At 70.3% G+C, this 55,547-nt stretch carries 54 protein-coding genes, 2 tRNA genes and 1 riboswitch (2 of these 57 running past the window's edge); of the genes, 35 read left to right on the top strand and 21 right to left on the bottom strand.

Going from position 1 to position 55,547, the window contains the following annotated elements:
• The 6 genes from ACFYR3_RS25785 to ACFYR3_RS25760 all read left to right on the top strand — a co-directional run.
• On the top strand, positions 1–1,219 hold the 3' portion of the coding sequence (locus tag ACFYR3_RS25785) for a beta-N-acetylhexosaminidase (RefSeq protein WP_355848790.1). The gene continues 440 nt to the left of window position 1, outside the view; 1,219 of the gene's 1,659 nt are visible here — the last part of the coding sequence; the start codon falls outside the window, past its left edge; its stop codon occupies positions 1,217–1,219.
• A 281-nt stretch (positions 1,220–1,500) separates the two neighbouring features.
• Positions 1,501–2,394: an FAD binding domain-containing protein gene (locus ACFYR3_RS25780; protein WP_355848793.1), complete on the top strand. Its 894-nt coding sequence runs from the start codon at positions 1,501–1,503 to the stop codon at positions 2,392–2,394.
• Positions 2,391–3,860 carry a 2Fe-2S iron-sulfur cluster-binding protein gene (locus tag ACFYR3_RS25775; protein ID WP_389284812.1) on the top strand — a complete coding sequence of 490 codons (1,470 nt, stop codon included), beginning with the start codon at positions 2,391–2,393 and terminating at the stop codon, positions 3,858–3,860. Before ACFYR3_RS25780 ends, ACFYR3_RS25775 begins: the two co-directional genes overlap by 4 nt.
• Positions 3,857–6,163, top strand: a complete 2,307-nt coding sequence (locus ACFYR3_RS25770) for a molybdopterin cofactor-binding domain-containing protein (RefSeq protein ID WP_355848799.1) — start codon at positions 3,857–3,859, stop codon at positions 6,161–6,163. The genes ACFYR3_RS25775 and ACFYR3_RS25770 overlap by 4 nt, the downstream gene beginning before the upstream one ends.
• Entirely contained in the window at positions 6,160–6,366 is a 207-nt protein-coding gene (locus ACFYR3_RS25765; RefSeq protein ID WP_355848801.1) for a hypothetical protein, read from the top strand. Before ACFYR3_RS25770 ends, ACFYR3_RS25765 begins: the two co-directional genes overlap by 4 nt.
• 182 nt (positions 6,367–6,548) lie before the next feature.
• A complete protein-coding gene (locus tag ACFYR3_RS25760) occupies positions 6,549–7,715 on the top strand; it encodes an SUKH-4 family immunity protein (RefSeq protein WP_389284811.1) in 1,167 nt (388 codons plus the stop codon).
• Positions 7,716–7,756: 41 nt separating this feature from the next.
• On the opposite strand, the gene ACFYR3_RS25755 is transcribed toward ACFYR3_RS25760, so the two are convergent.
• On the bottom strand, positions 7,757–8,404 hold the full coding sequence (locus ACFYR3_RS25755; protein WP_389284810.1) for a DUF6082 family protein: 648 nt from the start codon (positions 8,402–8,404) through the stop codon (positions 7,757–7,759).
• A gap of 205 nt (positions 8,405–8,609) precedes the next feature.
• Positions 8,610–8,681, bottom strand: a tRNA-Cys gene (locus tag ACFYR3_RS25750).
• A gap of 227 nt (positions 8,682–8,908) precedes the next feature.
• Between ACFYR3_RS25750 and ACFYR3_RS25745 the strand changes: the two genes are divergently transcribed.
• From ACFYR3_RS25745 to ACFYR3_RS25730, 4 genes are all read left to right on the top strand, one after another.
• A complete protein-coding gene (locus ACFYR3_RS25745; RefSeq protein WP_389284809.1) occupies positions 8,909–10,345 on the top strand; it encodes an MFS transporter in 1,437 nt (478 codons plus the stop codon).
• 225 nt (positions 10,346–10,570) lie between these two features.
• On the top strand, positions 10,571–12,373 hold the full coding sequence (locus ACFYR3_RS25740; RefSeq protein ID WP_355848812.1) for a DEAD/DEAH box helicase: 1,803 nt from the start codon (positions 10,571–10,573) through the stop codon (positions 12,371–12,373).
• Positions 12,374–12,970: 597 nt separating this feature from the next.
• Positions 12,971–13,612 carry an IclR family transcriptional regulator gene (locus ACFYR3_RS25735; protein ID WP_261708962.1) on the top strand — a complete coding sequence of 214 codons (642 nt, stop codon included), beginning with the start codon at positions 12,971–12,973 and terminating at the stop codon, positions 13,610–13,612.
• Between the two features lie 492 nt (positions 13,613–14,104).
• Entirely contained in the window at positions 14,105–14,893 is a 789-nt protein-coding gene (locus tag ACFYR3_RS25730; protein WP_355848815.1) for a S16 family serine protease, read from the top strand.
• Between the two features lie 3 nt (positions 14,894–14,896).
• On the opposite strand, the gene ACFYR3_RS25725 is transcribed toward ACFYR3_RS25730, so the two are convergent.
• From ACFYR3_RS25725 to ACFYR3_RS25715, 3 genes are all read right to left on the bottom strand, one after another.
• Positions 14,897–15,082 carry a hypothetical protein gene (locus ACFYR3_RS25725; RefSeq protein ID WP_355848818.1) on the bottom strand — a complete coding sequence of 62 codons (186 nt, stop codon included), beginning with the start codon at positions 15,080–15,082 and terminating at the stop codon, positions 14,897–14,899.
• Between the two features lie 120 nt (positions 15,083–15,202).
• Positions 15,203–15,865, bottom strand: coding sequence for a helix-turn-helix domain-containing protein (locus ACFYR3_RS25720; protein WP_355848821.1), 663 nt, complete (start codon positions 15,863–15,865; stop codon positions 15,203–15,205).
• Positions 15,866–15,967: 102 nt separating this feature from the next.
• Positions 15,968–16,438: an Lrp/AsnC family transcriptional regulator gene (locus tag ACFYR3_RS25715; RefSeq protein ID WP_355848980.1), complete on the bottom strand. Its 471-nt coding sequence runs from the start codon at positions 16,436–16,438 to the stop codon at positions 15,968–15,970.
• Between the two features lie 122 nt (positions 16,439–16,560).
• On the opposite strand from ACFYR3_RS25715, the gene hppD reads away from it, so the two are divergent.
• Positions 16,561–17,706: a 4-hydroxyphenylpyruvate dioxygenase gene (hppD, locus tag ACFYR3_RS25710; protein WP_355848824.1), complete on the top strand. Its 1,146-nt coding sequence runs from the start codon at positions 16,561–16,563 to the stop codon at positions 17,704–17,706.
• Between the two features lie 131 nt (positions 17,707–17,837).
• Here hppD and ACFYR3_RS25705 read toward each other — a convergent pair whose 3' ends face one another.
• Positions 17,838–19,559 carry a tetratricopeptide repeat protein gene (locus tag ACFYR3_RS25705; protein ID WP_389284808.1) on the bottom strand — a complete coding sequence of 574 codons (1,722 nt, stop codon included), beginning with the start codon at positions 19,557–19,559 and terminating at the stop codon, positions 17,838–17,840.
• 92 nt (positions 19,560–19,651) lie between these two features.
• Here ACFYR3_RS25705 and ACFYR3_RS25700 point away from each other — a divergent pair, with 92 nt between their 5' ends.
• Positions 19,652–21,067, top strand: coding sequence for an FAD-linked oxidase C-terminal domain-containing protein (locus tag ACFYR3_RS25700; RefSeq protein ID WP_355848830.1), 1,416 nt, complete (start codon positions 19,652–19,654; stop codon positions 21,065–21,067).
• Between the two features lie 144 nt (positions 21,068–21,211).
• Here the strand turns inward: ACFYR3_RS25700 and ACFYR3_RS25695 are convergent, their stop codons facing one another.
• Positions 21,212–21,724, bottom strand: coding sequence for an SsgA family sporulation/cell division regulator (locus ACFYR3_RS25695; RefSeq protein WP_355848833.1), 513 nt, complete (start codon positions 21,722–21,724; stop codon positions 21,212–21,214).
• A gap of 280 nt (positions 21,725–22,004) precedes the next feature.
• Here ACFYR3_RS25695 and ACFYR3_RS25690 point away from each other — a divergent pair, with 280 nt between their 5' ends.
• Together ACFYR3_RS25690 and ACFYR3_RS25685 are read left to right on the top strand one after the other, a co-directional pair.
• Positions 22,005–23,657 carry an RDD family protein gene (locus ACFYR3_RS25690; protein WP_389284807.1) on the top strand — a complete coding sequence of 551 codons (1,653 nt, stop codon included), beginning with the start codon at positions 22,005–22,007 and terminating at the stop codon, positions 23,655–23,657.
• 63 nt (positions 23,658–23,720) lie between these two features.
• Positions 23,721–24,425 (top strand): RDD family protein, encoded by a 705-nt coding sequence (locus ACFYR3_RS25685; RefSeq protein WP_355848838.1) that lies wholly within the window; start codon positions 23,721–23,723, stop codon positions 24,423–24,425.
• A 230-nt stretch (positions 24,426–24,655) separates the two neighbouring features.
• On the opposite strand, the gene ACFYR3_RS25680 is transcribed toward ACFYR3_RS25685, so the two are convergent.
• Positions 24,656–24,943: a hypothetical protein gene (locus ACFYR3_RS25680; RefSeq protein WP_355848841.1), complete on the bottom strand. Its 288-nt coding sequence runs from the start codon at positions 24,941–24,943 to the stop codon at positions 24,656–24,658.
• Between the two features lie 438 nt (positions 24,944–25,381).
• Between ACFYR3_RS25680 and ACFYR3_RS25675 the strand changes: the two genes are divergently transcribed.
• Together ACFYR3_RS25675 and ACFYR3_RS25670 are read left to right on the top strand one after the other, a co-directional pair.
• The gene (locus ACFYR3_RS25675) at positions 25,382–27,736 is read left to right on the top strand and encodes an immune inhibitor A domain-containing protein (RefSeq protein WP_356781029.1); all 2,355 of its coding nucleotides are present in this window, start codon (positions 25,382–25,384) and stop codon (positions 27,734–27,736) included.
• Between the two features lie 120 nt (positions 27,737–27,856).
• Complete coding sequence (locus ACFYR3_RS25670; protein WP_355848847.1) at positions 27,857–28,222, top strand: hypothetical protein; 366 nt, start codon at positions 27,857–27,859, stop codon at positions 28,220–28,222.
• 162 nt (positions 28,223–28,384) lie between these two features.
• On the opposite strand, the gene ACFYR3_RS25665 is transcribed toward ACFYR3_RS25670, so the two are convergent.
• The gene (locus ACFYR3_RS25665) at positions 28,385–28,969 is read right to left on the bottom strand and encodes an isochorismatase family protein (protein ID WP_355848850.1); all 585 of its coding nucleotides are present in this window, start codon (positions 28,967–28,969) and stop codon (positions 28,385–28,387) included.
• A gap of 206 nt (positions 28,970–29,175) precedes the next feature.
• A complete protein-coding gene (locus ACFYR3_RS25660; protein WP_355848853.1) occupies positions 29,176–30,504 on the bottom strand; it encodes a nicotinate phosphoribosyltransferase in 1,329 nt (442 codons plus the stop codon).
• 127 nt (positions 30,505–30,631) lie between these two features.
• Here ACFYR3_RS25660 and clpS point away from each other — a divergent pair, with 127 nt between their 5' ends.
• The 7 genes from clpS to ACFYR3_RS25625 all read left to right on the top strand — a co-directional run bounded on the left by clpS (position 30,632) and on the right by ACFYR3_RS25625 (position 35,457).
• Positions 30,632–30,940 (top strand): ATP-dependent Clp protease adapter ClpS, encoded by a 309-nt coding sequence (gene clpS / locus ACFYR3_RS25655; RefSeq protein WP_355848856.1) that lies wholly within the window; start codon positions 30,632–30,634, stop codon positions 30,938–30,940.
• 53 nt (positions 30,941–30,993) lie between these two features.
• Complete coding sequence (locus ACFYR3_RS25650; RefSeq protein WP_355848859.1) at positions 30,994–31,599, top strand: DUF2017 domain-containing protein; 606 nt, start codon at positions 30,994–30,996, stop codon at positions 31,597–31,599.
• A gap of 331 nt (positions 31,600–31,930) precedes the next feature.
• Complete coding sequence (locus tag ACFYR3_RS25645; protein WP_355848862.1) at positions 31,931–33,382, top strand: amino acid permease; 1,452 nt, start codon at positions 31,931–31,933, stop codon at positions 33,380–33,382.
• Between the two features lie 110 nt (positions 33,383–33,492).
• Positions 33,493–33,915 (top strand): M67 family metallopeptidase, encoded by a 423-nt coding sequence (locus ACFYR3_RS25640; RefSeq protein ID WP_355848865.1) that lies wholly within the window; start codon positions 33,493–33,495, stop codon positions 33,913–33,915.
• Positions 33,916–33,994: 79 nt separating this feature from the next.
• Positions 33,995–34,096, top strand: coding sequence for a putative leader peptide (locus ACFYR3_RS25635; RefSeq protein WP_311736770.1), 102 nt, complete (start codon positions 33,995–33,997; stop codon positions 34,094–34,096).
• A 115-nt stretch (positions 34,097–34,211) separates the two neighbouring features.
• A complete protein-coding gene (locus ACFYR3_RS25630) occupies positions 34,212–34,490 on the top strand; it encodes a MoaD/ThiS family protein (RefSeq protein ID WP_355848868.1) in 279 nt (92 codons plus the stop codon).
• Between the two features lie 16 nt (positions 34,491–34,506).
• Positions 34,507–35,457 carry a cysteine synthase gene (locus tag ACFYR3_RS25625; protein WP_355848871.1) on the top strand — a complete coding sequence of 317 codons (951 nt, stop codon included), beginning with the start codon at positions 34,507–34,509 and terminating at the stop codon, positions 35,455–35,457.
• 243 nt (positions 35,458–35,700) lie between these two features.
• Here ACFYR3_RS25625 and ACFYR3_RS25620 read toward each other — a convergent pair whose 3' ends face one another.
• A complete protein-coding gene (locus tag ACFYR3_RS25620) occupies positions 35,701–36,174 on the bottom strand; it encodes a type II toxin-antitoxin system PemK/MazF family toxin (protein WP_389284806.1) in 474 nt (157 codons plus the stop codon).
• A 251-nt stretch (positions 36,175–36,425) separates the two neighbouring features.
• On the opposite strand from ACFYR3_RS25620, the gene ACFYR3_RS25615 reads away from it, so the two are divergent.
• A complete protein-coding gene (locus ACFYR3_RS25615; RefSeq protein ID WP_355848877.1) occupies positions 36,426–37,178 on the top strand; it encodes an MBL fold metallo-hydrolase in 753 nt (250 codons plus the stop codon).
• A gap of 71 nt (positions 37,179–37,249) precedes the next feature.
• Here ACFYR3_RS25615 and ACFYR3_RS25610 read toward each other — a convergent pair whose 3' ends face one another.
• Positions 37,250–38,497: a PTS transporter subunit EIIC gene (locus ACFYR3_RS25610; RefSeq protein ID WP_355848880.1), complete on the bottom strand. Its 1,248-nt coding sequence runs from the start codon at positions 38,495–38,497 to the stop codon at positions 37,250–37,252.
• A gap of 265 nt (positions 38,498–38,762) precedes the next feature.
• Positions 38,763–40,049, bottom strand: a complete 1,287-nt coding sequence (locus ACFYR3_RS25605; RefSeq protein ID WP_355848883.1) for a PTS transporter subunit EIIC — start codon at positions 40,047–40,049, stop codon at positions 38,763–38,765.
• A gap of 173 nt (positions 40,050–40,222) precedes the next feature.
• On the opposite strand from ACFYR3_RS25605, the gene ACFYR3_RS25600 reads away from it, so the two are divergent.
• The 4 genes from ACFYR3_RS25600 to rdgB all read left to right on the top strand — a co-directional run bounded on the left by ACFYR3_RS25600 (position 40,223) and on the right by rdgB (position 42,738).
• Entirely contained in the window at positions 40,223–40,456 is a 234-nt protein-coding gene (locus tag ACFYR3_RS25600) for a PTS glucose/sucrose transporter subunit IIB (protein ID WP_351122607.1), read from the top strand.
• 137 nt (positions 40,457–40,593) lie between these two features.
• The gene (rph, locus tag ACFYR3_RS25595; protein WP_355848886.1) at positions 40,594–41,340 is read left to right on the top strand and encodes a ribonuclease PH; all 747 of its coding nucleotides are present in this window, start codon (positions 40,594–40,596) and stop codon (positions 41,338–41,340) included.
• 146 nt (positions 41,341–41,486) lie between these two features.
• Positions 41,487–41,885 (top strand): hypothetical protein, encoded by a 399-nt coding sequence (locus ACFYR3_RS25590; RefSeq protein ID WP_355848889.1) that lies wholly within the window; start codon positions 41,487–41,489, stop codon positions 41,883–41,885.
• 250 nt (positions 41,886–42,135) lie between these two features.
• On the top strand, positions 42,136–42,738 hold the full coding sequence (gene rdgB, locus ACFYR3_RS25585; RefSeq protein WP_355848892.1) for an RdgB/HAM1 family non-canonical purine NTP pyrophosphatase: 603 nt from the start codon (positions 42,136–42,138) through the stop codon (positions 42,736–42,738).
• 49 nt (positions 42,739–42,787) lie between these two features.
• Here the strand turns inward: rdgB and ACFYR3_RS25580 are convergent.
• The 3 genes from ACFYR3_RS25580 to ACFYR3_RS25570 all read right to left on the bottom strand — a co-directional run bounded on the left by ACFYR3_RS25580 (position 42,788) and on the right by ACFYR3_RS25570 (position 44,207).
• A tRNA-Leu gene (locus ACFYR3_RS25580) sits at positions 42,788–42,871 on the bottom strand.
• A complete protein-coding gene (locus ACFYR3_RS25575; RefSeq protein WP_389284805.1) occupies positions 42,871–43,557 on the bottom strand; it encodes an HNH endonuclease in 687 nt (228 codons plus the stop codon). The genes ACFYR3_RS25580 and ACFYR3_RS25575 overlap by 1 nt, the downstream gene beginning before the upstream one ends.
• The gene (locus ACFYR3_RS25570) at positions 43,554–44,207 is read right to left on the bottom strand and encodes an HNH endonuclease (RefSeq protein ID WP_389284804.1); all 654 of its coding nucleotides are present in this window, start codon (positions 44,205–44,207) and stop codon (positions 43,554–43,556) included. Before ACFYR3_RS25570 ends, ACFYR3_RS25575 begins: the two co-directional genes overlap by 4 nt.
• A gap of 143 nt (positions 44,208–44,350) precedes the next feature.
• Between ACFYR3_RS25570 and ACFYR3_RS25565 the strand changes: the two genes are divergently transcribed.
• Complete coding sequence (locus ACFYR3_RS25565; RefSeq protein WP_389284803.1) at positions 44,351–44,872, top strand: GNAT family N-acetyltransferase; 522 nt, start codon at positions 44,351–44,353, stop codon at positions 44,870–44,872.
• Positions 44,873–44,900: 28 nt separating this feature from the next.
• Here the strand turns inward: ACFYR3_RS25565 and ACFYR3_RS25560 are convergent, their stop codons facing one another.
• The 3 genes from ACFYR3_RS25560 to ACFYR3_RS25550 form a co-directional block, all read right to left on the bottom strand.
• The gene (locus ACFYR3_RS25560) at positions 44,901–45,221 is read right to left on the bottom strand and encodes a multidrug efflux SMR transporter (protein WP_356781021.1); all 321 of its coding nucleotides are present in this window, start codon (positions 45,219–45,221) and stop codon (positions 44,901–44,903) included.
• A gap of 33 nt (positions 45,222–45,254) precedes the next feature.
• Positions 45,255–45,326: riboswitch (guanidine-III (ykkC-III) riboswitch) on the bottom strand.
• 48 nt (positions 45,327–45,374) lie between these two features.
• On the bottom strand, positions 45,375–45,677 hold the full coding sequence (locus ACFYR3_RS25555) for a co-chaperone GroES (protein WP_103554526.1): 303 nt from the start codon (positions 45,675–45,677) through the stop codon (positions 45,375–45,377).
• 97 nt (positions 45,678–45,774) lie between these two features.
• The gene (locus tag ACFYR3_RS25550; protein WP_355848902.1) at positions 45,775–46,113 is read right to left on the bottom strand and encodes a DUF3618 domain-containing protein; all 339 of its coding nucleotides are present in this window, start codon (positions 46,111–46,113) and stop codon (positions 45,775–45,777) included.
• 135 nt (positions 46,114–46,248) lie between these two features.
• Between ACFYR3_RS25550 and bcp the strand changes: the two genes are divergently transcribed.
• Complete coding sequence (bcp, locus tag ACFYR3_RS25545) at positions 46,249–46,716, top strand: thioredoxin-dependent thiol peroxidase (RefSeq protein WP_037619171.1); 468 nt, start codon at positions 46,249–46,251, stop codon at positions 46,714–46,716.
• Positions 46,717–46,839: 123 nt separating this feature from the next.
• Here bcp and ACFYR3_RS25540 read toward each other — a convergent pair whose 3' ends face one another.
• Positions 46,840–49,356 carry a transglycosylase domain-containing protein gene (locus ACFYR3_RS25540; RefSeq protein ID WP_389284802.1) on the bottom strand — a complete coding sequence of 839 codons (2,517 nt, stop codon included), beginning with the start codon at positions 49,354–49,356 and terminating at the stop codon, positions 46,840–46,842.
• A 198-nt stretch (positions 49,357–49,554) separates the two neighbouring features.
• Between ACFYR3_RS25540 and ACFYR3_RS25535 the strand changes: the two genes are divergently transcribed.
• From ACFYR3_RS25535 to ACFYR3_RS25520, 4 genes are all read left to right on the top strand, one after another.
• Positions 49,555–50,355 (top strand): ABC-2 family transporter protein, encoded by an 801-nt coding sequence (locus ACFYR3_RS25535; protein ID WP_355848908.1) that lies wholly within the window; start codon positions 49,555–49,557, stop codon positions 50,353–50,355.
• A gap of 91 nt (positions 50,356–50,446) precedes the next feature.
• Positions 50,447–51,292, top strand: a complete 846-nt coding sequence (locus tag ACFYR3_RS25530) for an ABC transporter permease (RefSeq protein WP_389284820.1) — start codon at positions 50,447–50,449, stop codon at positions 51,290–51,292.
• Positions 51,293–51,434: 142 nt separating this feature from the next.
• Positions 51,435–52,385 carry an ABC transporter ATP-binding protein gene (locus tag ACFYR3_RS25525; protein ID WP_355848986.1) on the top strand — a complete coding sequence of 317 codons (951 nt, stop codon included), beginning with the start codon at positions 51,435–51,437 and terminating at the stop codon, positions 52,383–52,385.
• A gap of 83 nt (positions 52,386–52,468) precedes the next feature.
• Positions 52,469–53,341 (top strand): DUF1707 domain-containing protein, encoded by an 873-nt coding sequence (locus ACFYR3_RS25520; RefSeq protein WP_389284801.1) that lies wholly within the window; start codon positions 52,469–52,471, stop codon positions 53,339–53,341.
• A gap of 187 nt (positions 53,342–53,528) precedes the next feature.
• Here ACFYR3_RS25520 and ACFYR3_RS25515 read toward each other — a convergent pair whose 3' ends face one another.
• Positions 53,529–54,860, bottom strand: a complete 1,332-nt coding sequence (locus tag ACFYR3_RS25515) for an SGNH/GDSL hydrolase family protein (protein ID WP_389284800.1) — start codon at positions 54,858–54,860, stop codon at positions 53,529–53,531.
• 228 nt (positions 54,861–55,088) lie between these two features.
• Here ACFYR3_RS25515 and ACFYR3_RS25510 point away from each other — a divergent pair, with 228 nt between their 5' ends.
• Positions 55,089–55,547: the beginning of a DUF445 domain-containing protein gene (locus ACFYR3_RS25510; RefSeq protein WP_389284799.1), read on the top strand. The gene runs 915 nt beyond the window's last position; only the first 459 of its 1,374 coding nucleotides appear in the window; its start codon is at positions 55,089–55,091; the stop codon falls past the right edge of the window.

Here is a 55,547-nt window from a genome sequence, read left to right as displayed (position 1 = left end):
TGTCTCCCGTCACTTCATGCCCAAGGAAGGCGTCCTGCGCTACCTCGACCTGCTGGCCGCGCACAAACTCAACGTCTTCCACTTCCATCTCACCGACGATCAAGGGTGGCGTGTTCAGATCAAGCGCTATCCGAGGCTGACGGAGATCGGTTCCTGGCGGGCGCGCACCAAATTCGGCCACCGGGCCTCGCCGCTGTGGGAGGAGAAGCCGCACGGAGGCTTCTACACACAGGACGACATCCGCGAGATCGTCGCGTACGCGGCCGAGCGGCATATCGCCGTCGTCCCCGAAATCGACATCCCCGGCCACTCGCAGGCGGCCATCGCCGCGTATCCGGAACTGGGCAACACCGACGTCATCGACACGACCTCCCTGACGGTCTGGGACAACTGGGGCGTCTCCAAAAACGTACTCGCCCCCACTGACAACACCCTGCGCTTCTACGAGGGGGTGTTCGAGGAACTCCTCGACCTGTTCCCGGCGGACCCCGCGCGCTTCCCGGAGTTCTCGGGCTTCTTCCACATCGGGGGCGACGAGTGCGCCAAGGACCAGTGGAAGCGGTCGGCCACCGCCCAGGCCCGCATCAGGGAACTCGGGCTCGCCGACGAGGACGAGTTGCAGTCATGGTTCATCCGGCACTTCGACAACTGGCTGTCCGCGCGCGGGCGTCGGCTGATCGGCTGGGACGAGATCCTGGAGGGCGGCCTCGCGCCGGGCGCCGCGGTGTCGTCGTGGCGCGGCTACCAGGGCGGCGTCACCGCCGCTCGCGCGGGCCACGACGTCGTCATGTGCCCCGAGCAGCACGTGTACTTGGACTACCGGCAGGCCGCGGGCGAGGACGAACCGGTGCCGATCGCCTACGTACGCACTCTGGAGGACGTCTACCGCTTCGAGCCGGTTCCGCCGCAGCTCACCGAGGCGGAGGCACGGCATGTGCTGGGCACGCAGGCCAACGTGTGGACCGAGGTGATGGAGGACCACACGCGCGTGGACTATCAGGCGTTCCCGAGGCTCGCCGCCTTCGCCGAGGTCGCCTGGAGCCGGCTGCCGGCCCCGGCGGAGCGGGACTTCGCCGGTTTCGAGCGGCGGATGGGAGCCCACTACGAGCGACTCGACGCCCTCGGAGTCGGCTACCGCCCGCCCACAGGACCGCGGCCGTGGCAGCGGCGACCCGGGGTGCTCGGACGTCCGATCGAGGGGGCGCCCCCGAACGTGTGAGACGGCTCACGACCGGTGGGCGACGGGGCCAGCGCCCTGACACCGTTGCCCCCCAAGGAAAAAAGGCCCCCAAGGGTCACCGAAGGGTGACAATTCGCGCCCACCGGCGATGCTGTGCGAAAACCGGCCATCTCCCTGGTGAGAGGGGCGAATGCCTCCTAGCGGACCCCCGCGTCGAGGGCCGGGGAAGATGTGCCAGAGTTGCCACGTCCGCCCTGTCAGCACGTACCGTACGGCAGCACAGGTGGGACCAGGTGGGGCAGCGGGAAGGGGCAACCGGTTTGACCACGCACGCACTGCAGACGGCGCAGGCCGTGACGCTGCCCGTCTCGCTGGACGAGGCGGTGGCGGCGCTGTCCGCCATGCCCACGGCCGTTCCGGTGGCGGGCGGCACGGATCTGATGGCCGCGGTCAACTCCGGACAGCTGAGACCGGCCGCGCTCGTCGGCCTCGGCCGGATCAGCGAGATCCGCGGCTGGCAGTACCAGGACGGCCACGCGCTGCTCGGCGCGGGCCTCACGCACGCCCGTATGGGCCGCCCCGACTTCGCCGCCCTCATCCCGGCACTCGCCGCCGCCGCGCGGGCGGCCGGACCGCCGCAGATCCGCAACGCCGGCACCCTCGGCGGCAACATCGCCTCGGCCGCCCCCACGGGGGACGCGCTGCCCGTACTGGCCGCCCTGGAAGCCACGTTGATCATCGCGGGGTCGGGCGGAGCCCGCCGCGAGATCCCCGTGTCGCACCTGCTCGCCGGCGTGGACATGCTCCGCGGCGGAGAGCTCATCGGCTACGTCCGCGTGCCGCTGCTGCACGCCCCGCAGGTGTTCCTGAAGGCCACCGGACGCACCGGACCCGGGCGCGCCATCGCCTCCGTGGCGGTCGTCCTCGACCCGGCCCGGCGCGGCGTGCGCTGCGCCGTCGGCGCCATAGCGCCGATGCCGCTGCGGCCCCTGGATGCCGAGGCGTGGGTGGCCCAGCTGATCGACTGGGACAACAACCGCGCGATCGTCCCGGAGGCGCTGGCCGCGTTCGGCGAGTACGTGGCCGCGGCCTGCATCCCCGACCCCGTCCCAGCCGAGGACGGATCCCTGACACCGCTTCCGCCCGCCGTACTGCATCTGCGGCGCACCGTCGCCGCGCTGGCCCGACGAGCACTTGGGAGGGCACTGTCGTGACCGACGACCAGCACGAAGAGGCCGCTCCGCGGAGCGGCAGCCGCTGGCATCCGCTGCCCCAGGGCGACTACGACGACGGCGCCACCGCCTTCGTCAAACTCCCCGAAGGGGGCATCGAGGCCCTCCTCGCCGCCCGGGAGCCGCTCGCGGCGCCCGGACACGGCTATGTTCCCCCGCAGATCGCCGTGACGCCCGCCCCGCCCGAGGCGGCGGACCCGGCGGCCGGCGGAAGGTGGGCCGGGCAGGGCGGCAACGCCCCGTGGCCGGATCCGAACGCCGCGCAGCCGGGACCCGGCGCCCACGACGACCGGTTCTCGTACCACCCCGGGTCCACCGGACAGTGGGAATTCAACGACGTGGCCCGTGACGCCGCCGGGCAGGGCCGAGGACAAGGTCCCGGGCACGACGTGACCGGGCAGTGGTCGATTCCGGTGGCCGTGGGTGACCTCCCGGACGAATCGGGCGAGTTCACCACATCGGCACTCGTCGAGCAGTGGGGCGGCACGCCGCCCGCCACGCTCCCGGGTGGCGCGTCCGCACCCTGGGCCGACGAGATCGGACAGCCCTGGACCGCCGACGCGCGCGAAACGGCCGCTGAGGCCCCCGCGGAGCGCGCGGGGCACCTGGAGGCCGATTCGCCCGCGCAGGCCGCCCAGCGGCCCATACAGCCGGCCGACGAGGCCCCTGAGTCCGTCGCCGACCCCGAGCCGGTGACCGCGGGGACACGCGAGGTGTCCGCGTTCGATCCGGCACACGAGGCCGGCGGGACGGGCGACGAAGCGCTGGACGCGGACCACTTCGCCCCGGCCGCCCACGACGAACACCCCCTCGCCTCCTACGTCCTGCGCGTCAACGGCGCCGACCGGCCGGTCACCGACGCCTGGATCGGCGAGTCGCTGCTCTACGTGCTGCGCGAGCGGCTCGGCCTCGCGGGCGCCAAGGACGGCTGCTCGCAGGGCGAGTGCGGCGCCTGCAACGTCCAGGTGGACGGCCGGCTCGTGGCGTCCTGCCTGGTACCCGGCGTCACCGCCGCCGGCAGCGAGGTGCGCACGGTCGAGGGCCTGGCCGCCGACGGACAGCCCTCCGACGTCCAGCGGGCACTCGCCAAGTGCGGCGCCGTGCAGTGCGGTTTCTGCGTCCCCGGCATGGCGATGACCCTGCACGATCTGCTGGAGGGCAACCCCGCGCCCAGCGAGCTGGAGACCCGCCAGGCCCTGTGCGGCAACCTGTGCCGCTGCTCCGGCTACCGCGGCGTCCTGGACGCGGTGCGCGAGGTCGTCGCCGAACGCGAGGCACACTCCGCCGCCGCGGCCGAAGCCGTCTCCGAGGCGGACGAGGCCCGCATCCCGCACCAGGCCGGCCCCGGTGCCGGCGGAGTCCACCCGTCCGCGTACGAGGACAACGCCGCCTACGGTTCCCGGGCACAGCACGAACAGCCGTACGGCCATGACGGAGGCCAGGCGTGACCAACCAAGCCGCGACCGCGACACCGGCGGCGCACGAGACGGGCCCCGAGCCCCTGCCGCACGGACTCGGCGTCTCGCTGCCCGCCGCCGAGGACCGCGCCAAGACCGAAGGCACGTTCCCCTACGCCGCCGACCTCTGGGCCGAGGGCCTGCTGTGGGCCGCCGTGCTCCGCTCGCCCCACCCGCACGCGCGCATCCTGTCCATCGACACCAGCCACGCGCGCGAGATGCCCGGCGTACGCGCCGTCATCACCCACGAGGACGTGCCCGGCACCCCGATGCACGGCCGCGGCAGAGCCGACCGCCCGGTGTTCGCCTCCGAGGTCGTACGCCACCACGGGGAGCCCATCGCGGCCGTCGCCGCCGACCACCCGGACACCGCGCGGATGGCGGCCGCCGCCGTCATCGTCGAGTACGAGGTGCTCGAACCGGTCACCGACCCGGAGCAGGCCTTCGAGGCCGAACCCCTGCACCCCGACGGCAACCTGATCCGCCACATCCCGCTGCGCCACGGCGACCCGGACGCGGTCGGCGAGATCGTCGTCGAGGGCCTGTACCGCATCGGCCGCCAGGACCCCGCCCCCATCGGCGCCGAGGCCGGACTCGCCGTGCCCCGCCCCGACGGCGGCGTCGAGCTCTACATCGCCTCCACCGACCCGCACTCCGACCGCGACGCCGCCGCCGCCTGTTACGGCCTCGAACCCGCGCGCGTGAAGGTCGTCGTCACCGGTGTCCCCGGAGCGTCCGCGGACCGCGAGGACCAGGGTTTCCAGCTCGCGCTCGGCCTGCTGGCCCTGAAGACCGGCTGCCCGGTGAAGCTCACCGCCACGCGCGAGGAGTCCTTCCTCGGCCACGCCCACCGGCACCCCACCCTGCTGCGCTACCGGCACCACGCCGACGCCGACGGCATGCTGGTCAAGGTCGAGGCACAGATCCTGCTCGACGCGGGCGCCTACGCCGACACCTCCGGCGAGTCCCTGGCCGCCGCCGTCTCCTTCGCCTGCGGCCCGTACGTCGTCCCGAACGCCTTCATCGAGGGCTGGGCCGTGCGTACCAACAACCCGCCTTCGGGGCATGTGCGCGGTGAGGGCGCCCTCCAGGTCTGCGCCGCCTACGAGGCCCAGATGGACAAGCTGGCCAAGAAACTCGGGGCGGACCCCGCGGAGCTGCGTCTGCGCAACGCCATGGCCACCGGAGACGTCCTGCCGACCGGCCAGACGGTGACCTGCCCGGCGCCCGTCGCCGAGCTGCTCCAGGCCGTACGCGACTACCCGCTGCCGGCCCTCCCCAAGGACACGCCCGAGGACGAGTGGCTGCTGCCCGGCGGCCCCGAGGGCGCGGGCGAACCCGGTGCCGTGCGCCGCGGTGTCGGCTACGCGCTCGGCATGGTGCACATGCTCGGCGCCGAGGGCGCCGACGAGGTCTCGACGGCCACCGTCAAGGTCCACGACGGCGTCGCCACGGTGCTCTGCGCGGCCGTGGAGACCGGCCAGGGCTTCACCACGCTCGCCCGGCAGATCGTCCAGGAGACGCTCGGTATCGACGAGGTGCACGTGGCCCCGGTCGACACCGACCAGCCCCCGGCGGGCCCGAGCTGCCGCGGCCGGCACACCTGGGTGTCCGGCGGAGCGGTGGAGCGCGCGGCCAAGATGGTCCGTACGCAACTGCTGCAGCCGCTGGCGCACAAGTTCGGCATGTCCACCGAACTGCTCCAGATCACCGACGGCAAGATCACGTCGTACGACGGTGTGCTGTCGACCACGGTCACCGAGGCGATGGACGGCAAGGAGCTGTGGGCGACCGCGCAGTGCCGCCCGCACCCGACCGAACCGCTGGACGAGGCCGGCCAGGGAGACGCCTTCGTGGGCCTCGCCTTCTGCGCCATCCGCGCGGTGGTGGACGTCGACATCGAACTGGGCTCCGTACGGGTCGTGGAGCTGGCGCTCGCCCAGGACGTCGGCCGGATCCTCAACCCGGCACAGCTGACGGCCCGCATCGAGGCGGGCGTCACCCAGGGCGTCGGCGCCGCGCTGACCGAGAACCTCCGGACGGCCCGCGGTCTGGTCCGGCACCCCGACCTCACCGGCTACGCCCTGCCGACCGCCCTGGACGCGCCCGACATCCGCATCGTCAAGCTGGTCGAGGAGCGCGACGTCGTCGCCCCCTTCGGCGCCAAGGCCGTCAGCGCGGTGCCGGTCGTGACCTCGCCCGCGGCCATCGCATCCGCCGTGCGGGCGGCCACCGGCCGGCCGGTCAACCGTCTGCCGATCCGCCCGCAGGCGGCGGTGGTGACGGCCTCGTGAGCGCGCAGGAGCCGACGACCGGCGAACCCTCGCCGAACGGCAGCGAACCGTCGGTGCACGGCGCCGACCCGTCGGTCCCCGGCGCCGAGGCCGGACAGCCGCGCTACGAACCCCCGCCCAGTGTGGGGAAGCTGCTGATCTGGGTGCTGCTGTTCGTCCTGGCGGCCGTGGTCGTCGTCCTGGGCGGCGTCTACTTCACCTGACGCGCGCCGCGTCACCACGCGCTCCCGTCACACCGTCTCCGTTCCGTGGCGGGCCCGTTCCCGCGTGTTTCTGGCGTTGTCAGTGGGGCGGCGTATGGTTCTGGCTCAGTGGGGAACTGCCGTGGGACGACCGGCCGTTCCCTGCGGGGGAAGCACGATGCGTTCACATGTGCGGGGGAGCCATGAGTACGACGGACACCGATGTCGGCGGCGCGATCACACTGACCGACGACGAGCTGTATCCGTATGTCACACACGCGGGCACCCGGGACCGGCTCACCGGCCCCGGACTGCCGTGCGACGGCACACTGCTCGGATTCGGCGCGCTGCGGGAGCACGGCCTGCGGACCGTCGCCGACCTGGCGGGCGACGCCGACAAGCTCGCCGAGGAGCTGCGCGACCAGCTCGTCATCGGGGCGCTGCGCAGCCTGGACCGGGACCTGGAGTCGATCGTGCTGGACGGGACGACGGGCGAGGTCTCCTCGACCTACGTCCAGCGGAACCCCGCCCGGCTGGACCTCTCGCCCCTGGCGCCCTCCCTGGAGGCACTGCTGCGCTTCGCGGCGGCCACCGAGGAACTGACCATGTCCCGGGGCGGGCCGGGCCCGTTCGGCCCGAAGGCGGTCGCGGAAGTGTCGGACCGGCTGAGCACCGTGTTCGAGGACGCCGCGGGCGAGGACGTACCGCCGTACTGGCGGATGGCCTCGCTGATCCGCCCGCTCGCCCGGATCGCCGAACCCGGTGAAGGGCTCGTCCTCGCCCTGCCGAAGCGGCTGCTGGACGAGGAGTTCGGCGCGGGCGAGATCATGCGTTTCGAGGACGTCGACTTCCCGCCCGCGCTGACGCACGAGCCGACCCGCCGCTTCCTGCGGGAGTCCGGCCTGCCCGAGGACGGCTTCCTCTTCCAGCTGGACACGGAGGTGCCGCTGCCGGCCCTCACCGAGTACTACGCGGACGAGCGCCCCGACGAGTTCTCCGCCGGACTGCTCCCGGCCTCCGCCGACCGCCTGATACGCCTCGGTTACCTCCTGGAGGACACGAGCCTCGTCGTGGACGGCACCACGGGCGCGGTGCTCGCCTGGAGCGAGCCGGACCTCACCCTGCGCCCGCTCAACGCGGACATCTCCACGCTGGCGTTCACCCTCTGGCTCCTCCACCGCGAGAAGACCGTCGACGCGGCCCACGGCCTCAGCGACTCCTACGAACAGCTCGCCGCCACCCTGACCCAGACCCTCGCCACGGTCGACCCCGCCGCCTGCGACCCGACCCCGACCCTCCCGGGCGACGACGGCCGCCGCCACTGGCCGGAGATATTCGAGGACCAAGCGGGCGGCATGCTGTACGCATAGCGCCCTGGCCGGCGCGTCGGCGGTGGGGCAGCAGTGCGGACCTACTGACGATGTGGCTGTCCAGCGGGGGTGAAAAAGGCGTTCGCCAGGCGCGGCGGCCCCATTGAGACGGCTTCCGCGTACGTCGCGTCCACCAGGGAGACGAACCGAAGCATCCTGGCCTCGCCGAGTGCCTCTGCGAACTGCCGCCAGTCGGCTCCGCCGTTTTCCCAGTGCTTCCGGGCCATCTCGCCTCGAAAGTGTGCCTGCAAGCGCATGCGCAATGCGGCGTCGTTAAACCGCTTCAGGCGGTAGTCCGCCGACCAGTTGTGGACGAACAGGTTCACATAGGCGATCTGTTTTGCCTCTACGGCTGTCACTTCGATGGTGAACGGGTCGCCACACACTATGAGCTCAGGGTCATTGATGGCCATGATGACGAGCTCTCGGTGCGAGACGCGCTGCGCCTCCTCGTAGACGATGGCTGTCTGCCGGGACTGATGGGCCAGTCCCACTGCTACGCCCAAGAGAGCAATTATGGACAGAGGCGTGCCATAGGTCTGGCTGATGTCGCTGAGTTCCTGCCAGTTTGTCTTTCCAGGCGCTGCAGCTTGGATGAGTAACGGCGCGGCGGTAACTGCGGCGGCGGCTGCTAGACCTGCTGCGGTCCAGCCAAAGATCCTGCGGCGCCCCGCGAGTGACTGGGTCACGAGCTCCCCCTCGGCTTCTGTGTGTCTGGCCGATCAGTGCATACCCCTTGGACCGACAAGTGTGCGATGGGGCGGGGTCGGAGGTGTGGCCCTGCCGGGCTCGGTGCGCTCAGGGCCTCACTTGGACGGGAACTGAGACGGACGACCAGAGGGCGGCACTCCCGGAGGAGTGCCGCCCTTTCGTTTTGCCTGGTCGGACAGCCAGAGGCCGTGGCGGGAATTGAACCCGCGTAACTCGCTTTGCAGGCGAGTCCCTGAACCACTCGGGCACACGGCCGAACTCAGGTGCGGCACGGCTCACTCGTTCCGAACCTGATGGGTCGACCGTAGGCGGGGTGCGGGAGCGGGCTCAAGGGTTCCGGGGGCGCCGCAACGCGACTGCCATACGCCGTTCACGAACCGTGGGGCGGCAGGCTCGGGGGAGTGGTCCTAGGACCGAAGGACCGGTTGATCACCGTCTTCGGACAGGAGTCACGGCGGGGTGCGCACCTTACGCTGACGGGCATGACAGTAGTGGAAGCGCGCGATGTGACCACGGTTCCGTCCGAGGCGGAGGGTGGCGTGCTGAGCCGGCCGTACCGGGCGCTCAGCATCGGCATCGTGTCCGTGGTGCTGGTGATCGCGTTCGAGGCGACGGCCGTGGGGACGGCGATGCCCGTCGCCGCGCGCGAGCTCGGCGGCGTCGCCCTGTACGCGTTCGCGTTCTCCGGGTACTTCACGACGAGCCTGCTCGGCATGGTGCTCGCCGGGCAGTGGTCCGACCGCGACGGGCCGCTGGTCTCACTGGCCTCGGGCATCGGCGCGTTCGCCGCGGGGCTGCTGCTGTCCGGGACGGCCGACGGCATGTGGATGTTCATCCTCGGTCGGGCCGTCCAGGGGTTCGGTGGCGGGCTCGTCATCGTCGCGCTGTACGTCGTCGTCGGGCGGGCCTATCCGGAGCGGCTGCGGCCCTCGATCATGGCGGCGTTCGCGGCGGCCTGGGTGGTGCCGTCCGTGGTGGGCCCCCTCGCCGCGGGCGCGGTCACCGAGCACCTCGGCTGGCGCTGGGTGTTCCTCGGGATTCCGGCGCTGGTCGGCGTTCCCCTCGCGCTCGCGCTGCCGCAGATACGGCGGCGGGCGTCGGGACACGCGGGGGCCGGCGACCGCGCGCCGCTGGACCGGCGGCGCATCCGGCTGGCGTTCGCGATCGCGCTGGGCGCGGGGCTGCTCCAGTACGCCGCCCAGGATCTGCGCCCGCTCTCCCTCGTACCCGCCGCGGCCGGTGCCGCGCTGGTCGTCCCGGCGGTGCGCGGGCTGCTGCCCCACGGCACCTGGCGGGCGGCGCGAGGGCTGCCGTCCGTGGTGCTGCTGCGCGGGGTCTCCGCCGGTGCCTTCGTCGCCGCCGAGTCCTTCGTGCCGCTGATGCTGGTCACCCAGCGGGGGCTGTCGCCGACGCTCGCCGGGCTCTCGCTCGCGGCCGGCGGCGGCACCTGGGCGCTGGGGTCCTGGGTGCAGGCGCGGCCGCGTGTGGAGCCGTACCGGGAACGCCTGATGTTCCTCGGCATGCTGCTGGTCGCGGCGGCCGTCGCCGCCGCGCCGAGCGTGCTGATCCCCGCCGTGCCGGTGTGGACCGTCGCCGTCGCCTGGGCGTTCGGCTGCTTCGGGATGGGCCTGGTGATCGCCTCGACCAGCGTGCTGCTGCTCCACCTCTCGGCCCCCGAGGAGGCCGGAACCAACTCGGCCGCCCTGCAGATCTCCGACGCCCTGTCCAACGTGCTGCTGCTCGCCGTCGGCGGAGCCGCCTTCGCGGCCCTGGGCGGCGGCGCGGTGGCCCACACGGCCGCCGCCACGACGTCCGCCGCCCAAAGCTCCCACCCGGCCGCCTTCGCCGTGGTGTTCCTGCCGATGGCGGGGGTGGCGCTGGTGGGGGCCTGGGTGACGACCCGGCTCCGGGAACGGTGATGTGGCGCTCATCGCATCGCGGCTGAGGGTGTTGCACGAGGCGATGTGACCTCAGTCCCATCCAGCCCTGCCCCGGCCTTGTCCGCACGTCGTCGTGAGTCGGGCGCCGGTAGGGTGGCCCGGTTGTCATACGTAGCCGAGCCGCCCGCACGCCTCCCGTCACGCCACATCTGACGCGCCGCGCGCGGACCCGGACGCTCCCAATCGACACCCAGACCGGAGACCGTGACTACCACCGCCGCCAGCGCCTCCACGCACACGCATCACCTCTCGCCCGCCTTCCCCGGCCGCGCCCCCTGGGGCACCGCCAACAAGCTGCGCGCCTGGCAGCAGGGGGCGATGGAGAGGTACCTCCAGGAGCAGCCGCGCGACTTCCTCGCCGTAGCCACCCCCGGCGCCGGCAAGACGACGTTCGCGCTGACTCTCGCGTCCTGGCTGCTGCACCACCATGTCGTGCAGCAGGTGACCGTCGTCGCGCCGACCGAGCACCTGAAGAAGCAGTGGGCCGAGGCGGCCGCGCGGATAGGGATCAAGCTCGATCCCGAGTACAGCGCCGGGCCCCTCAGCAAGGAGTACCACGGCGTCGCCGTGACGTACGCCGGTGTCGGTGTGCGCCCGATGCTGCACCGCAACCGCTCCGAGCAGCGCAAGACCCTGGTCATCCTCGACGAGATCCACCACGCCGGTGACAGCAAGTCGTGGGGCGAGGCCTGTCTGGAGGCGTTCGAGCCCGCCACCCGCCGGCTCACGCTCACGGGTACGCCCTTCCGGTCCGACACCAACCCCATCCCCTTCGTCACGTACGAGGAGGGGAGGGACGGCATCCGGCGGTCCTCCGCCGACTACACGTACGGCTACGGGAACGCGCTGGCCGACCACGTCGTGCGGCCGGTCATCTTCCTCTCCTACAGCGGCAACATGCGCTGGCGCACCAAGGCGGGCGACGAGATCGCCGCCCGGCTCGGCGAGCCGATGACCAAGGACGCCATCAGCCAGGCCTGGCGCACCGCGCTAGACCCGCGCGGCGAGTGGATGCCGAGCGTGCTGCGCGCCGCCGACCAGCGGCTCACCGAGGTGCGCAAGGGCATCCCGGACGCCGGGGCGCTCGTCATCGCCTCCGACCAGGACTCGGCCCGCGCCTACGCCAAGCTGATCCGCGAGATCACCGGCACCAAGGCGACCCTCGTGCTGTCCGACGACACCGGCGCCTCGAAGCGCATCGACGACTTCGCCGCGAGCGAGGACCGGTGGATGGTCGCCGTCCGCATGGTGTCCGAAGGCGTCGACGTGCCGCGCCTGGCCGTCGGCGTGTACGCCACCACCATCTCGACCCCCCTCTTCTTCGCCCAGGCCGTCGGCCGTTTCGTACGGTCCCGCAGGCGTGGCGAGACCGCCTCCGTGTTCCTGCCGACCGTCCCCGACCTCCTCACCTTCGCCAATGAGATGGAGGTCGAGCGCGACCACGCCCTCGACAAGCCCAAGAAGGAGGGCGAGGAGGACCCGTACGCCGAATCCGAGCAGGAGATGGAGGAGGCGAACAAGGAGCAGGACGAGGACACCGGCGAGCAGGAGCAGTTCTCCTTCGAGGCGCTGGAGTCCGAGGCCGTCTTCGACCGGGTCCTGTACGACGGCGCCGAGTTCGGCATGCAGGCCCACCCGGGAAGCGCGGAGGAGCAGGACTACCTAGGCATCCCCGGGCTTCTCGAACCCGATCAGGTCCAGCTGCTCCTCCAGAAGCGGCAGGCCCGGCAGATCGCGCACAGCCGCAGGAAGCCGGACGAGGAGGCGGATCTCCTCGAACTTCCCGCCGAGCGCCGCCCCGTGGTCTCCCACAAGGAGATGCTGGAACTGCGCAAGCAGCTCAACACCATGGTCGGCGCGTACGTCCACCAGAGCGGCAAGCCGCACGGCGTGATCCACACCGAGCTGCGCCGCGTCTGCGGCGGCCCGCCGAGCGCGGAGGCGACGGCCGGCCAGCTCCGGCAGCGGATCGCCAAGGTCCAGGAGTGGGCCACCCGGATGCGGTGACGTCCGCACGGAGTGGCTTGCGGAGGGGTGATGTCCGAACGCGGTGATGTCCGGACGCAGTGACTTGCGGACGCGGTGATCTCCGGAGGCAGGGACATCCGGATGCGGTGGTTTCAGGAACCCGGTGATTTCGGGAACCGGCGCGCAGGCACAGGCGTCCATCGGGCGGGGTGACATGGGGAACCGGTTACCTCCGGAACCGGTGGTAACCGGAACCCGTGGCACGGGGTGCCGAATCCCTACCAGGGGGGCGTGTTCTGTTCCGGGAGGCGCGCGCCGCAGTATGTGCGCTGCGTACACGGGCGGTGTACGCCGAGTGGCGCGCGCCCCGCGTTCTGGGACAAACGGAATCAGTTCGTACCAGCAGATGCCCGGATTCTGGACGGAGACTTCCGCTGAGCGGACCGGCTCGCTACTGTCCCGCTACGCACACGCCCCGTGGCAGCGCCGCCGCGGAGCGCAGCCGTGAAGCGACTGCGCCCGGGAAGAGCCCGGGCCGCCAGCCGACCGGCGGCCTCTGAAGCGCGTCGCCGACGGGACTCGGTGCCGCATCCGACGTGACGGGGCCGTCGACCTCACCACTAAGGAGTGGGCGTCGTGACCGCGGAGACCTCTCAGACGCTCGACCGGGGACTGCGTGTCCTCAAGTTGCTCGCCGACACGGATCACGGGCTGACCGTCACCGAGCTCTCGAACAAACTGGGCGTCAACCGGACCGTGGTGTACCGGTTGCTCGCCACGCTGGAGCAGCACGCGCTCGTACGCCGTGATCTGGGCGGCCGTGCCCGGGTCGGGCTCGGCGTGCTGCGCCTCGGCCGCCAGGTGCATCCGCTGGTACGGGAGGCCGCGCTGCCCGCACTGCGAGCGCTGGCCGAGGACATAGGGGCGACGGCTCACCTGACGCTGGTCGACGGGACGGAGGCCCTCGCCGTCGCCGTCGTCGAGCCGACGTGGACGGACTACCACGTCGCCTACCGCGCCGGCTTCCGGCACGCCCTGGACCGGGGGGCCGCGGGCCGCGCGATCCTCGCTGCCCGGCAGGCGCCGGTGGGGGAGCCCGGATACACGCTCACCCACGGGGAGTTGGAGGCGGGCGCCAGCGGGGCCGCGGCCCCGCTGATCGGGGTGACGGGGGTCGAGGGCAGCGTGGGTGTGGTCATGCTGGCGGACGCCGTACCGGAGCGGGTCGGGCCGCGCGTGGTCGACGCGGCCCGAGAGGTCGCAGACGCCTTGCGCTGACCCGCCGTTCGGTCGCCGACCGCCCGTGTCTCCGGTTCTCGGTCCGTACGCGTCCGGCCTTCGGTCCCGGTGTCTCCGGTTCTCGGTCCGTACGCGTCCGGCCTTCGGTCCCCGTGCCTTCGGTCCTCGGTGCGTACGCCTCCGGTCCCGGGGCGCGGAGGCCCTGCGTCGTGCTGGGGCCTCCGGTCTCCGGGCCACGGTGCGTCCGGTCTCGCGTGCCTTCGGCCTCCGGCCTTCGGTTCTCGGTCCGTACGCGTCCGGCCTTCGGTCCCCGTGCCTTCGGTCCTCGGTGCGTACGCCTCCGGTCCCGGGGCGCGGAGGCCCTGCGTCGTGCTGGGGCCTACGGCCTCCGGTCCTCGGCCCGTACCTCTCCGCTCTCTCTCCCCCCGGCGGCCCGCGCCCCCGGCCCCTCAAGGGACCCGGCCCGGTCCACGGATCCTCCCGCGGGACCTGTACGGAGGTCTCGCCGGGCGGTGACGTTAGATTGAGCCCGTGCTCTCTCGCCTCACGCGCCCCAAGGCCGTCGCCGTCTGCGCCCTCCCCGTCGTGGCTCTGCTCGCCACGGCGGTGTTCGCGCCGCTGCCGTTCTCCCTGGCGCAGCCCGGCCTGACGGCGAACGTCCTCGGAGAGAACAAGGGCGACCCGGTGATCACGATCAGCGGTGCGCCCACCCGGGACACCAGCGGACAGCTGCGGATGACGACGATCGAGGCCACCGGCCCGGACGCGAACGTCTCCCTCGGCGATGTGCTCAGCGGCTGGTTCGCCACGGACAAGGCCGTGATGCCGCGTGACTCGGTCTACCCGGGCGGCGGCAGCGTCAAGGAGATCGAACAGCACAACGCGAACGAGATGAAGCAGTCACAGGGCACCGCCACCGAGGCGGCACTCGGTTACCTGCATGAGAAGGGCGACGTGAAGGTCACCCTCAAGCTCGCCGATGTCGGCGGACCGAGCGCGGGACTGCTTTTCTCGCTCGGCATCATCGACAAACTGGACGGCGACGGCAGCGGCGGCGACCTCACCGGCGGCCGTGTCATCGCGGGTACGGGGACGATCGACGCCGACGGCAAGGTCGGTGCGGTCGGCGGCGTCAGCCTCAAGACCCAGGCGGCCCGCCGCGACGGCGCGACCGTGTTCCTGGTTCCGAAGGCGGAGTGCTCGGACGCGAAGGCGGAGCTGCCGAAGGGGCTCCGGCTGGTCCCGGTGACCACCCTTCAGGGCGCGGTGAACGCCTTGGTGGACCTGGAGAAGGACAGGGGTTCGGTTCCGAGCTGCTAGCTGCTAGTAGGCGACGGCCGGTCGCGGCGCGGCGGCCAGCCGGAGGCCGACCTCCACGAGGGTCCAGCCGACGCGGGCGCGCAGCCGGCCGGGGTTCCTGGTCTCGGCCGTGAGTCGGTACGCGTCCGCCTCCGCACGCAGGTCGGCGGCGCGCACGTGCTGCAGCTGGAGACGGGTGTCCGGATGCATCGGAGTGACCTCTCTTCGGTGTGATCGAGTCGATGTGATCGTGCGAGTCGAGCGGGTCGTGCGAGTTGTCCGACTTGAGCGGGCCGAGCGGGCATGGTGCGGCACCCTTGAGCCGGCGGATCAGTCGGAGGCCTGCGGGAACACGTGCGTGTGGAAGCGCACCCGCTCCGCCTCGGGGTCGTCCTCGGGGCGTTCGACGGCGCAGTAGCTGTCGAGCAGGTCGTGCATCTTCTGGATGAGTTCCTGGGACTGCGCCGGCGTCAGACGCATCGTGAAGTCGCTCATGTCGTGGGCTCGGGCCCACTTGTCGGACCAGTCGTCCCGGGTGCCCAGCCAGGTCGACAGTTCACGGGCGTGGGTGGTGGCGACCTCGTGCAGGAACGTGTCGACCGCCCCGCGAACCGCCGGGTCCTGGTCCTTGAACAGATCCTCGCCGAAGTCCAGACCCTGGTCGGCCGCCCGCCACCAGCGCTCCCGCCCCTTGCCCCGCTCCGGGGCGTCCTCGACGAAACCGTGCGCGGCGAGCTGCCGCAGGTGGTAGCTGGTCGCTCCGCTGGACTCGCCCAGCCGCTCGGCGAGCATCGACGCGGTGGCCGGCCCCTTCTGGCGGAGGCTGCTCAGCAGCTCCATGCGCAGGGGATGGGCGAGACCACGCAGGGAGCGCGCGTCGAGGCGGCGGTGCCGTGGGGGTTCGGGCGGCACGGGTGGCTGCGGCGGGTGAGGGGCTTCCGGGGAAAGCGGGGGAAGCTCGGGAAGCGGGGGAGGCGGTGGGTGCTCCGTCATGCGTACAAAGATAGCGTTGCAAAGAACCCCTTGCAACGGTTTCTTTGCAACTACTTCTTTGTGACTTGCCCGAGCGCAGTTCACCCACCCCCGCTCATCGGTTCAGTGCTCGGTCGCCGCCTGTTCCACGAGCGGGATGATCCGCAGCGGAACCGGGTTCTCCATGACGATGGCCGTGGACGCCCGGACGATGCCATCGAAACCGACGACCCGGTCGATCACGCGCTGGAGATCGGCGTTCGAGCGGGCCACGAGTCGGCACAGCATGTCCCCGCTGCCGGTGGTCGTGTGCAGCTCCAGCACCTCGGGCACGGTCGCCAAGTGGGCGCGTACGTCCGCGCCCTGTCCCTGCCGGATCTGGAGCGTGGCGAACGCCGTGACCGGATAGCCGAGCGCCGCCGGGTCGACCTGCGGACCGAAGCCCCGGATGACTCCGTTCGACTGAAGCCGGTCCAGCCGCGCCTGCACCGTTCCCCGCGCGACCCCGAGCCGCCGCGACATCTCCAGGACCCCGATGCGCGGCTCCTTCGCCAGCAGTACGAGCAGCCGCCCGTCCAGATGATCGATCGCCATGCGGGCCTCCGAGATGGTCATCATGTACAGAAAGCCCGCCACTCCGGGTCTCTCGCTGCACACATTGTTCAGTCGACAGGCGAACTATTGCGCACCTTGCGGAACGGAGGGAGTCTGCGGCCATGACGCAGACCACACACGACACTCCCGACACCGCCCGGCAGGCCGACCCCTTCCCGGTCAAGGGAATGGACGCGGTCGTCTTCGCCGTCGGCAACGCCAAGCAGGCCGCGCACTACTACTCCACGGCCTTCGGCATGCGGCTCGTCGCGTACTCCGGACCGGAGAACGGCAGCCGCGAGACGGCGTCGTACGTCCTTGAGAACGGCTCGGCGCGCTTCGTGTTCACCTCGGTGATCAAGCCCGCCACCGCCTGGGGCCACTTCCTGGCCGAGCACGTGGCCGAGCACGGCGACGGCGTCGTCGACCTCGCCATCGAGGTCCCGGACGCGCGGGCCGCGCACGCGTACGCCGTCGAGCACGGCGCCCGCTCGATCGCCGAGCCGTACGAGATGAAGGACGAGAACGGCACGGTCGTCCTCGCGGTCATCGCCACGTACGGCAAGACCCGCCACACGCTCATCGAGCGGACCGGCTACGACGGCCCCTACCTGCCCGGGTACGTGGCCGCCGCCCCGATCGTCGAGCCCCCCGCCAAGCGCACCTTCCAGGCCATCGACCACTGCGTCGGCAACGTCGAGCTCGGCCGGATGAACGAGTGGGTCGCCTTCTACAACAAGGTCATGGGCTTCACGAACATGAAGGAGTTCGTGGGCGACGACATCGCGACCGAGTACAGCGCGCTGATGTCGAAGGTCGTCGCCGACGGCACGCTCAAGGTCAAGTTCCCGATCAACGAGCCCGCCATCGCCAAGAAGAAGTCCCAGATCGACGAGTACCTGGAGTTCTACGGCGGCGCGGGCGTCCAGCACATCGCGCTGAACACGAACGACATCGTCGCGACCGTACGCACCATGCGCGCGGCCGGGGTCCAGTTCCTCGACACCCCCGACTCGTACTACGACACGCTCGGCGAGTGGGCCGGCGACACCCGCGTCCCCGTCGACACCCTGCGCGAACTGAAGATCCTCGTCGACCGCGACGAGGACGGCTATCTGCTCCAGATCTTCACCAAGCCGGTCCAGGACCGTCCGACCGTCTTCTTCGAGATGATCGAGCGGCACGGCTCGATGGGCTTCGGCAAGGGCAACTTCAAGGCCCTGTTCGAGGCGATCGAGCGCGAGCAGGAGAAGCGCGGCAACCTCTGAACCCGTAGAACGGGCAGCTCCTGAGGGCCGGTCGGTCCGGCCGGCCGGTCCTCATGTGTCCGGTGGACGCCACGGCGGTGTCCACCGGACACACCTGTTCCGGCGTCCGTCGGACACGCGTGTACCCGCGTTCAACGCGCCGAGGGCAGCCCCGGCGCGGTCGCCGGGTCCGCCGCGCCGGGGGAGTCGGTACGGGGTGCCGCCGAGGAACCCGACGAACCGGACGACTCCGCCGCCCCCGAAGGTCCGGCCGCGCCCGCCGTCCCCGCCGCGTCGTCGGATCCCTCCGACCGCCGGGACTGATCGGACTGCTCGGGCTGATCGGATCCGTCCGACCCCCCTGATTCCCCCGACTCGCCCGACTCCTCCGGCGGGCCCCCGGCCGGTGGCTCGCCCAGCGCCGCCAGGGCCTGCTGAGCCTCGGGTACCAGCAGCGGCGAGAAGTACGGGTTGATCCGCAACGCCTCGGTGAGATGACGGCGGGCCGGGCCGGACAGCCCCAGATCACGCTCGATCCGCCCCCGGTGATACGCGTACAACGCGCTGCGCACAAGGCCCCCGTGCTCCGTGTCCATGGCCCGCACGGCGAAGCCGAGGGCCTCCCTGTCGTCCCCGGCGCGGTGCAGCGCCCAGCCCAGCGCGTCCGCCACCGCGATGCCGGGCTGCCGCTGCCACTCGGCGCGCAACGCCCGCACCGCCGCCTGCGGATCGCCGTGGTCCGCCTCCAGGAGCCCGAGGACCAGCTCGTCGTCCACACCCTCGGCGCTCTCCCGCCGCACCAACTCCCGCAGCAGGTCGTACTGCACACCCGCGGCCCCGCCGAGCCCCAGCTTCTCGTACAGCTCGCCCAGCTCCAGCGCGAACCGCGGCGTGGGCCGCTTGGCGAGCGCCGCCTGGTACGCGCGCAGCGCCTCCGACGTGCGCCCCAGCGCCATCAGCGCGCGCCCCTGTCCGGCCAGCGCGTCGTACGCGTCGGCGTCGGTGTTCACCGCGGCCCGGTAGTGGTCCAGGGACTCCTGGCGGTCGCCGCGTTCCCACGCGAGATCTCCGGCCTGCTGGAGGAAGGCCGCCTGTTCCGATGGGGTCGCCGCGCCCGCCGCCGCGTCCGAGATCGCCGCCGCGGCGTCCTCGCGCCGGCCGCGGTCCCGGTACACGCGCGCCGCGACGGCCCGTGCCGCCGGCCCGGAACGCAGGGCGAGCAGCTTGTCGAGGGCCTTGTCCACGGCCTTGTGGTCACCGAGCCCGGTGTACGCGTCGATGAGTGTCGGATACGTCGTCCACCGCTTCGGCGACAGCTTCACCGCCGCCTCGCCCCACTGCTTCGCGGTCCGGAAGTCACCCCGCGCGTCGGCGAGAGAGGCGAGCCCTTCCAACGCCGCCACGTTGTCCTTCGGCCGCACGCTCAGCGAGGTGCGCAGCGCCTTCTCGGCCTTCGGGTAGTACGCGGCCGCCGCCGTCCGCCGCCCCTGCTCCGTGTACGCGACGCCGAGCACCGCCCACGACACGTCGTCACGCGGACGGGCCCGCACCCGGGCCTCGCGGTCGTCGATGAGCGCGGCGAGATCGGGCAGCGCCGCGGGCACCCCGGCGCCCACCGCGCTCACCGCCCGCGCCACCGGACCCGCGGCGGGCCGCGGTGCCCCGCCCGGGTCCAACGAGGGCAGCAGTACCAGCACACCGCCGAGCACGACACAGCCGGCGACCGCGCCGATCAGCGCGCCCCGCCCGAGCGGGGAACGGCGCGGACCGGAGGGCTCCGGGGGCTGCGCGCCGACGGGCTCCGCGGGCCGCGGGCCGGCCGGCCCCGCGCGCCCGGACCCGGCGGGCACCGGCTGTCGCTCTTCGATCTCCATGCCGCTCACTGTGCGTCAATACGAAGACCGAGCCCCGGTACGCGAAGCCTCGCGCGGATGGGGTTCACACCGATGGCCCCGGGTGCGACCCTGTGATCATGAGCCGTATCGAAGCCCCGCGCGATGAGGACACGGCAGCGACCGGCAACCTTCTCGACCGTCTGCTGAGCGGTCTGCCGGCCGAGGCCGTCCTCACGGACCCGGACGTCACGGCCTCCTACGCCAACGACATGGCGAGCTTCTGCGAGGCGGGCACACCCTCCGTGGTCGTCCTGCCGCGCACCGTCGAGCAGGTCCAGCACATCATGCGCGTCGCGACCGAACTGCGCGTCCCGGTCGTCCCGCAGGGGGCCCGCACCGGCCTGTCCGGAGCGGCCAACGCCACCGACGGCTGCGTGGTGCTGTCGCTGGTGAAGATGGACCGCATCCTGGAGATCAACCCGGTCGACCGCATCGCCGTCGTCGAACCCGGTGTCGTCAACGCCACACTCTCCCGCGCCGTGGGCGAACACGGCCTGTACTACCCGCCGGACCCCTCCAGCTGGGAGACGTGCACCATCGGCGGCAACATCGGCACGGCCTCCGGCGGCCTGTGCTGCGTGAAGTACGGGGTGACGGCCGAGTACGTCCTCGGCCTGGACGTCGTCCTCGCCGACGGGCGGCTGATGTCCACCGGGCGCAGAACCGCCAAGGGCGTCGCCGGATACGACCTCACCCGCCTCTTCGTGGGCTCCGAGGGCTCGCTCGGCATCGTCGTACGGGCGATCCTGGCGCTGAAGCCCCGGCCTCCCCAACAGCTCGTCCTGGCCGCCGAGTTCGAGTCCGCGCGGGCCGCCTGCGACGCCGTCTGCCGGATCATGGAGGGCGGCCATGTGCCGTCCCTCCTCGAACTGATGGACCGTACGACCGTCAAGGCCGTCAACGACCTCGCGCACATGGGCCTCCCGGAGACCACCGAGGCGCTGCTGCTCGCGGCCTTCGACACCCATGACCCGGCAGCCGACCTCGCCCTGGTGGGCGCCCTCTGCGAGGCCGCCGGTGCGACCCAGGTGGTTCCGGCCGAGGATGCTGCCGAGTCCGAACTCCTGCTCCAGGCACGGCGGTTGGCGCTCACCGCGCTCGAAGCGGTCAAGGGCACCACGATGATCGACGACGTGTGCGTGCCGCGCTCCCGGCTCGGCGACATGCTCGACGGCATCGAGCGCGTCGCCGAGAAGTACGCCCTGACCATCGGCGTCTGCGCACACGCGGGCGACGGCAACACGCACCCCACCGTCTGCTTCGACGCCACCGACCCCGACGAGTCCCGGCGCGCCCGCGAGTCCTTCGACGAGATCATGGCTCTCGGCCTGGAACTCGGCGGCACGATCACCGGCGAGCACGGCGTGGGCGTGCTGAAGAAGGAGTGGCTGGCCCGCGAGATCGGCCCGGTGGGCGTGGAGATGCAGCGGGCGATCAAGACGGCGTTCGACCCGCTGGGCCTCCTGAACCCGGGCAAGCTGTTCTGAGACCCAGGGCTGTTCACCGACTGCCGACCCGTCAGGACTGCTCGCCGTCCGTCGTCTCGGCAGGGGTGTTCACCTTCCGCCGACCCGTCAGGGCTACTCCGTCCCCGCCCGTCAGGGCTACTGACCGTCCGCCGCCCGTCAGGGCTACTCACCGTCCGCGGACTCGTCCGACGGCCACGGGTCGCGCAGCCACAGGTCGTCGGGCGACGGGGTTCCTCCCTGGTCGAGCGAGGCCGAGAGCCTCGGGGACGGTGCGAGCAGCTCGGCCAGACCGGCGTCGATGCCGAGCCCTTCGGCCTCGGAGCCCGGGGGGACCGCCCTGAGGGTGCGCTCCAGCCAGGCCGAGATCTGTGCCGCGGGCGCTTCGAGCAGCGCGTCCCCGTCCGGCGAGCTCAGCGCCATCAGGACGACACCCCGGCCGCCGACCTTCGTCGGCCACACCCGCACATCGCCGTGGCCGCACGGCCGGAACACCCCCTCGACGAGCAGTTCACGGGCGAACGTCCATTTGACGGGATGGTCGGAGCCGATGTGGAAGGTGATGCGGACGGCGTACGGGTCGTCGGCGCGGTAACTGAGGCGCGCCGGTACGGGGATGCTGCACTCGGGCGACAGGACGAGCTGGAGCTCCAGCTCGCGTTCCACGACGGTGTGCATGTCGATGCGCTTCCTTTCGTCGTACGGGCTCCTTCCGACGGGCCCGTACGAGTGGAGAGCGCGTCGCGCCGGAACCATTACGCGGGTTCGGAGAAATTCTTTCCGGGCCGCTTCCGTCCTTCTTCGGGCACGGGGCGCACAGCCTCGGACGTCCGCTCGCAAGAGCTGGCGGAACCTTGCCCGAAAGGAGTGGGTACGGCGGGACCGGCCGTGACGCGTGCGCCGGTCTGGTAGATGTGGACCCCCAACACGACCCCCGAGCAGATACGGGACGACGGACATGAGCGCCCCAACCCCGGCCCCCGGTGACGACAGGCCCCGCGAAGGGTATTACCCGGACCCCTCCATTCCTGGATATGTCCGCTACTGGAACGGTGCCGCCTGGGTGCCGGGCACGAGCCGCCCGGCGCCGTCGGGCGGTGAGGCGCTCGCCCCACCGGCCGGCGTGCGTCCCTCGCGCGTGCCCGCTCCGGCACCCTCCTCCGAGTTGTCGGCTTCGCGCGGACAGGGAGGCACCCCCGCCGCGGAGGAGACGGGTCCGCACTTCTTCGACGAGGACCCGCAGCCCCGCGGCGCCACCCGCGCCGAGTCCCAGCACGGCAGCCGGCCCGAGCCCGCCGCCGCGTGGGGCGCCGACCGCTCCCAGCAGTCCGGCTTCGGCGGCGACCAGGACCGCCGGGTGTCCTGGGGCGCGCCGCAGGGACCCGACCCGCGCGTCGCGCGTGCGGCGGGGTCCGCCGACGCGGTGACCCAGCCCGACGGGGCGGCCGGGCGCACGGACGGTACGACGACGATTCCGCCCGCCGACTCCGGCGGCGCCCTCCGGCCCCCGGCGTCCGGTGGCTCCGTGGTCTTCCGCCGCCCCACGGGACCGGTGCCGCCCACGGGGCCGAAGGGCGCGGAACACACCAGCGGTACGGGCGGGGCCGGCGGTACGAGCCGTACGGGTGACATGAGTTCGGGCGGAGCCGAGGCTTGGGGCGGGCCCGGGACCGGGGCTGCCGTGGGCACCGGGCAGTCCGGGGCCGGACACTCCACGACCACTCCCGGCGCCCCTGACCCCGGCCTCTCCGACGGCGACAGGGTTTTTCGTGCGCCCTCCCCGCGTACGGAGCAGCAGAGCGGGGCGCGCGGCGGGGGCACGGGTTCGGCGGCGGCTGCGCCGAGCGCGTCCGGCCCGTCCGGCGCATCCACCGCTTCCGGTGCGTCGGCCGGCGGCGGCTTCGGAGCCGGGCAGGGGGCCCAGGGGGCTCCCGCCCCCGCCGTCCCCCAGCAGTCCGACGGCTCAGCGCCCATGGCCTCCGGGGTCGGCGGCGGCCAGCCCTCCTGGGCCCAGCAGGTGCACCAGCTCGCGGGTGACCCGGCCGAGGAGGCGCAGCGGGTCCCGCAGTGGAAACCGCCGGTCGACGACGTGTTCCAGGCGGCCGCCCGCCGGCACTCGGAGGCCCGTCCGGCCGGCCTCGGCAGACGGCTGGCCGCCCGGCTGGTGGACACCGTCGTCCTCGCCGGTGTGACCGCGGCGGCCGCCGTGCCGCTGGGCACCAGGGCGGTCGACCACGTCAACGAGAAGATCGACGCGGCCAAGCTGTCGGGCGAGAAGGTCACCGTCTGGCTCGTCGACGGCACGACCGCCTCCTGCTTCGGCGCCGTCCTCGCCGTACTGCTCCTCTTCGGCGTCCTCTATGAAGTCCTGCCCACCGCCAAGTGGGGCCGCACACTGGGCAAGAAGCTGTGCGGCATCGAGGTGCGCGACATAGAGGGTCACGAACCACCGGCCTTCGGACGGGCGCTGAGCCGCTGGCTCGTCCTCAGCGTGCCGTGTCTGCTGCTCGTCGGTTTCGTCGGCGTCCTGTGGTGCCTGTTCGACAAGCCCTGGAGCCAGTGCTGGCACGACAAGGCGGCGCACACCTTCGTGGCGGGGCCGGCCCGGTAATCCCGTCCCCCGGACGGCCCTTCGCCGGATGCGGAGCCGGGGGGTTCGCGGTCGACTCGGGCCATGAGCAGCGAACCGCCGCCCCCGGGCCCCGGCCGGCCACCGGACGACGACCCGTTCAAGAAGCAACCCCCGCCCGGCGAGGGCACGGGTTCCCCGTACGACCCGCCGCCTCCGTCCGGCGGCCACACCCCGCCCTACGGCAGTCAGCCGCCCCCGTTCGGAGGCGGCGGCCCCTACGGCGAAGGCGGCGGCCCTCATGAGGGGGGCAGCGACCCCTACGGCGGCGGCGGTCCCTACGGTGGCGATCCGCTCGCCGGGATGCCGCCGCTCGCGGACAGCGGGAAGCGGGTGCTGGCGAGGATCCTGGACATGATCCTGGTGGGCATCGTGGCGTGGCTGCTGTCATGGGCGTTCGGGGTCACCGAGTACAACATGGACTCGAACAAGATCGAGTACAGCAAGTCGCTCGGGCAGTCCCTGGTGGTCGCCGTGTGCTACGTCTCCTACGACACCGTGATGATCAGCAAGACGGGACAGACCCTCGGCAAGCGGCTGTTCAACCATCGCGTCGCCAACCTCGACAACGGCTCGACGCCCTCCGTGCAGACCTCGCTGGTCCGCGCCCTGGTCCTGTGGATTCCGTTCGCGTTCTGCTGCGCCTGTGTCTGGACGGCGATCGCGGGCGGCTGGAGCTTCTTCGACAAGCCCTACAAGCAGGGCCTGCACGACAAGGCGGCCAAGACGGTGGTGGTCGACGCCGGATGACGGTGGCCGGGTCGCACGGACCGGTGACGTGGCCGGACGACGTGGGCCGGGGCGGAGTGGGCCGGGACGACGTGGGTCGCGGCGGCGACGGCGCACACAGACGGTGCACACACGAACGGCGGGCCCGGGTTCACGGGCCCGCCGTTCGGGTACGAGGTCGGAGCGTCCGGAGCGCCGGTGGTCCGCCGGTCCGCTGGGAGACCGGGGTCCGCAGGCTCGCCTGCGCCGCCTCAGGGCCCCGCGGGTTCGTGCACCGGCTCGGGCACGGAGGAGGCGGAGACGGACGCGGTCTCGCGCTGCGCCGGCACCCGCTCGTGGATGACGGCCGAGGCGGCGGACGGCACCGGCTTCGGCAGCGGGACCGTCATGGCCACCAGCAGTCCGAGAGCGAGTGCCGAGAGGGTGATCAGCACGATCCCCAGGCTCGAACTCGTCTGTGACAGCAGCAGCATGGCGAGAGTGGAGAAGATCACGGTGCAGGAACCGTAGGCGAGCTGTGCGGCGGTCGGACGAGGCATGGCAATCGTGTCCTCGGATGGGGGTTCTCCCCCCGGGGCCTCTCGCGATGGGGGAGGGTGCGGATAGAAATCGGGGGTGAGACAACGGTGTCGACGTGGCTTTCCGCCGACTTCCGACGCTTCGCCAATCGACTCTATTCGCCTGCATGCCCGAGTGGAACGTCCGGTAAGCGTGACCTTACCCACGGTGCCGGTGCACAGGGGGCGCACGGAGTCATCGCGTCCATCAAGTGGACGTGTGGACGCGCCTGTTGGGGGGTTTCGGGGCGTCCGGATACCGAACATGGGCTTCGCATAATGCACTTGCCAGGTTCAAGTCAAGATCTGTTTTTTCTTTGGTAACTCCGGTCAAATGTCGTCACTTGAATCGCGTTGCGCGCGCGGACCTCCATGACCCGGAACCCCCTCCGCGTGAACGCACGCGGGGGAGGACATCAAGTGACCAACAGGCCATGGACGTTCAGAGCAACCGCGGTGGGCGTCGCCCTCGCGGCGGCCACCGCCACGTTCTCGACGTACGCGGTGGCGCAGGCCGACTCGGCCGCCGCGTCACCCGTCGTGAACCGTCACGACCCGCAGCCGGTCAGGAACACGGTCGACCACGACCTCGACGGCCCGCTGAGCAAGACCCAGAACGCCCAGCACCAAGAGGCGTTGAACCAGGTGATATCCGGCGACGCCAAGGTGCAGAACCGCAACGGCTCGCAGGTTGTCCAGCTGAAGAGCAAGAAGGGCAGCAGCAAGTACGTCGAGCTGGGCCGCGAGAAGACCGACAAGATCTTCACGATCCTCGTCCAGTTCGGCGACAAGACGGACCCGAAGTTCGGTGGCACCGCCGGCCCGCTGCACAACCAGATAGCCAAGCCGGACCGCAAGAAGGACAACAGCACGGCCTGGCAGGCGGATTACAACCAGAAGCACTTCCAGGACCTCTACTTCGGCACCGGCAAGAACGTCGAGTCGATGAAGAAGTTCTACGAGACGCAGTCCTCGGGCCGCTACTCGGTGGACGGCGAGGTCGCCGACTGGGTCAAGGTCCCCTACAACGAGGCCCGTTACGGCAACGACGCCTGCGGCTCCACGAACTGCCCGAGCGTGTGGAACGTCGTCAGCGACGGCGTCACCGCGTGGGTCGCCCAGCAGAAGGCGGCCGGCAAGTCCGACGCCGCCATCAAGACGGACCTGGCGCAGTTCGACCAGTGGGACCGCTACGACTACGACGGCGACGGCAACTTCAACGAGCCCGACGGCTACATCGACCACTTCCAGATCGTGCACGCCGGTGAGGACGAGTCCGCGGGCGGCGGCGTCCAGGGCACCGACGCGATCTGGGCCCACCGCTGGTACGCGTTCGGCACCGACGCGGGCGCCACGGGTCCGGCCGACAACAAGCTCGGCGGCGCCCAGATCGGCGACACCGGCATCTGGGTCGGCGACTACACCATCCAGCCGGAGAACGGCGGACTCGGCGTCTTCGCCCACGAGTACGGTCACGACCTCGGTCTGCCGGACCACTACGACACCGCCGGCGGCGACAACTCCACCGGCTTCTGGACCCTGATGTCCTCGGGTTCCTGGCTCGGCACCGGCAAGGACTCCATCGGAGACCTCCCCGGCGACTTCAACGCCTGGGACAAGCTCCAGCTCGGCTGGCTGAACTACGACACGGCCAAGGCCGGCAAGCAGTCCACGCACAAGCTGGGCGTCGCCGAGTACAACACCTGGAACAAGCAGGCGCTCGTCGTCAGTCTGCCGGACAAGGCGGTCACGACCACGGTCGTCAACCCCGCGCAGGGCTCGGCCCAGTGGTGGAGCGGCAGCGGCGACAACCTGAAGAACACGCTGACCCGGTCCGTGGACCTCACGGGCAAGTCGTCGGCGAAGCTGACCCTCGACGGCTGGTACGACATCGAGGCTGGCTACGACTACCTCTACACCGAGGTCTCGACCGACGGCGGCGCCAACTGGACCGCTCTCGACGGCACGGTGGACGGCGCCGCCATCCCGCGCGACGGCAGTGACAAGCCCGCCCTCACCGGCACGGTCGACGCGTACAAGAAGCTGGCGTACCCGCTCGACGCCTACGCGGGCAAGAAGATCGACATCCGCTTCCGCTACCAGAGCGACGGCGGCGTGGCGTTGAAGGGCTTCGCGGCCGACGAGATCGGCGTCACCGCGGACGGCACCGCGCTCTTCTCGGACAACGCCGAGACGGCCGACGCCGCTTGGACCGCGAGCGGTTTCTCCCGCATCGGCGCCTCGTTCACCAAGGACTACGCGCAGTACTACCTCGCGGAGAACCGCCAGTACGTCTCGTACGACAAGACCCTCAAGGTCGGCCCGTACAACTTCGGCTTCTCGACGACCCGTCCGGACTGGGTGGAGCACTACGCCTACCAGAACGGCCTGTTGATCTGGAAGTGGGACACCTCGCAGGCGGACAACAACACCAGCCAGCACCCGGGTGTCGGCCTCGCGCTTCCGGTCGACTCGCACCCGAAGGCCCTGTGGTGGGACAACGGCACGCTGATGCGCAACCGCATCCAGGCCTACGACTCCCCGTTCAGCCTGTACCGCACGGACGGCCTCACGCTGCACAGCGCGGACGTCGCCACGAAGATCCCGTCGTCGAAGGGGGTGTCGGTCTTCAACGACCACACCAGCGACTACTACGACAACCGGAACCCCACCGGCGGCGTCAAGATCACTGACACCAACACCAAGATCGAGATCGTCAAGGAGGCCAAGGACGGCTCCACGATCTCCCTCAAGGTTGGCCCCGCAGTGAAGTAGTCGGCATTTCCGCAGGTCAAACGCGTATCGGCGGCAACCCCTGGCGGGTTGCCGCCGATCGTGTTTAGGTGCGTCCTGTGCCCGGCTTATTGACACCGACTCACACGGGGGTGTGACCGCATGGCCGCAGGAGGTTTCTGCAGACTGCCGAACGGCAGCGTCGTCGTGGCGCTGAACCTGCCCAGTCCGGCGGGTTCCGGCTACGGCTGCCTGCGGTTCCTGGTCGTCGCCCAGAACCGTGCCCGCGCCCTGACCAGGCTGCGGAACCTGGGCCTGCGCTCCGTCTACCTCCGGGGCAACGCGGCCCCGCCCAGCCCCGACGAGATCACCGCGGTCCTGCACCACCCCGACGGGCTCATATGGCGCACGGCCCCCGACGTCGGCGTCCCGGACACCGGAGTCACCGGCATCGGTGTCCCCGAGCTCCCCCAGGAGCTGTGGCACCCGATCAGGACGCTGCTCAGACGCCCGGCACCGCAGCCGTGACGCCGCGGGAGAGGGCGGGCGTGGCCCGCCGCGCGCCTCGCTGTGGCTCACCAGGTGTGCCCCGTGTGACCCGGTGTGACTGGGCGTGATTCGTCGGGCGCCTGATGTGACTCACTGTGTCCGGGTGTGGTTCATCGGGCGTGACCCGGTGTCGCGGCCCCGCTACACCACGGGCTTGCCCGTGAGCTCGACTCCGGCGGCACGCAGCTCCTCCAGCGCGCGTTCCGTCGTCTCCTCCGCCACGCCGGCCGTCAGGTCGAGCAGGACGGTCGTGCGAAAGCCCTGCCGTGCGGCGTCCAGGGCGGTCGCCCGCACGCAGTGGTCGGTCGCGATGCCGACCACGTCCACCTCGCCGATCCCGTGGGCGCGCAGCCAGTCGCCCAGCGTCATCCCGTTCTCGTCGGCGCCCTCGAAGCCGCTGTACGCCGCCGCGTAGGCACCCTTGTCGAAGACGGCGTCGATCGCGCCGGAGGCGACGGCCGGGGCGAAGTTCGGATGGAAGCCCACCCCTTCGGTACCGGCCACACAGTGCGCGGGCCAGGAGTGCACATAGTCGGGATTGTCGGCGAAGTGGCCCCCGGGGGCGATGTGGAGGTCGCGGGTGGCGACGACATGCCGGTAGCCGGCGGGGGCCTGCCCGATCAGCTCCGTGACCGCGGCGGCCACGTCGGCGCCCCCGGCCACCGCGAGACTGCCTCCCTCGCAGAAGTCGTTCTGCACGTCTACGACGATCAAGGCGCGGCGCATGGGCGGTGTCCTTCGGCTATGGGGGCGGCAGACAAGGGTGCGGGCCCGGCCGTTGAACTTCCGAGCCTAGAGACTTCAAGGGCTTTGCGGGAGGGGCTATTCGGCTTCCACGGCCCGCGCGGGCACGCTGCCGTTGCATTCCCGCTCACCGGAGGTTCATGCGCGGCGTCAATCCCGCACCGGCCGTCCCGCCCGCCCCGCGCGCCTCAGACGTATTCGGTGGGAAGCACCGGCTCGCCGCGCGACAGCTGGGTCGCCGACAGCGGCAGCCGGGCGCGCGCGGCCGCGTGCCGGTCGCGTACGACATCGAGCGGCTCGCGGGACAGGACCTGTCCGCCCTTGACCAGCTGGACCAGAAGCTGCTGGTCGGCAAGCTCACCGGGCACCGGCCCGACGCCGATCACCTCGGCCTCGGCGACCCCCTGCTCGTCCAGGCGCCGCGCGGCCCATTTGCGGCCGCCGATGGACGTCTTGCCGCCCGTGGACTTCTTGGCCACCGGCTCCAGCGGTGCCTTCGGGTCGGCCGACTCGGCACGGGCGACCAGTTTGTAGACCATCGAGCAGGTCGGATGGCCGGATCCCGTCACCAGCTGGGTGCCGACGCCGTACGCGTCCACGGGCGCCGCCGCCAGCGAGGCGATGGCGTACTCGTCGAGGTCGGAGGTCACGACGATCTTCGTCGCGGTCGCGCCCAGCTCGTCGAGCTGCTGGCGTACCCGGTGGGCGACGAGCAGCAGGTCTCCGGAGTCGATGCGCACCGCGCCGAGCTCGGTCCCGGCGACCTCGACGGCCGTGCGGACCGCCTCGGCGACGTCGTAGGTGTCCACGAGCAGCGTGGTGCCGCGGCCCAGCGAGTCCACCTGGGCCCGGAAGGCGTCCCGCTCGTGGTCGTGCAGGAGGGTGAAGGCGTGCGCGGAGGTGCCCACGGTCGGGATGCCGTAGCGGAAACCGGCGGCCAGGTCGGAGGTGGTGGTGAACCCGCCGATGTACGCGGCCCGCGAGGCGGCCACCGCGGCCAGTTCGTGGGTGCGCCGGGCGCCCATCTCGATCAGCGGCCGGTCGCCCGCGGCGGAGACCATCCGGGAGGCGGCCGCCGCGATGGCGGAGTCGTGGTTGAGGATCGAGAGGATCACCGTCTCCAGGAGCACGCACTCCGCGAAGCTGCCCTCGACACGCAGGAGCGGCGAGCCCGGGAAGTACACCTCGCCCTCGGGGTAGCCCCAGATGTCCCCGCCGAAGCGGTACGAGGCGAGCCACTCGAGGGTCGGCTCGTCCACGATCCCGCGTTCACGCAGAAAGCCGAGGACATCGGCGTCGAACCGGAAGTTCTCGACGGCGTCCAGGACGCGGCCGGTGCCCGCGACCACTCCGTAGCGCCGTCCTTCGGGCAGCCGTCGGGTGAAGACCTCGAAGACCGAGCGCCGCTCGGCGGTCCCGGCCGCGAGGGCGGCCTGCAACATCGTCAGCTCGTACTGGTCAGTGAAGAGCGCCGTAGAGGGGACGTCCACCGGCAGCCCAAGGTCCGCTGTGTTCATGGCAGGGATCGTACCCCCATCTCGTCACTTTGACGATTTCCGGGGGGCCCTGCGATTCCCGGGGAGTCGGCCACCGTTTCGGGGGTCCGTTTGTGCGGCTGACCCCCTCTGGTGGCAGCATGGGGGCGTGACGGCTCCCGCACCTCTAGAGATCGAGAAGACCGAGTCGGCGGAGGAGGTCTTCGCCGTACCCGAGCCGGACGTCCCCTGGGTCACGATCGTCCACAACGACCCGGTCAACCTCATGAGCTATGTGACGTATGTCTTCCAGACGTACTTCGGCTACTCCAAGGACAAGGCCACCAAGCTGATGATGGACGTCCACCACAAGGGCCGGGCCGTCGTCTCGAGCGGCACGCGCGAGGAGATGGAGCGCGACGTGCAGGCCATGCACGGCTACGGTCTGTGGGCCACCCTTCAGCAGGACCGGAAGTAGCCGGCCCCCTGTCAACCGACCGCCTGCAGGACCGGAAGTAGCGAATTCACTCCATGCCTGGACACTTCGAACCGCTCCCCGGCGGCGGCGCGGCCGTCGCGCTCGACGAGGTCGAGATCTCCATCATCCGCTCCCTCGCCGTCCAGCTCCTGGAGCTCATCGGTCCCGGCCCCGCGGAGAACGCCTCCGCCGACCCGCTCGCCGAGCTGTTCGCCGAGGGCCCCAGCGAGCCGCCGAGCGACCCGGTGCTCAAGCGCCTGTTCCCCGACGCCTACAGCGGCCCCGGCGTCGAGGCTTCCTCTCCCGAGCAGGCCGAGGAACAGCAGGCCCACTCCGCCGAGTTCCGCCGCTTCACCGAGAACGACCTGCGTGCGGGCAAGCGCGAGAACGCCCTCACGGTGATCCGCTCGCTGGACGGACTGACGCCCGGCGGCGACGGCGGAGCGGTCCTCAAGCTGACCACCGCGCAGTCCCAGCAGTGGCTGCGCGCCCTGAACGACCTGCGCCTGGCCATCGGTTCGCGGCTCGACGTCGTGGACGAGGAGGACACCGACCTCCTCTACCGACTCCCCGACGAGGACCCGCGCAAGCCGATGGTCATGGCGTACCTCTGGCTGGGTGGCCTCCAGGAGACCCTGGTCGAAACCCTTATGCCCTGAACTGTCAGGACATAACACCTCTGGTGTTCGCTCAGCGGATGCTCAAATCCGGATAACGATCATGTCACCGTAACCGCGCCCTTTGGGGCGCGGTTCGACATTTTGTCCGGTTCTTCCTGTGGTCTGCGCAACACGCCCCTCAGCCGATCAACGCCGCCGCCGTGATAGATCTTCACGACCGCCCGGCAGGACACCACCCATGTCCCGCCGGGTGCGCCACCGAGCCGGCGGACCGCCGGCCAGGCACAAGCTCCACCTGTCCGGGGGGATCGGAAGCCGATTCGAAGCCAAGCGACTGGCTCGGACCGGTATGGAGAAAGGCGCACCAGACATGACCTCATCGCAGGTCGGCAAGAGTTACGACGGCAGTGAGGCCGTGGGCGGCGACGCCCCCGAAGAGGGGTACGAGCGCGGGCTCGGCAGCCGCCAGGTCCAGATGATCGCGATCGGCGGCGCCATCGGCGTCGGCCTCTTCCTGGGCGCCGGGGCGAACATCGCCAAGGCCGGCCCCAGCCTCATCGTGATGTACGCCCTCGCGGGCGTGATCATCTTCTTCATCATGCGGGCGCTCGGCGAGCTCCTGCTCTACCGCCCGGTCTCGGGCTCCTTCGCCGAGTACTCCCGCGAGTTCCTCGGCCCGTTCTTCGGCTACTTCACCGGCTGGACGTACTGGCTGATGTGGGTGGTCACCGGCATGGCCGAGCTCACGGCCGCCGCGATCTACGTCCACTACTGGTTCCCCGGGATCCACCAATGGGTGACGGCACTCGTGTTCCTGGTCGTCCTGTTCGTGGCGAACCTGATCTCGGTGAAGCTCTTCGGCGAGATCGAGTTCTGGTTCTCGATGGTCAAGGTCACCGCGCTGATCGGCATGATCGTCATCGGCATCGGCGTCCTCACCTTCGGCTTCAGCTCCGCCGGTGACACCGCCTCCGTCAGCAACCTCTGGCAGTTCGACGGCTTCTTCCCCAACGGCATCGGCTCGTCCCTGATGACCCTCCAGGGCGTCATGTTCGCCTACCTCGCCGTCGAACTCGTCGGCGTCACGGCGGGCGAGTCCGAGGACCCCGAGAAGACGCTCCCGAAGGCCATCAACACCCTCCCGTGGCGCATCGCCCTCTTCTACGTCGGCGCCCTCACGGTCATCCTCTGCGTCGTGAAGTGGACGGAGTTCGCGCCAGGTGTGAGCCCCTTCGTCGCGGCCTTCGCCAAGATCGGGATCCCGGCCGGCGCGGCCATCGTCAACTTCGTGGTCCTCACCGCCGCCCTGTCCTCCTGCAACTCGGGCATGTACTCCACGGGCCGCATGCTCCGGAACCTCGCCGACAGCGGCGAGGCCCCGAAGGTCTTCAGCAAGCTGTCGTCCACCAAGACGCCCGCGCTCGGCATCACGATCTCCGTGCTCTTCATGGGCATCGGCGTGATCCTCAACTACCTCGTCCCCGAGAAGGCCTTCAGCTACGTCACCTCGGTGGCCACCGCGGCCGGCATCTGGACCTGGCTGATGATCCTCGTCAGCCACATCCGCTACCGCCGCGCGGTCGACGCCGGCCGGCTGCCCGCATCGTCCTTCCCGGCCCCTGGGGGCGCGAAGTGCAGCTGGGTCGCGGTCGTGTTCCTCCTCTTCGTCACCTGCCTGATCGCGTACGACTCCGAGTCCCGCATCTGCCTGTACGTGATGGCCGTCTGGACCGCCGCCCTGGCCGTCGGCTGGGCGATTCTCAAGGCACGCAACCCCCAGGTCACCGAACGCCGCGAACCGGAGTTCGAGTCGGTCGGCTGACCGCCGCACGGACGCCCGGCCGCACCGGCCAACGCTCAGGACGTCCGGCATACGGGCCGTCCCGTACCACGCCTCGGTACGGGACGGCCCTTCTGTCTATCCTGACCAGCATGCTGAGAATCACCGACGCCCTGTTCGACCAGATCGTCGCGCACGCGCGCCAGGACCACCCCGACGAGGCCTGCGGCGTCGTCGCGGGACCCGCCGGCACCGACCGCCCCGAGCGGTTCATCCCGATGCTCAACGCGGCCCGCTCGCCCACGTTCTACGAGTTCGACTCCGGCGACCTGCTGAAGCTCTACCGCGAGATGGACGACCGCGACGAGGAGCCCGTCGTCATCTACCACTCGCACACCGCGACCGAGGCCTACCCCTCCCGCACCGACCTCGCGTACGCGAACGAACCCGGCGCGCACTACGTCCTGGTCTCCACCGCGGACACCGACGACGCCGGCCCCTTCCAGTTCCGCTCGTACCGGATCGTGGAAGGCGAGGTCACGGAGGAGGAGGTCAAGGTCGTAGAGAGCTACTGATCCCACCCACCGGTCAAAAAACGTCCGCGATGCGAGATCACACTCCGGAGCCCGTACCGGGAATCGATACGATGAGCCCATGGTTTTCCACGACGTGAGCGACAAGACGCCGGGCATGCTGCTCGTGGCGCGGCTGCACGTCGACCTGTGCAGGCTGCAGAGCGCCATCTGTACGCGCTGACCTGCCGCCGCCGTACGGCCGAGAGCCGCGGCACCGCAACCGGCGTACCCCCTGCCCTGCCCGCGCTGCCGCGCGTCTTCCGACCTGACTTTCCTTCCGACAGGAGCCCGCAACCATGGCCATCGAGGTCCGCATCCCCACCATCCTCCGCACCTACACCGACGGCGAGAAGGCCGTCGAGGGCGGCGGGGCGACCCTTGCCGAGCTGTTCACCGACCTCGACACCCGTCACGCGGGCATCCGGGCCCGGATCGTGGACGGCGGCGAACTGCGCCGCTTCGTCAACGTCTACCTCAACGACGAGGACGTCCGCTTCCTCGACGGCATCAACACCAAGCTGACCGACGGCGACAACGTCACGATCCTGCCGGCCGTCGCCGGTGGCATGGCCTGATCGGCCCTGGTCTCCGATGCGCTACGACTCCCCGCTCGCCGCGGTCGGCAACACCCCCCTGGTGCGCCTGCCGCGGCTCTCGCCGTCCGCGGACGTCCGTATCTGGGCGAAGCTGGAGGACCGCAACCCGACGGGTTCGGTCAAGGACCGGCCGGCCCTCCACATGATCGAGCAGGCGGAGAAGGACGGCCGCCTGACTCCGGGCTGCACGATCCTGGAGCCGACCAGCGGCAACACCGGCATCTCGCTGGCCATGGCGGCGAAGCTCAAGGGCTACCGCATGGTCTGCGTGATGCCGGAGAACACCTCGCAGGAACGCCGTGAGCTGCTCGGCATGTGGGGCGCCGAGATCATCCCCAGCCCGGCCGCCGGCGGCTCCAACACCGCCGTCCGCCTCGCCAAGGAACTCTCGGCGCAGCACCCGGACTGGGTGATGCTCTACCAGTACGGCAACCCGGACAACGCCGGCGCCCACTACGCCACGACGGGCCCGGAGATCCTCGCGGACCTCCCGTCCATCACCCACTTCGTGGCGGGCCTCGGCACCACCGGCACCCTCATGGGCGTCGGACGCTTCCTGCGCGAACACAAGCCGGACGTCAGGATCGTCGCCGCGGAACCGCGCTACGACGACCTGGTCTACGGGCTCAGGAACCTGGACGAGGGCTTCGTACCGGAGCTGTACGACGCCTCTGTCCTCACCACCCGCTTCTCCGTCGGCTCGGCGGACGCGGTCACCCGCACCCGGGAACTCCTCCAGCAGGAGGGCATCTTCGCGGGCGTCTCCACCGGAGCCGCGCTGCACGCCGCGATCGGCGTCGGCAACAAGGCCGTCAAGGCCGATGAGCCGGCCGACATCGTCTTCGTGGTCGCGGACGGCGGCTGGAAGTACCTGTCGACGGGCGTCTACACGGCGGCGACGACGGAAGAGGCGATCGAGAAACTGCAGGGACAGCTCTGGGCGTAGCCCGGGCGGCTGGACGGGCTGGACGGGCTGGACCGGAGGGCGCGGGACCGATCACGGTCCGGCGCCCTCCGGCTTTTCCGCGCCGACGAGGAGAGCCCCCGCAAGGGCGCCGCCCCCGCCGCTGCGGGGAAGGGGGAGCATGCCTCCGGCGTGAAGCGAAGCTGGGTGTCCCCGCCCTCGGCGGAGAAGCCCGCGCTCGGTGGGAAGGGGAAGCACGCCCGCGCGCGGAGCGGGCGCTCGGCTTCAGCGGGACAGGTAGCGGACCTGGTCCCACAGGAGCGGATCCACCACGCCGACCCGCCGCCGGAAGTCGCCGACCGGCACTTCGCGCAGCTCGTCCGTCTCCAGGAAGCTCGGCCGCCCGTGAGCGTCCCCCACGGCCCCCGGCGGCAGCGGGATCACCCCGGGCCGCTCGCCGTGGTACTTGCTGGTGATCTTCGCGACGGTCACCCGTTTCCCACGCACACCCAGCACCAGACACGGCCGGTCCTTGGCCCCCGGTCCGTCCTCGTAGGGGACGTTCGCCCACCAGATCTCCGCCGCCTTGGGCAGCGGCCCGCCGCGGAGCGTTCCGCCGCGGCGGGGACCCGTGGGCCGCCCCGGGGGACGCTTCCGCCCGGCCGGCCGGCGCCCGCGGCGCCCCCAGCCGTCCACCAGCGTCGCGACCAGCGCGAGCAATACCACCGCCGCCAACGCGAGCCACCAGGACGTGTCCATAGCAAAGAAGGTACCGGCGCGCATGTGCCCGCGCCCGCCCGGTACGGACCCCGGTTGCCCCAAGGTCCATCCGAACCGGTGACACCACAGGTGAGTTCGCCCACAACAGCCCCTGGCGGAGGAGCGACCGGCCCTTTTGCGCCTTACGCTCGATGGACCGCACGACCCCCGTTCCCGTATCTGCAACCGAGTACCTGCACCCCGCATCTATTCTCTCTGCACTTCCTGCCAGCGCGGAGGTTCCAGCTCTTATGAAGCTCACCGTCGTCGGCTGCTCAGGGTCGTTCCCGTCCGCGGAATCGGCCTGTTCGAGCTATCTCGTAGAGGCCGACGGCTTCCGGCTGCTTCTCGACATGGGCAACGGTGCCCTGGGCGAGCTGCAGCGCCACTGCGGTCTCTACGACCTCGACGCGATCTTCCTCAGTCATCTGCACGCCGACCACTGCATCGACATGTGCGCGTACTTCGTCGCGCGCTACTACCGCCACGACGGCGGCCGCTGCGACCCGATCCCCGTCTACGGACCCGAGGGAACGGAGCACCGGCTGACCACGGCCTACGGCGACACGCCGTCCGCGTCCTCGATGAGCGAGGTCTTCGACTTCCACACCGTCAAGCCGGGCACGTTCGAGGTCGGCCCGTTCACGGTGCACACGGAGCGGGTGAGTCACCCCGTCGAGGCGTACGGCATCCGGGTGGAGCACGGCGGAAGGTCACTGACGTACTCCGGGGACAGCGGGGTGACCGAGGCCCTGGACGAACTCGCCCGCGACACGGACCTGTTCCTGTGCGAGGCCGCGTTCACCCACGGCAAGGAGAACATCCCCGGCCTCCACCTCAACGGCCTCGAGGCCGGCGAGACCGCCGCCCACGCAGGCGCCCGCCGCCTCGTCCTCACCCACATCCCCCCGTGGACAAACGCCCACACCAACCTGACGGACGCCCGCTCGGCGTACACGGGTCCGGTGGAACTGGCGGCGCCGGGGGCTGTGTACGAGATCTGACGCCGTCCGCGTACACGAAGGCCCCCGGAACCAGGTGGTTCCGGGGGCCTTCGGTCGTATGGAGGGACGGCTCACGCCTTCGTGAGGTCCTCGATCTCCTCCTCGGGCTCACGGCCCGGGGTGGGGAGGTTGAACTTGGTGATCGCGAAGCGGAAGACGAAGTAGTAGACCGCCGCGAAGACCAGGCCGATCGGAATGATCAGCCATGGCTTGGTCGCCAGGTTCCAGTTGAGCGCGTAGTCGATGGCTCCCGCGGAGAAGGTGAAGCCCGCGTGGACCCCGAGCGCCCAGGTGATCGCCATGGACAGCGCGGTCAGGACCGCGTGGATCGCGTAGAGCACCGGCGCGATGAACATGAACGAGAACTCGATCGGCTCGGTCACACCGGTCACGAAGGAGGTCAGGGCGAGCGAGATCATCATGCCCAGCACGGCCTTGCGGCGCTCGGGCCGGGCGGAGTGCGCGATGGCGAGCGCAGCGGCCGGGAGGCCGAACATCATGATCGGGAAGAAGCCCGACATGAACTGACCGGCGGTCGGGTCACCGGCGAAGAACCGGTTGAGGTCACCGTGGACAACCTGACCGGCCGAGTTCTTGAAGTCGCCGATCTGGAACCAGGAGACGGTGTTCACGAACTGGTGCATGCCGACCGGGATCAGTGCGCGGTTGACGAGACCGAACAGGCCCGCTCCAACGGCGCCCAGACCCGTGATCCACTCGCCGACGTTCGAGATGCCCTCACCGATCGGTTCCCAGACCAGACCGAAGAAGACGCCCATCGCGGTGCCGACGAAGGCCATGACGATCGGCACCAGGCGGCGGCCGTTGAAGAAGCCGAGCCAGTCCACCAGTTGCTTGCGGTGGTATCGCTTCCACAGCACGGCGGCCAGGAGGCCCATCACGATGCCGCCGAGGACGCCGGGGTTGTTGTAGGTCGCGGCTATGTCCGCGCCCTTCTGGATCTTCGCCTCGGTGACCGGGAACGCCTTCAACACGTTGCTGTAGACCAGGAAGCCGACCAGCGCGGCGAGGGCCGTGGAGCCGTCCGCCTTCTTGGCGAAGCCGATCGCGACACCGATGCAGAACAGCATCGGGAGGTTGTCGAAGATCGCGCCACCGGCCGTGGCGAACACTGCCGTGACCTTGTCGGGCAGGTTTAGCTTGTCGTGCACGTCCTGCTGGCCGAGCCGGAGCAGAATGCCCGCCGCCGGCAGCACGGCGATCGGCAGCTGCAGGCTGCGGCCGACCTTCTGCAGGCCCTGGAACAGGCCGGATCCCCGCTTCTTTGCGGGTGCCGCCGATGCGGTGGCGGTGCTCATAGTTCCTCCATGTGCTGGCGCTGCCGGGGGCGGGAAGGGCGAAACTGTGCTTGGCAGCGACCACGTGGTCTACACCACTCAGTGGTGTAGACCTGTTTCTAGCACGGTGAAGGCTGGATAAGGAACCCACGAATTTTGTGGTCTCGGCCATAACGGGAACAAGTGGTTCCGGTTATGGCGAAGGGCCCCCGGACCAGCTGGTCCGGGGGCCCTTCGTTGAAGAGGTCTGCGAGGTCTGCGTGAGCCCGCGTCTTGGCGCGGAGGCCTATGCCTTGGTGGTGTCCTCGACGTCCTCCTCGGGCTCCCGCCCCGGAGTCTTCAGATCGAACTTCGTGATCGCGAACCGGAAGATCGCGTAGTACACGGCGCCGAAGCACAGCCCGATCGGCACGATCGCCCACGGCTTGGTCGCCAGGTTCCAGTTGATGATGTAGTCGATCAAGCCGGCCGAGAAGCTGAAGCCGTCATGCACCCCGAGCCCCCATGTCACCGCCATGGAAACGCCGGTGAGCACCGCGTGCACCACGTAGAGCAGCGGCGCGATGAACATGAACGAGTACTCGATCGGCTCGGTGATGCCCGTGACGAACGACGTCAGCGCCACCGACAGCATCAGACCGCCGATCTCCTTGCGGCGATGAGGCTTCGCGGTGTGCGTCATCGCCAGCGCCGCCGCAGGCAACGCGAACATCATGATCGGGAAGAAGCCCGTGAGGAACTGCCCCGCGTTCGGGTCGCCCGCCAGGAACATGTTGATGTCCCCGTGCACGACCTGACCGTCCGGCTTGGTGTAACTGCCGAACTGGAACCAGATGGGCACGTTCAGGAACTGATGCAGACCGATCACCAGCAGCGCCCGGTTGGCCAGCCCGAACACACCCGAACCCCACGCCCCCAGGCCCACCAGCCAGTCACTGAAGTTCTCCAGCCCGGTACCGATCGGCGGCCAGACCCACACGCACAGCGAGGCGAACGCGGCGGCCACGAATGCCATGATGATCGGCACCAGGCGCCGCCCGTTGAAGAAGCCGAGCCAGTCCACCAGCTTCGTCCGGTGGTAGCGCTGCCAGAAGTACGCCGACAGCAGCCCGATGACGATGCCGCCGAAGACCCCGGGGTTCTGGTAGCTGAACTCCACGACGGAGTTGTCCTCCAGCTGGCAGCCCAGCTTGATCTTGACGCTCCCGCCCGGACAGGTCTCCGGGAACGCGCGCAGCACGTTGTAGTAGACGAGGAAGCCCACGACCGCCGCGAGCGCCGTGGAGCCGTCCGACTTCTTCGCCATACCGATGGCCACGCCGACACAGAACAGCATCGGCAGTCCGAGCTGGCCGTCCAGCAGCGCGCCGCCCGCCGCCCCCATCACCTTGGAGAGGTTGTCCCAGCCGAGCCCCTCCGCACCGAACACGTCCGGCTGCCCCAGCCGGTTGAGGATGCCCGCCGCCGGCAGCACGGCGATCGGCAGCTGCAGGCTGCGGCCCATCTTCTGCAGCCCCTGGAAAGCCTTGTTCCAGCGGGCGCGCGCTGGCGAGACGGCGCTGACGGCACTCATGGGCGTCCTCCGGGCCGGGCCGGTTTGGCGACAGCCCGCCCACTGGTGTAGACCAGTCGCGACGCGTCGCTCTGTCGTGATCGCCATCCTTCGGCACCCACGACATGACCGCTCGCGAAGATGGGCCAACTGTGGGTTACTGCGACAAAGCGGTTCTGATCAGGGAGTAGGACATGGCCACCAAGGCTGAGAAGATCGTCGCCGGGCTCGGCGGCATCGACAACATCGAAGAGGTCGAAGGCTGCATCACCCGGCTCCGCACCGAGGTCGCGAACCCGGACCTGGTGAACGAGGCCGCCCTGAAGGCCGCCGGCGCGCACGGAGTCGTCAGGATGGGCACCGCCATCCAGGTCGTCATCGGCACCGACGCCGACCCCATCGCCGGAGAGATCGAAGACATGATGTGAGCGACGGAACCCACTGAAGCCGACCCGGCTCCCCGCGAGCCGCAGCACACCGCTTCAGAAGCTCCGGCTCACCCGTGAGGGGCTGTTTCCGCCACCGGCGGGCAGCCCCTCACCCCTGTGCGGATAGGCTCGACGCCATGTCTCGAATCGACGGCCGCACCCCCGAACAGCTGCGCCCCATCACCATCCAGCGTGGCTGGAGCAAGCATGCCGAGGGCTCCGTCCTCGTCTCCTTCGGCGACACCAAGGTCTTCTGCACGGCCTCCGTCACCGAAGGTGTCCCGCGCTGGCGCAAGGGCAGCGGCGAGGGCTGGGTCACCGCCGAGTACTCCATGCTGCCCCGCGCCACCAACACCCGCGGCGACCGCGAATCGGTCCGCGGCAAGATCGGCGGCCGCACCCACGAGATCAGCCGCCTCATCGGCCGCTCGCTGCGCGCCGTCATCGACTACAAGGCACTCGGCGAGAACACCATCGTCCTCGACTGCGACGTCCTCCAGGCCGACGGCGGCACCCGCACCGCGGCCATCACCGGCGCGTACGTCGCCCTGGCCGACGCCGTCACCTGGGCCCAGGGCAAGAAGCTGATCCGGGCCGGCCGCAAGCCGCTCACCGGCACGGTCTCGGCGGTCTCCGTCGGCATCGTCGGCGGCGTCCCCCTCCTCGACCTCTGCTACGAGGAGGACGTCAGGGCCGACACCGACATGAACGTCGTGTGCACCGGCGACGGCCGCTTCGTCGAGGTCCAGGGCACCGCGGAGGCCGAGCCCTTCGACCGCAAGGAGCTCAACGCCCTGCTGGACCTGGCCGTCGCGGGCTGCGACGAACTCGCCGCCATCCAGCGCGCGGTACTCGAAGCGACCGGTGAGGCAACCGCGGGTTAACCCTTCGCGTTCTTATGGGTACGGGCGTACGGTCCAGCCGTGCGCCCGCCGGCCCCTTCGGGCGGATCGGGCCGACCGCGCAGCGGGCCGGTGCGGTCCGCCGACGTGGCCGCACCCACATCATGCCCACGGGGAGGGACCGTTCCATGGCCGCGCGCCACCGCAATCGCCGCCGTACCGCCGCACTGGCCGTCGTCGCCGCACTCGTCGCCTTGCCGGCGGCCGTCGGCTGCGACGCGGTCAACAAGGCGCTCGACTGCGTGCAGACCGCCGACTCGATCGCCGACAGTGTCACAGCGCTCCAACAGGCCGTCGAGAACGCGGCGAACGACCCGACGCAGACCGACGCGTCCCTCAACTCCATAGAGAACAACCTCGCCAAGATAGGCGACAAGACCGACAACACCGACGTCAACAAGGCGGTCGACGACCTCAACAAGGCCGTCGACAACGTCCGTACGGCCGTCAAGAACGGCGACAGCACCCCCGACATCAGCCCCGTCACGGCCGCGGCGGGCGAACTGACGAAGGTGTGCACGCCGTAGCGGCTGCGGGGTGGACCGGGCGGGGCCCGGCTCGGGACCGGACGAGGGGGCCGACCAGGGACCGGACGGGGGCTGGACTCGGGACCTGGCAGGGAGCCCGACTCGGGACCGGACCGGACCGGACTGAGGGCCTTGGCCAGAGGCCCGACGTGGGACGGGACAGGGGCCGGACGGAAGGACCTTGGCCAGGGCCGGACTCGGGACCGGACAAGGGCCGGACCCGGGCCCGGACTCGGAGATACTGGCGACCATGACCCGCCTGATCCTCGCCACCCGCAACGCCGGAAAGCTCACCGAGTTGACGGCGATCCTCGCCGACGCAGGGCTCACCCATGACCTCGTCGGCGCGGACGCCTACCCCGACATCCCCGACGTCAAGGAAACCGGCGTCACCTTCGCCGAGAACGCCCTGCTGAAAGCCCACGCGCTGGCGCAGGCCACCGGCCTGCCCGCCGTCGCCGACGACTCGGGCCTGTGCGTCGACGTCCTGAACGGCGCCCCGGGCATCTTCTCCGCCCGCTGGGCCGGCCGCCACGGCGACGACCGGGCCAACCTGGATCTGCTCCTCGCCCAGCTCTCCGACATCGACGCCCCGCACCGGGGCGCCCACTTCGCCTGCGCGGCGGCGCTCGCCCTGCCGGACGGCACGGAACGTGTCGTGGAGGGCCAACTGCGCGGCACCCTCCGCCACACCCCGGCCGGCACGAACGGCTTCGGCTACGACCCGATCCTCCAGCCCGACGGCGACACCCGAACCTGCGCGGAACTGACCCCCGCGGAGAAGAACGCGATCAGCCACCGGGGGAAGGCGTTCCGGGCACTGGTGCCGGTGGTGCGGGAGTTGTTGGGCTGAGCGCACACAAAAACGGCCTGCGCATCTTTCGATTCGCAGGCCGTTCAGGTGCGGCGGAAGGGATTCGAACCCTCAAGCCGTTTCACGGGCCACAGATCCTAAGTCTGCTGCGTCACCACTGCGCCACCGCCGCTAGCCGCCTGCCATCGTACCGGGAGTCGGGAGTGGCGGTCTGCCTCCCCTGCACCAGGTGCTCGTGATCGCATGACAGTTGGGGCACAGCAAACGGAGGTTCTCCTGGCGGTCGTCGCTCCAGTCTCCGTTGATGTGGTCGACTTCCAGCGTCATTGGTTTTCCGAGCCATGCAGATCCAGTGCCGCACTCGGCACATTGCTCGGGTGTGCCGATTTGGCAGAGCGCTCGGCGCAACTGCAACGTCCTGGTCCGGCGTTTCCCACTGTGCTGGATCAGAATCTCCTCCGGCCGTTTGGCAGGCGACGTGCCCGGCTTTCCCCGCTGGTGTGCCTGTCCCAGGAAGTGAGTGGTCGGGAGGCGTTCTTCGGTGATCCACTGGCGAAACAGTGCGCGTTGGCTGCCGTTATCCGGGCGGCCGAGGTGACGAAGCGCTTGTGCGATGGAGAATGACTCTGCCACCGCCACGCGCAGTTCGTCAGGCGTAGGCCGAGTCTGTTTGGTGTGGCTGCCACAGTGCTGGAAGTGCGAGATGTCGATTCCGAAGTGAGCGAAGCGTCTCGTCAGGTAGCGCCGGAGGTAGCCGTATGGCTGGGTGCCGAAAAGGGCGATGACCTCGTCGATATCGGAGCACTGTTCGGCGGCTTGCGTCAACCGCTCACGGGTGTACCGCACACCGCTGCTCATGAGGCGCCACCACTGATACGCCCCTTGGCGCGACCTCGGTAACTGTCCGTCGTGGAGTGGCAGTTGGGACAGAGGAGCCGGAGGTTCTCGATGCGGTTGTCACGCCAGTTTCCATTGATGTGGTCGACCTCCAGAGGAAGTGGATGACCTCGCCAGGTCGGATCCGTGCCACAGTGCGCGCAACGTTCGGGCACGCCCAGGGTCGTCATCGCCCGTTTGAGTTGGCCGCTCGGGATGCGCCGGGTGTGATCAGTCGACTGCTCGACAAGCAAGGTCTCGGGCGTGTGAGATCGTCTGGTCTGCCCACGTTGGGTTGGGACTTGGAAGTGTGAGGTGTCGATGCCGTACGCCTTGATCCGGCGGTGGATGTTGGTGTGGTGACCGCCCACCGGGTCGAGTCCGAGTCGGCGCAGCACGTCGTACACGCTTGTTGATGCGGAGACGACCGGTTCGAGGATCTCCTTGGTCCACCGCGCTCCCTCACGTTCGAAGTGAGTGGTGTCCACGCCGAGCTTCTTCATCCGCTCAAGGACGTACCGCCGCGTCGAACTCTTAGGATCCACACCGACTTTCGTCAACGCCTCCGACAGCGTTTTCGACGCCCGAGCCGCCTCCGCCAGGCGTTCCTTGGTATACGGACTGATCGGCATGGTCTCCTCCGTTCCGGTCACTCGTTCGCGACCTCGTACGGAGTAACGAACCGTTTATCGGACGGTCACGCTCAGTGGTAGATTTTCGATCGTCGGTGAAGCCTTCCGGGCTGGGACTTCTGTCCGCTCGGGAGGCTTTTTTCATGTCTGTGACCCAGTTCAAGAGAGAAATCCTGCCCGGCGACGTCACCGTTCGTCGGGCGACCGATGACGATCGGCCGGCCGTGGAGCGGCTCTGGCTGCTGTTCCGGCACGACCTGTCCGAGTTCGGTGGTCAACTGCCCCGACCGGACGGGACGTTCCGCGACGAGCGGCTCCACGCCGCCTTCACCGACCCCGACGACTGGTCCCCGTATCTCTTCACGGTCGGTCGGCATCCGGTCGGGTTCGCGTTCGTGCGGGCGCTGACCGGTCCCGCACGGGTACTGAACAGTTTCTTCGTAGTGCGTGGGGTCCGGCGGACAGGCGTCGGGCTGTACGCGGTCCGGGACGTCGTCGCCCGGCATCCGGGACCGTGGGAGGTCGCCTTTCAGGACGGCAACCTGGGTGCCGTGCGCTTCTGGCGTCGGGTCGCCTCCGAGATCGCAGGGGACGCGTGGACCGAGGAGCGCAGGGGCGTCCCCGGGCGGCCGGACCTGGCTCCTGACGTGTGGATCTCGTTCTGACGCGGGTGCTGCGGCTGCGGCGGGTGGGTCAGTGGCCCGACGTAGCCTTCAGGCCCACCACCGAGACCAGGAGCAGGCAGACGAAGAAGATGCGGGCGGCGGTCGCCGGTTCGCCGAGGATGGTCATGCCGAGGATCGTCGCGCCCGCCGCGCCGATGCCGACCCAGACGCCGTAGGCGGTGCCGATCGGGAGCGACTTGGCGGCGTACGACAGCAGGACCATGCTCGTGACGATGCCGGCGGCGGTGAGGACGCTGGGGACCAGGCGTGTGAAGCCGTCGGTGTACTTCATTCCGATCGACCAGCCCACTTCGAGCAGACCGGCGAGGATGAGCAGAACCCAGGCCATGGGAGGCACCTCCGGGAGACGACGCTTGACGGGGGTGCGTCGTCTTTGCGGAGCCCCGGTACGGCGCGTCTCGTCGGGGTTCTTCCACCGTAGCAAAAGAATGGCAAAGGGGTCGGTGACCATGGTCACCGGCCCCTTTGGGTGGCGTATGCCCTACAAATAAAGGCCGGTGGAGTCCTCGGACCCCTCGAAGCGGTCCGCGGCCACGGCGTGCAGATCGCGTTCACGCATCAGCACGTAGGCGATCCCGCGCACCTCGACCTCGGCACGGTCCTCGGGGTCGTACAGGACCCGGTCGCCCGGCTCCACCGTACGGACGTTCTGCCCGACCGCGACGACGTCGGCCCATGCGAGGCGACGGCCGACGGCCGCCGTCGCGGGGATCAGGATGCCGCCGCCGGAGCGCCGCTCGCCCTCGGCGGCGTCCTGCCGCACCAGCACGCGGTCGTGCAGCATCCGGATGGGCAGCTTGTCGTCATGGGTGCTGTGCGTTGCACGATTGGCGCTCACGTCCCGAACCTACCTGTCCCGGCCTGTTTCGTACGCGGGCGGGTCAGCGCTTGCGGCGGCGCGTGCCCACCACGAGCAGTCCGACGAGTCCCACCGCGACGAGAGCCGCCGGCACGATGCGCTCCAGCCGGGGCGCGCCCTCCTCGGTGACGAACTGCCCCTTCACATCGCCGACGACGCGGTTGACGCCGATGTAGGCGCGTCCGAGTGTGTGATCGATGTTGGAGGCGACCCTCGCCTTGGCGTCTCCGACGATGGTCTTCGGGTGCACCCGTACGCCGATCTCGTCGAGCGTGTCGGCGAGTGTTGTGCGGCGGTGCTTGATGTCCGCCTCGATCTGCGCCGGAGTCCTGGTATCCGGCGTTCTCGACGTATCCGACACCGCGCTGCCTCCGTGGTCGTGTAGTGACTCCCTGATTCGGACAGTCTGTCAGTTCGGACCGGACCGCACCCCTCGGGACCCCCCATTACGCTCGTTCCATATCCATTCCATCCACCCCGGCCACGTGAGGTTCAGATGAGCGAGCGACTGCAGCCCGGCGACACCGCCCCCGCCTTCACCCTGCCCGACGCCGACGGCAACGAGGTCTCCCTCGCCGACCACAAGGGCCGCAAGGTCATCGTCTACTTCTACCCGGCCGCCCTCACCCCCGGCTGCACGAAGCAGGCCTGCGACTTCACGGACAACCTCGACCTGCTGGCGGGCGCCGGTTACGACGTCATCGGCGTCTCCCCGGACAAGCCCGAGAAGCTCGCCAAGTTCCGTGAGAAGGAGTCGCTCAAGGTCACCCTGGTCGGGGACCCCGACAAGACGGTCCTGGAGGCGTACGGGGCCTTCGGTGAGAAGAAGCTGTACGGCAAGACGGTCGTCGGTGTCATCCGTTCCACGGTGGTCGTGGACGAGGAGGGCAAGGTCGAGCGGGCGCTGTACAACGTGAAGGCGACCGGGCACGTGGCGAAGATCATCAAGGATCTGGGGATCTGACCGCCGGAACCACCTCCGGTACGGGGATCGGATCGGCCTCCGGCCCGGCTGTCGGTCCGGCTGTCGGTCTGACTTCCGGTCTGACCTCCGGTCTGACCTCCGCCCCTGCGGGCCTGAGCCCGCTCAGTGTTTCTGCTGCTGTTTCCTGGGTGTGAGCCCGCTCAGTGGTCCCTGGCCCGCTGTCGTGCCCGTGATGCCGCCGTCCAGGGTGCCCCCGTCGGTCGTGGTGCCGCCGGTCGTGGTGGATCCGGTGGTACCGCCGTCCGTGGTGGTGCCACCGGTGGTGCCGGTCGTGGTTCCGCCGGAGGCGTGCGCGCCGCCGTTGGTCTGCCCCTGGCTCTGACCCTGGGTCCGGCCGTTGGTCTGGCCCTGGGTGTGGCCCTGGCCCTGTGTCTGGCCGTTCGTCGACGCCGGTGTGCTGCCGTTGGCGCCGCCCTGGGTCCCGTTCTCGTCCTGGCCGCCGTCCGTGGTGCCACCGGTGTCCTGGCCGTCGACGGCGGCCGGATCACTGGGGTCGAGGCCGGTGTCGTCCGGTTCGTCGGCGCCCGGCTGGAGCTGGAGGTCGAAGTCCGAGGCCTCGGTTCCGTCCAGGGCGTCCTGGGTGAACTGGGCCCAGATCTGCGCGGGGTAGCCGCCGCCGTTGATGCGGGCCATTCCGAGGGCGCCGTACAGGGACTTGTGGGCGCCGGTCTCGGGGTCCTGGCCCATCACCGAGACGACGGTGGCCAGGTCGGGGGTGTAGCCCGCGAACCAGGCGGCCGTGTCCTCCTCGGCCGTGCCGGTCTTGCCCGCGGCGGGCCGGCCGGCGTTCTGCGCGGCCTGGCCGGTGCCGCCGTCGACGACGCTCTGGAGCATGGACGTCGTCGTGTCGGCGGCCTCGCGGCTCACCACCTGCCGGGCGCTCGGCCGGACGTCCTGGGCCGACAGCTTCACGTCCTCCGAGCCGTCCTTGGTGATCTTTCCGACGAGCGTGTACGTGCCGCGCCTGCCGTGGTTGGCGAGCGTGGCGTACGCCTCCGCCATGTCGAGGACGCTGGCGGTGGCCGGGCCGAGCGCGATGGAGGGGGAGGCGGTCAGGTCGGGGGTGTCGGCGGGGAGGCCGAGGGCCACGGCGGTCTTCTCCACCTTGGCCGGGCCGACGTCGACGGCCATCTGCGCGTACACCGAGTTGACCGACTTGTCGGTGGCGGTGCGGACGGAGATGTCACCGTACGAGACGCCGTCCTCGTTCTCCGGGGCGTAGGAGCCGCCGTTCCAGCCCTGCACGGGGCGCTGGTCGGTGCCGTCGTAGACGGTGTTCGGGGTGATGGGGCCGCCGTCCCGGGTCCCTGAGCCGTTCTGGACGGCCGAGGTGAAGACGAACGGCTTGAAGGTGGAGCCGACCTGGTAGTCGCGGCGGGTGGCGTTGTTGACGTACTGCTTGGTGTAGTCGATGCCGCCGTACATCGCGAGGACCTTGCCGCTGGAGGGGTCGATGGCGACGCCGCCGGCGCGGACGTAGGTGTCGACCTTGCGGTTCTTCTTGTCGAGCTGGTCCATCACCTGGTCGTCGACGGCCTTCACGAAGGCGTCCTGCTTGGACTTCTGGAGTGTGGTGGTGATGCGGTAGCCGCCGCTGGTGAGGGTGTCCTCGTCGAGGATCTTGTTCGAGGCCAGATAGTCGTTGACGGCCTGCACGAGGTAGCCGCGCTGGCCCGAGAGACCCGCCGGGCCCTTGGCCTGTTTCGGCGCCGGGAAGGCGACGCGGTCGCGTGCGGCCCGGGTCAGCCACTTCTGCTTGACCATGCCGTCGAGGACGTAGTTCCAGCGGGCGAGGGCCGCGGCCCTGTTCTCGGGGTGCGCGATCACGTCGTACTCGCTGGGCGCGTTGAGCAGCGCGGCGAGGTAGGCGCCCTGACCGACGGTCAGGTCCCTGGCGTTCACGCCGTAGTAGGCCTGGGCCGCGGCCTGGATGCCGTAGGCGTTGCGGCCGTAGTAGCTGGTGTTGAGGTAGCCCTCCAGGATGTCGTCCTTGCTCTTCTCCCGGTCGAGCTTGATGGAGATGAAGAACTCCTTCACCTTCCGGGTGACCGTCTGTTCCTGGCCCAGGTAGTAGTTCTTCACGTACTGCTGGGTGATCGTCGAGCCGGACTGTCGGCCCTTGCCGGTGACCGTGTTCCAGCCGGCGCGGAGCATCGCCTTGGGGTCGATGGCGGACTCGCTGTAGAAGTCGCGGTCCTCGGCGGCGAGGGTGGCGTGCTGGGCGTCCTTGGAGATCTGCGTGAGCGAGACGTTCTCGCGGTTGACGTCACCGTCGCGGGCGAGCTGGCTGCCGTCGGCGTACAGGTAGACGTTGCTCTGCTTGATCGCGGCGGCGTTCGCGGACGGGATCCTGACGAGGAAGTAGCCGAGCGCGAAGAGGCCGGCCAGGAGCAGCACCGAGCCGAGGATCGTGCCGAGCAGCATGCGCCAGGTCGGGACGAGCCTGCGCAGGCCGGTCCGCTTCGGCCGCTGTTTACGCTTCGGCTTCCTGCCGGGCCTGCCCGGTGCCGTCCGCGGTCCTGTCCGCTGTTCCGCCGCGGTGGCCGGGGCCGGGCGGGGGCCCGCTCCCGGTTCCCTGGGTGCCCAGCCCTGGCTGCGCTGCTGCGGCTCGTCGCTCATCTGTTCGCGGACTCCTGTTTCGCATCGTACGTTCCCATACGCCCTCGTACGCCTGGTACGCCCCCTCTTGAAGACTCTCGCACCATGCGTTCCGTTCCCTCGTCCGGCACGCGTCGCGCCGGAAAATGCCTGGCGGGCCACGCCGGGCCGGGGCTAGGCTCCTGCGCTTTGGCTCAACGCTGGGGAAAGGGACGGGTTGTGGGCACGGCGCGGCTGTACGCGGCTGTCGCGGGAAGCGGGTTCCGGCGGTACGCCACCTATCGGATCGCCACCGCGGCGGGTGTCTTCACCAACACCGTCTTCGGGCTGATCCTGGCGTACCTGTTCATGGCCCTGTGGGACACCAAGCCGCACCTCGGCGGCTACGACCAGGCGCAGGCGCTCAGTTATGTGTGGGTCAGCCAGGCGCTGCTGATGGTGGTCGCGGTGATGGGCGGGGGTTTCGAGGACGAACTGATCGAGCGCATCCGTACGGGTGACATCGCGATCGACCTGTACCGGCCGGCCGACCTCCAGATGTGGTGGCTCGCGCAGGACATGGGCCGGGCGCTGTTCCATCTGATGGGCCGTGGAGTGGTCCCGCTCGCCTTCGGCGCGCTCGTCTTCGACCTCGCGCTGCCCTCGGATCCGCTGACCTGGCTCGCCTTCCTGGTCGCGGTCGCGCTCGGGGTGGTCGTCAGTTTCGCGATCCGCTTCCTGGTGGCGCTGTCCGCGTTCTGGCTGCTCGACGGTGCGGGGGTGGCGCAGTTGACCTTCATCGCGGGGATCTTCTGCTCGGGGATGCTGTTGCCGCTGAACGTCTTCCCGGGCGCCCTCGGAGAGGTCGTACGGGCGCTGCCCTGGTCGTCACTGATCCAGGCGCCCGTGGACGTCCTGCTCGGCACGGCCGACCCGCTGGGCACGTTCGCGGTACAGGCCGCCTGGGCGGTCGGGCTGCTCGCGGCCGGGCGGCTGGTCCAGTCGGTGGCGACGCGAAGGGTGGTGGTTCAGGGTGGCTGACCCGGTGGCGGAGGGGACGCGCGAGGTGGCCGGTTCCGTGGGGGAGGGGGCGCGGACCGTGGTCGGCTCGGTGCGGGAGACGGTCCGCGCGGTGGACGCTCACCCCTTCGAGCGGCAGGGGGCGTACGAGCGGCTGCGGGACGGGCTGCGTGCCTACCGGCTGATCACCGCGATGTGGATCCGTTCCACGATGGCCTACCGGGCCTCCTTCGCGATGACCGCCTTCGGGAACTTCGCGGCGACCGCCCTCGACTTCGTGGCGATCCTGCTGATGTTCTCGCAGGTCGACCGGCTCGGCGGCTACAGCCTGCCCGAGGTCGCCCTGCTCTACGGGCTTTCCGGTACCGCCTTCGGGCTCGCTGACCTGGGGCTCGGCTCGATGGACCGGCTCGGGCGCCGGGTGCGCGACGGCACCCTCGACATACTCCTGGTGCGTCCCGCGCCCGTGCTCGCGCAGGTCGCGGCGGACCGCTTCGCGCTGCGCCGCCTCGGCCGGATCACCCAGGGGCTGCTCGTCCTCGGATACGCCCTCGCCGTCCTCGACATCCACTGGACGCCGCTCAAGGTGCTGATGATCCCGATGACGCTGCTCAGCGGCGGAGCGATCTTCTCGGCGGTGTTCGTGGCGGGCGGGGCGTTCCAGTTCGTCGCACAGGACGCCTCGGAGGTGCAGAACTCCTTCACGTACGGCGGCAATACGCTTCTGCAGTACCCGCCGACCGTCTTCGCCAAGGATCTGCTGCGCGGGGTGACCTTCGTCCTCCCGCTCGCCTTCGTCAACTGGCTGCCCGCGCTGTATGTGCTGGGGCGGCCCTATCCGCTCGACCTGCCGACGTGGGTCGCGTTCGCACCACCACTCGTGGCGGCGGGCTGCTGCGCGCTGGCCGGGATCGCCTGGCGCGCGGGGCTGCGCGCGTACCGGAGTACGGGAAGTTAGGGGAATGGGCGTGGCCATCGCCGGAAACAGCGAATTCACCACTCCGGGCGGGGAAGCGGGCCAGGAGACAGGCGTGGAAGCAGGCCAGGAGACGGGCAGGGGAGCCGGCCCGGAGACGGAAGCGGGCACGGAGGCCGGCTTCATCGAACTCGACGGTGTCGAGAAGGTCTTCGACGTGCGCAAGAGGACGGGCTTCCTGCGCGGCGAGCGTCGGCAGGTGCGGGCCGTCGACTCGATCTCCTTCAGCGTCGCGCGCGGCGAGATGGTCGGCTACATCGGCCCGAACGGCGCCGGCAAGTCGACCACCATCAAGATGCTCACCGGCATCCTCACCCCGTCCGGCGGCCGGCTGCGGGTCGCCGGGCTCGACCCGTCCCGCGAGCGCACCCGTCTCGCGCGCCGGATCGGGGTCGTGTTCGGGCAGCGTACGACGCTGTGGTGGGACCTCCCGCTGATCGACTCCTACCGGTTGATGCATCGCATGTACCGCATCCCGGACGCGCGGTTCCGGGAGAACCTCGACCGCTGTGTCGAACTCCTGCAGCTCGGCGCCCTGTTGGACGTTCCCGTACGGCAACTGTCGCTGGGACAGCGGATGCGCGGCGACATCGCGGCGGCCCTGCTGCACGATCCCGAGGTGCTCTACCTCGACGAGCCGACGATCGGGCTCGACGTGGTCAGCAAGGTGCGGGTCCGGGAGTTCCTGCGGGACCTGAACGCCGAGCGCGGCACGACCGTCCTGCTCACCACGCACGACCTCACCGACATCGAGCAACTGTGCCGGCGGGTGATGGTCATCGACCACGGGCGGCTGATGTACGACGGTGCGCTGAGCGGACTGCACGAGGTGGGGGAGAGCGAGCGGACCCTGATCGTGGACCTGGAGCGGGAACTGCCGCCGATCGAGGTGGAGTCGGCGCGGGTGGTGAAGGTGGAGGGGCCGCGGCAGTGGCTGGCCTTCCCCGCCGCCCGGTCGGCCGCTCCGCTGGTGGCGCGGATCGCGGCCGACTACCCGCTGGTGGACCTCTCGGTGCGGGAGCCGGACATCGAGGCGGTCATCAGCCGCATGTACGCCGGGAAGACCGGCTCGTAGCCGGGAGGACGGTCGCGTGGCGGAGGCTGCCGGAAGGGTGGGCCGGATGGCTAGCGGGCGGGGGAACTCGTAGGCTGCTGTCCATGACCGACGACGAACTCCCGGAGCTGCGCGCCTCCGACGCCGATCGTGAACGAGTCACCGAACAGCTGAGGGACGCCCTCGCGGAGGGCCGTCTCGACATGGAGGAGTTCGAGGAGCGGCTGGAGGCGACGTACGCGGCCCGTACCTACGGGGAGTTGGCGCCGATCACCCGCGATCTGCCGGGCGCGGCCCCGACCGCTCGCATCTCCATGGTCAAGCAGCCGGTGGACGACGGGAGTTGGGGCGCTCGTATCGTCGGCGGCGAGGGCTCGTCCTCTTGGGCCGTGGCGATCCTGTCCGGCTTCGAGCGCAAGGGCCGCTGGACGGTGCCGAAGCGCTTCAACACCTTCGCCTTCATGGGCGGAGGCGAGATCGACCTGCGCGAGGCGAACTTCGCGGACCGCGAGGTCGTCATCAACTGCGTCGCGGTCATGGGCGGGATGAACGTGATCGTGCCGCCCGGCGTCGAGGTCGTCGTCCGCGGTATCGGCATCATGGGCGGTTTCGACCACCGTGAGTCGGACCGGGCGGGCGACCCCGGGGCGCCCCGGGTGATCATCGCGGGCTTCGCGTTCTGGGGCGGTGTCGGGGTCGAGCGCAAACTCACCCGTGCGGAGCGCCAGCGCCTCAAGGAGGAGCGTCGCCGGGAGAAGCTGGAACGCCGGGAGGCCCGCAAGGAGTTGCAGGGTTCGCAGGGCGGGGGCCTCGGTGACGCGTACGACGCGCTCGACGACGTCCGCGACCTGATCCGCGACCGCCACGAGGACCGCCGTGAGCGCCATGAGGAGCGTCGCCGGCGCCACGAGGACCGCAGGGAGCGGCACCGGGAGCGCCGTGAGGACCGCCATCGACGGCGCGAGGGCGACTACTGAATTCGCGACGAGGACCAATGAACTCCGGTGGTCTACGGGGTCGTTGACCTCAAGAGGTGTCCGGGGTCGTTGAGGTCCGGAGCCGTTCCAAGCCGTTCCAAGCCATTCCGAGCCGTTTTTGGGCCGTTCGGAGTCGTCCGGAGCCGCGGATCTTCTGTGCCGTCGTGGGCCGCCGGCCTCCGGTGGATCACAGGTCCGCCGGAGCCGACCCCTTCAGGTCCTTCAGGTCGAACACGTCGGCCATCCGCCGGAACCCCTTGTCGCTGGGGTGCAGGTGATCGCCCGAGTCGTAGTCGGTCCGCAGCCGGCGCGGGTTGTACGGGTCCCGCAGTGCCCTGTCGAAGTCGACGACGGCGTCGTACACCCTCCCGGCCCGGATCTCCGCGTTCACGGCCTGGCGTACGGCCTCCCGCGCGTCCGTGTACCCGCGGTACCCCTGGAAGGGCATCAGCGTGGCGCCGACCACCCGCAGTCCATGGGCGTGCGCCTGCCGCACCAGGGTCCGCAGGCCGTCGGTGACGGTGCGTGGATCGACCTGGTTCGGGTTGCGCAGGATGTCGTTGACGCCGAGGTCGATGACGACGGCCCTGACGTTCGTACGGTCGAGCACGTCGCGTCCGAACCGGCTCAGCCCGCTGGGGCTGTCGGCCCGTCGGCCGAAGCCCGTGGCGAGGACCCGGTTCCCGCTGATGCCCTGGTTGACGACGGTGTAGCGGGGTGTGGTGCCGGATCCGGCCGACGCGCGCAGCCGTTCCGAAAGGACGTCCGTCCAGCGGCGGTTGGCCCCCAAGGTGGAGGTGACGCCGTCGGTGAGCGAGTCGCCGAGGACGGCGACGGTGCCCGTGGCCTCGTTGCTGAGCACGTCGACCGCGGTCAAGTAACGCCAGTACGGGCTCTGTTCGGTGTACGGGACGGCGCTGACGTCCTCGGTGCGGTCGCCGTCGGCCACGTACGAGATCTGCCGGGCGCGCGGGTGGTAGGTGACCGGACCGGACGGGGTCGGCGAGTACGTCGTCACGAGGACGTCCACGCCGTGCGGGACACGGACCCGTACGGCGTCGCTCTTCACCTGGCCGCCGGCCGGGACCACGACCGTCGTGGCGCCGCCGAACGTGAGGCGGCGCATGGTGTCGACCGCGGCGGCGGCGTTGTTCGCGGTCGCGGCGACGGCGATCGTGGCGTGCGTGATGACCAGCGGCTGCCGCCCGTAGAGATTGGACAGCGTGATGCGGGCAGCCGTACCGGCGGCGGCCGTGTGCACGACGTTGCGCACGGAGCGGCCCGCCAGACCGCTCGGCTCCGTGCCGGGCTCGGCTCCGGCCGGGGAGGCCGACCAGGCGCCGACCCAGGTGCCGGTGGAGGCGGGGGCGGCCGCGTTGTGCGACGTGCGGTCACCGGCGACGTCGGCCCTGGGGCCGTTGCCGTCGTCGGCCGCGACGCCCAGGTATATGGCTGCGCAAAGGGTCACGACCACGGCGAGGACTGCGGCCAGCAGGGCATAACCGTGACGCTTGGTCATGCGGCGCGTTTCTCCTCGAACGAGGGAGCCAGGGGCTCCGATGCGATCACTCCATGATGCGCCATGCGGTGGACGAGCTCCGACCCACCCCCTAGGGGACACCCTGGTCGATTCCCCATCCGAACAGACGCCGGGAACTCCTGTGTCGTTCCAGGAGTCGGTCAGGAAGAGAGGGAGAAAGGGACAATGTGAACGGGGTGCGACAGGGCCTGCGAACGGGTGGAGTGAATGGAACGCACGAATTCGGGTGAAGCGGACGACATGGAGCAGCATGCCCGTCCCGGCACCGCCACGAACGCGGTGAACGCCGCGCCGACCGCCGGACCGCCGGGCCGGGCGATGAACACCTTCAGCCCCGCCGACGAGGAGAAGCGCCGCGGTGTGCGCCGGATGAAGACGACCGCCACCGGGCTGCTGCTCTTCGTCGCCCTCGTGTACATACTGGCCAAATGGGCCTCGCACGAAGGCGCGGGCGCCTGGGCCGGCTATGTCGCGGCGGCCGCCGAGGCGGGCATGGTCGGCGCGCTGGCCGACTGGTTCGCGGTCACGGCCCTCTTCCGGCACCCGCTCGGCCTGCCCATCCCGCACACCGCGATCATCCCCACCAAGAAGGATCAGCTGGGCGTCTCGCTGGGCGAGTTCGTCGGCGAGAACTTCCTCTCCGAGGAGGTCGTCCGGCAGCGGCTG

Source organism: Streptomyces sp. NPDC005784 (assembly GCF_042871525.1).
Taxonomy (GTDB): domain Bacteria; phylum Actinomycetota; class Actinomycetes; order Streptomycetales; family Streptomycetaceae; genus Streptomyces.
The sequence above is the reverse complement of the archived record's forward strand: the minus strand, read 5'-3'. Positions and strand labels throughout refer to the sequence as shown.

Excerpts from the sequence above, each read along its gene's own strand:
- ACFYR3_RS25760 (WP_389284811.1), top strand. The coding sequence starts at position 6,549 with ATGAGTACGACGGACACCGATGTCGGCGGCGCGATCACACTGACCGAC.
- ACFYR3_RS25745 (WP_389284809.1), top strand. The coding sequence starts at position 8,909 with ATGACAGTAGTGGAAGCGCGCGATGTGACCACGGTTCCGTCCGAGGCG.
- ACFYR3_RS25725 (WP_355848818.1), bottom strand. The coding sequence starts at position 15,082 with ATGCATCCGGACACCCGTCTCCAGCTGCAGCACGTGCGCGCCGCCGAC.
- ACFYR3_RS25720 (WP_355848821.1), bottom strand. The coding sequence starts at position 15,865 with ATGACGGAGCACCCACCGCCTCCCCCGCTTCCCGAGCTTCCCCCGCTT.
- ACFYR3_RS25715 (WP_355848980.1), bottom strand. The coding sequence starts at position 16,438 with ATGGCGATCGATCATCTGGACGGGCGGCTGCTCGTACTGCTGGCGAAG.
- hppD (WP_355848824.1), top strand. The coding sequence starts at position 16,561 with ATGACGCAGACCACACACGACACTCCCGACACCGCCCGGCAGGCCGAC.
- ACFYR3_RS25705 (WP_389284808.1), bottom strand. The coding sequence starts at position 19,559 with ATGGAGATCGAAGAGCGACAGCCGGTGCCCGCCGGGTCCGGGCGCGCG.
- ACFYR3_RS25695 (WP_355848833.1), bottom strand. The coding sequence starts at position 21,724 with ATGCACACCGTCGTGGAACGCGAGCTGGAGCTCCAGCTCGTCCTGTCG.
- ACFYR3_RS25690 (WP_389284807.1), top strand. The coding sequence starts at position 22,005 with ATGAGCGCCCCAACCCCGGCCCCCGGTGACGACAGGCCCCGCGAAGGG.
- ACFYR3_RS25685 (WP_355848838.1), top strand. The coding sequence starts at position 23,721 with ATGAGCAGCGAACCGCCGCCCCCGGGCCCCGGCCGGCCACCGGACGAC.
- ACFYR3_RS25680 (WP_355848841.1), bottom strand. The coding sequence starts at position 24,943 with ATGCCTCGTCCGACCGCCGCACAGCTCGCCTACGGTTCCTGCACCGTG.
- ACFYR3_RS25670 (WP_355848847.1), top strand. The coding sequence starts at position 27,857 with ATGGCCGCAGGAGGTTTCTGCAGACTGCCGAACGGCAGCGTCGTCGTG.
- ACFYR3_RS25665 (WP_355848850.1), bottom strand. The coding sequence starts at position 28,969 with ATGCGCCGCGCCTTGATCGTCGTAGACGTGCAGAACGACTTCTGCGAG.
- ACFYR3_RS25660 (WP_355848853.1), bottom strand. The coding sequence starts at position 30,504 with ATGAACACAGCGGACCTTGGGCTGCCGGTGGACGTCCCCTCTACGGCG.
- ACFYR3_RS25650 (WP_355848859.1), top strand. The coding sequence starts at position 30,994 with ATGCCTGGACACTTCGAACCGCTCCCCGGCGGCGGCGCGGCCGTCGCG.
- ACFYR3_RS25645 (WP_355848862.1), top strand. The coding sequence starts at position 31,931 with ATGACCTCATCGCAGGTCGGCAAGAGTTACGACGGCAGTGAGGCCGTG.
- ACFYR3_RS25640 (WP_355848865.1), top strand. The coding sequence starts at position 33,493 with ATGCTGAGAATCACCGACGCCCTGTTCGACCAGATCGTCGCGCACGCG.
- ACFYR3_RS25635 (WP_311736770.1), top strand. The coding sequence starts at position 33,995 with ATGGTTTTCCACGACGTGAGCGACAAGACGCCGGGCATGCTGCTCGTG.
- ACFYR3_RS25630 (WP_355848868.1), top strand. The coding sequence starts at position 34,212 with ATGGCCATCGAGGTCCGCATCCCCACCATCCTCCGCACCTACACCGAC.
- ACFYR3_RS25625 (WP_355848871.1), top strand. The coding sequence starts at position 34,507 with ATGCGCTACGACTCCCCGCTCGCCGCGGTCGGCAACACCCCCCTGGTG.
- ACFYR3_RS25620 (WP_389284806.1), bottom strand. The coding sequence starts at position 36,174 with ATGGACACGTCCTGGTGGCTCGCGTTGGCGGCGGTGGTATTGCTCGCG.
- ACFYR3_RS25615 (WP_355848877.1), top strand. The coding sequence starts at position 36,426 with ATGAAGCTCACCGTCGTCGGCTGCTCAGGGTCGTTCCCGTCCGCGGAA.
- ACFYR3_RS25610 (WP_355848880.1), bottom strand. The coding sequence starts at position 38,497 with ATGAGCACCGCCACCGCATCGGCGGCACCCGCAAAGAAGCGGGGATCC.
- ACFYR3_RS25605 (WP_355848883.1), bottom strand. The coding sequence starts at position 40,049 with ATGAGTGCCGTCAGCGCCGTCTCGCCAGCGCGCGCCCGCTGGAACAAG.
- ACFYR3_RS25600 (WP_351122607.1), top strand. The coding sequence starts at position 40,223 with ATGGCCACCAAGGCTGAGAAGATCGTCGCCGGGCTCGGCGGCATCGAC.
- rph (WP_355848886.1), top strand. The coding sequence starts at position 40,594 with ATGTCTCGAATCGACGGCCGCACCCCCGAACAGCTGCGCCCCATCACC.
- ACFYR3_RS25590 (WP_355848889.1), top strand. The coding sequence starts at position 41,487 with ATGGCCGCGCGCCACCGCAATCGCCGCCGTACCGCCGCACTGGCCGTC.
- rdgB (WP_355848892.1), top strand. The coding sequence starts at position 42,136 with ATGACCCGCCTGATCCTCGCCACCCGCAACGCCGGAAAGCTCACCGAG.
- ACFYR3_RS25575 (WP_389284805.1), bottom strand. The coding sequence starts at position 43,557 with ATGAGCAGCGGTGTGCGGTACACCCGTGAGCGGTTGACGCAAGCCGCC.
- ACFYR3_RS25570 (WP_389284804.1), bottom strand. The coding sequence starts at position 44,207 with ATGCCGATCAGTCCGTATACCAAGGAACGCCTGGCGGAGGCGGCTCGG.
- ACFYR3_RS25565 (WP_389284803.1), top strand. The coding sequence starts at position 44,351 with ATGTCTGTGACCCAGTTCAAGAGAGAAATCCTGCCCGGCGACGTCACC.
- ACFYR3_RS25560 (WP_356781021.1), bottom strand. The coding sequence starts at position 45,221 with ATGGCCTGGGTTCTGCTCATCCTCGCCGGTCTGCTCGAAGTGGGCTGG.
- ACFYR3_RS25555 (WP_103554526.1), bottom strand. The coding sequence starts at position 45,677 with ATGCTGCACGACCGCGTGCTGGTGCGGCAGGACGCCGCCGAGGGCGAG.
- bcp (WP_037619171.1), top strand. The coding sequence starts at position 46,249 with ATGAGCGAGCGACTGCAGCCCGGCGACACCGCCCCCGCCTTCACCCTG.
- ACFYR3_RS25540 (WP_389284802.1), bottom strand. The coding sequence starts at position 49,356 with ATGAGCGACGAGCCGCAGCAGCGCAGCCAGGGCTGGGCACCCAGGGAA.
- ACFYR3_RS25520 (WP_389284801.1), top strand. The coding sequence starts at position 52,469 with ATGACCGACGACGAACTCCCGGAGCTGCGCGCCTCCGACGCCGATCGT.
- ACFYR3_RS25515 (WP_389284800.1), bottom strand. The coding sequence starts at position 54,860 with ATGACCAAGCGTCACGGTTATGCCCTGCTGGCCGCAGTCCTCGCCGTG.